At 44.4% G+C, this 57,671-nt stretch carries 34 protein-coding genes and 1 tRNA gene; 24 read left to right on the top strand and 11 right to left on the bottom strand.

What is annotated here, in order from left to right; translation table 11 throughout:
• Positions 1–256: 256 nt before the first annotated feature.
• From HJG39_RS05710 to katG, 5 genes are all read left to right on the top strand, one after another.
• Positions 257–1,489: a cytochrome P450 gene (locus tag HJG39_RS05710; RefSeq protein WP_268407682.1), complete on the top strand. Its 1,233-nt coding sequence runs from the start codon at positions 257–259 to the stop codon at positions 1,487–1,489.
• A gap of 37 nt (positions 1,490–1,526) precedes the next feature.
• Positions 1,527–2,786 (top strand): efflux RND transporter periplasmic adaptor subunit, encoded by a 1,260-nt coding sequence (locus HJG39_RS05705; RefSeq protein WP_268407679.1) that lies wholly within the window; start codon positions 1,527–1,529, stop codon positions 2,784–2,786.
• A 48-nt stretch (positions 2,787–2,834) separates the two neighbouring features.
• Positions 2,835–3,536 (top strand): ABC transporter ATP-binding protein, encoded by a 702-nt coding sequence (locus HJG39_RS05700; RefSeq protein ID WP_268407676.1) that lies wholly within the window; start codon positions 2,835–2,837, stop codon positions 3,534–3,536.
• 25 nt (positions 3,537–3,561) lie between these two features.
• On the top strand, positions 3,562–4,404 hold the full coding sequence (locus tag HJG39_RS05695; protein WP_268407673.1) for a hypothetical protein: 843 nt from the start codon (positions 3,562–3,564) through the stop codon (positions 4,402–4,404).
• Positions 4,405–4,898: 494 nt separating this feature from the next.
• The gene (katG, locus tag HJG39_RS05690) at positions 4,899–7,178 is read left to right on the top strand and encodes a catalase/peroxidase HPI (protein ID WP_326849245.1); all 2,280 of its coding nucleotides are present in this window, start codon (positions 4,899–4,901) and stop codon (positions 7,176–7,178) included.
• Between the two features lie 234 nt (positions 7,179–7,412).
• Here the strand turns inward: katG and HJG39_RS05685 are convergent, their stop codons facing one another.
• Both HJG39_RS05685 and HJG39_RS05680 read right to left on the bottom strand, forming a co-directional pair.
• Positions 7,413–7,697: a hypothetical protein gene (locus tag HJG39_RS05685; RefSeq protein WP_268407670.1), complete on the bottom strand. Its 285-nt coding sequence runs from the start codon at positions 7,695–7,697 to the stop codon at positions 7,413–7,415.
• A 97-nt stretch (positions 7,698–7,794) separates the two neighbouring features.
• Positions 7,795–8,118: a hypothetical protein gene (locus tag HJG39_RS05680; RefSeq protein ID WP_268407667.1), complete on the bottom strand. Its 324-nt coding sequence runs from the start codon at positions 8,116–8,118 to the stop codon at positions 7,795–7,797.
• Between the two features lie 613 nt (positions 8,119–8,731).
• Between HJG39_RS05680 and HJG39_RS05675 the strand changes: the two genes are divergently transcribed.
• Positions 8,732–8,808 (top strand) — tRNA-Arg (locus HJG39_RS05675).
• A 903-nt stretch (positions 8,809–9,711) separates the two neighbouring features.
• On the opposite strand, the gene HJG39_RS05670 is transcribed toward HJG39_RS05675, so the two are convergent.
• Positions 9,712–10,632 carry a hypothetical protein gene (locus HJG39_RS05670; RefSeq protein ID WP_268407664.1) on the bottom strand — a complete coding sequence of 307 codons (921 nt, stop codon included), beginning with the start codon at positions 10,630–10,632 and terminating at the stop codon, positions 9,712–9,714.
• Between the two features lie 411 nt (positions 10,633–11,043).
• On the opposite strand from HJG39_RS05670, the gene HJG39_RS05665 reads away from it, so the two are divergent.
• From HJG39_RS05665 to cynS, 4 genes are all read left to right on the top strand, one after another.
• The gene (locus tag HJG39_RS05665; protein WP_268407661.1) at positions 11,044–11,856 is read left to right on the top strand and encodes a formate/nitrite transporter family protein; all 813 of its coding nucleotides are present in this window, start codon (positions 11,044–11,046) and stop codon (positions 11,854–11,856) included.
• Positions 11,857–12,037: 181 nt separating this feature from the next.
• A complete protein-coding gene (locus HJG39_RS05660; protein ID WP_268407658.1) occupies positions 12,038–13,771 on the top strand; it encodes a bifunctional protein-serine/threonine kinase/phosphatase in 1,734 nt (577 codons plus the stop codon).
• Between the two features lie 141 nt (positions 13,772–13,912).
• Positions 13,913–14,506 (top strand): ANTAR domain-containing response regulator, encoded by a 594-nt coding sequence (locus HJG39_RS05655; RefSeq protein WP_268407655.1) that lies wholly within the window; start codon positions 13,913–13,915, stop codon positions 14,504–14,506.
• Positions 14,507–14,790: 284 nt separating this feature from the next.
• Entirely contained in the window at positions 14,791–15,231 is a 441-nt protein-coding gene (gene cynS / locus HJG39_RS05650; protein WP_268407652.1) for a cyanase, read from the top strand.
• Positions 15,232–15,304: 73 nt separating this feature from the next.
• Here the strand turns inward: cynS and HJG39_RS05645 are convergent, their stop codons facing one another.
• Positions 15,305–15,694: a hypothetical protein gene (locus HJG39_RS05645; RefSeq protein ID WP_268407649.1), complete on the bottom strand. Its 390-nt coding sequence runs from the start codon at positions 15,692–15,694 to the stop codon at positions 15,305–15,307.
• 125 nt (positions 15,695–15,819) lie between these two features.
• Between HJG39_RS05645 and HJG39_RS05640 the strand changes: the two genes are divergently transcribed.
• From HJG39_RS05640 to HJG39_RS05620, 5 genes are all read left to right on the top strand, one after another.
• Entirely contained in the window at positions 15,820–18,912 is a 3,093-nt protein-coding gene (locus tag HJG39_RS05640) for a serine/threonine-protein kinase (RefSeq protein WP_268407646.1), read from the top strand.
• Between the two features lie 520 nt (positions 18,913–19,432).
• On the top strand, positions 19,433–21,121 hold the full coding sequence (locus tag HJG39_RS05635; RefSeq protein WP_268407643.1) for a vanadium-dependent haloperoxidase: 1,689 nt from the start codon (positions 19,433–19,435) through the stop codon (positions 21,119–21,121).
• Positions 21,122–21,232: 111 nt separating this feature from the next.
• A complete protein-coding gene (locus HJG39_RS05630; RefSeq protein WP_268407639.1) occupies positions 21,233–21,745 on the top strand; it encodes a hypothetical protein in 513 nt (170 codons plus the stop codon).
• A gap of 204 nt (positions 21,746–21,949) precedes the next feature.
• On the top strand, positions 21,950–22,453 hold the full coding sequence (locus tag HJG39_RS05625; RefSeq protein WP_268407636.1) for a hypothetical protein: 504 nt from the start codon (positions 21,950–21,952) through the stop codon (positions 22,451–22,453).
• 5 nt (positions 22,454–22,458) lie between these two features.
• Positions 22,459–22,971 (top strand): hypothetical protein, encoded by a 513-nt coding sequence (locus tag HJG39_RS05620; RefSeq protein ID WP_268407633.1) that lies wholly within the window; start codon positions 22,459–22,461, stop codon positions 22,969–22,971.
• 130 nt (positions 22,972–23,101) lie between these two features.
• On the opposite strand, the gene HJG39_RS05615 is transcribed toward HJG39_RS05620, so the two are convergent.
• Positions 23,102–25,114, bottom strand: a complete 2,013-nt coding sequence (locus HJG39_RS05615) for a tetratricopeptide repeat protein (RefSeq protein ID WP_268407630.1) — start codon at positions 25,112–25,114, stop codon at positions 23,102–23,104.
• A 67-nt stretch (positions 25,115–25,181) separates the two neighbouring features.
• Between HJG39_RS05615 and HJG39_RS05610 the strand changes: the two genes are divergently transcribed.
• On the top strand, positions 25,182–25,361 hold the full coding sequence (locus HJG39_RS05610) for a hypothetical protein (RefSeq protein ID WP_268407628.1): 180 nt from the start codon (positions 25,182–25,184) through the stop codon (positions 25,359–25,361).
• 234 nt (positions 25,362–25,595) lie between these two features.
• Here the strand turns inward: HJG39_RS05610 and HJG39_RS05605 are convergent, their stop codons facing one another.
• Entirely contained in the window at positions 25,596–25,748 is a 153-nt protein-coding gene (locus HJG39_RS05605) for a hypothetical protein (RefSeq protein ID WP_268407626.1), read from the bottom strand.
• A 7-nt stretch (positions 25,749–25,755) separates the two neighbouring features.
• Positions 25,756–26,694, bottom strand: coding sequence for a hydrogen peroxide-inducible genes activator (locus tag HJG39_RS05600; RefSeq protein WP_268407623.1), 939 nt, complete (start codon positions 26,692–26,694; stop codon positions 25,756–25,758).
• Positions 26,695–26,847: 153 nt separating this feature from the next.
• On the opposite strand from HJG39_RS05600, the gene HJG39_RS05595 reads away from it, so the two are divergent.
• Positions 26,848–27,507, top strand: a complete 660-nt coding sequence (locus tag HJG39_RS05595; protein WP_268407619.1) for a carbonic anhydrase — start codon at positions 26,848–26,850, stop codon at positions 27,505–27,507.
• Between the two features lie 8 nt (positions 27,508–27,515).
• Positions 27,516–29,183 carry a SulP family inorganic anion transporter gene (locus HJG39_RS05590; protein ID WP_268407616.1) on the top strand — a complete coding sequence of 556 codons (1,668 nt, stop codon included), beginning with the start codon at positions 27,516–27,518 and terminating at the stop codon, positions 29,181–29,183.
• 85 nt (positions 29,184–29,268) lie between these two features.
• Here the strand turns inward: HJG39_RS05590 and HJG39_RS05585 are convergent, their stop codons facing one another.
• The 4 genes from HJG39_RS05585 to HJG39_RS05570 form a co-directional block, all read right to left on the bottom strand.
• Positions 29,269–29,721 (bottom strand): NfeD family protein, encoded by a 453-nt coding sequence (locus HJG39_RS05585; RefSeq protein WP_268407613.1) that lies wholly within the window; start codon positions 29,719–29,721, stop codon positions 29,269–29,271.
• Between the two features lie 3 nt (positions 29,722–29,724).
• On the bottom strand, positions 29,725–30,678 hold the full coding sequence (locus HJG39_RS05580; RefSeq protein ID WP_268407611.1) for a stomatin-like protein: 954 nt from the start codon (positions 30,676–30,678) through the stop codon (positions 29,725–29,727).
• A gap of 131 nt (positions 30,679–30,809) precedes the next feature.
• Complete coding sequence (locus tag HJG39_RS05575; RefSeq protein ID WP_268407609.1) at positions 30,810–31,007, bottom strand: hypothetical protein; 198 nt, start codon at positions 31,005–31,007, stop codon at positions 30,810–30,812.
• A 196-nt stretch (positions 31,008–31,203) separates the two neighbouring features.
• A complete protein-coding gene (locus HJG39_RS05570) occupies positions 31,204–32,031 on the bottom strand; it encodes a putative RNA methyltransferase (protein ID WP_326849244.1) in 828 nt (275 codons plus the stop codon).
• 377 nt (positions 32,032–32,408) lie between these two features.
• Here HJG39_RS05570 and HJG39_RS05565 point away from each other — a divergent pair, with 377 nt between their 5' ends.
• The 6 genes from HJG39_RS05565 to HJG39_RS05540 form a co-directional block, all read left to right on the top strand.
• The gene (locus tag HJG39_RS05565; RefSeq protein ID WP_268407606.1) at positions 32,409–34,205 is read left to right on the top strand and encodes a hypothetical protein; all 1,797 of its coding nucleotides are present in this window, start codon (positions 32,409–32,411) and stop codon (positions 34,203–34,205) included.
• Positions 34,206–34,285: 80 nt separating this feature from the next.
• Positions 34,286–34,582, top strand: a complete 297-nt coding sequence (locus HJG39_RS05560) for a hypothetical protein (RefSeq protein ID WP_268407603.1) — start codon at positions 34,286–34,288, stop codon at positions 34,580–34,582.
• 1,091 nt (positions 34,583–35,673) lie between these two features.
• Complete coding sequence (locus tag HJG39_RS05555; RefSeq protein ID WP_268407600.1) at positions 35,674–36,291, top strand: hypothetical protein; 618 nt, start codon at positions 35,674–35,676, stop codon at positions 36,289–36,291.
• 203 nt (positions 36,292–36,494) lie between these two features.
• Positions 36,495–46,592, top strand: coding sequence for a non-ribosomal peptide synthetase (locus tag HJG39_RS05550; protein WP_268407597.1), 10,098 nt, complete (start codon positions 36,495–36,497; stop codon positions 46,590–46,592).
• A 19-nt stretch (positions 46,593–46,611) separates the two neighbouring features.
• Positions 46,612–49,410 carry a M28 family peptidase gene (locus HJG39_RS05545; protein WP_268407594.1) on the top strand — a complete coding sequence of 933 codons (2,799 nt, stop codon included), beginning with the start codon at positions 46,612–46,614 and terminating at the stop codon, positions 49,408–49,410.
• 5 nt (positions 49,411–49,415) lie between these two features.
• Positions 49,416–57,671 (top strand): non-ribosomal peptide synthetase (locus HJG39_RS05540; RefSeq protein ID WP_268407591.1); only part of this gene is annotated, 8,256 nt, incomplete at its 3' end.

Raw genomic sequence — 57,671 nt, 5'->3', positions numbered from 1 at the left:
TGAATTTCACCATTAATAATGTATGATTTTCACCATTGCGTAAGCTATGTGATTTTAGTGTCACTCATTTTTCAATGCATCGAAAATGAGTTTAAGTCTTTTAGAGGTTGATGTTGTGAGCGAGAAGCAGGTTTATTATCGCTATTCAAAAAAGCAAAAAGCTTACACAGAATGGTTCAAAGATCAGTTCGTTATCCCAAGCTCATCCCGCAATCTCTTCCAAAGTTGTTACAGGAATTACCTTAGGGACTAACGAATGAGCAATTCAAATTCGATTGAGAATGCCAGTTTGCCTTGGCATGAATTTCCGACCTTGGATTTGTTCCATGGTGACAAACATCAAGCTTTTTTCAAAAAGCAACGTCAGGAAAACCCCATTTTTCTTTGTCGTAATCATCCTTTTTACGGTTCATTTTGGAACGTAACGCGATACGAAGACATCGCTTACGTCGATACACATCACGATATTTTCTCTTCAGAAGGAAGCATCTTAATTGAAGATCAAGACGATGATTTTCCGTTACCGATGTTTATTGCGATGGACCGTCCCGATCATACCAAGTACCGAGAAAGTGTTGCGCCTGCGTTTTCATCCAGCGTAATGAACGAGTTTTCAAGCTTAATACAATCGCGCACGGAACAAACGCTTGACGCTTTGCCGATTGGTCAGGCGTTTGATTGGGTTGAAAAAGTTTCCGTTGAGCTAACCAGTCAAATGTTGGCAACGCTATTTGGTTTCCCATTTGAACATCGTCATAAACTGATTCGCTGGTCTAATTTAGCCACCATGACAGACGAAGATGTTAATGCTCCTGACTTTTCACAGCGCAGACAAAGCGAGTTGATGGCGTGCCTGAAAGCCTTTACTGAATTGAAAGAGCAAAAACGCGGGCAAGCCCAGTCAGGTGATCTGATTTCCATGTTGGCACATTCGCCTCATACACAATCTATGTTACCAAGCGAGCTATTGGGGAATGTGGTGTTACTGCTTGTTGCAGGAAACGACACAACGCGAAACTCAATGACTGGCGGGGTGTACGCACTAAATCAGTTTCCCAAACAATACCAACTACTTAAACAAGATCCGAGTCGTGTTGAGCAGCTGGTGCCCGAAATTATTCGTTGGCAAACGCCGCTTGCTTATATGCGCCGCACAGCAAAAACCGATACTCAATTAGGCGGGAAAACCATTCGTGCAGGTGAAAAAGTGGTGATGTGGTATGCATCAGGTAATTGCGATGAGTCGGTTTTTACTAATGGTGATGAAATCGATATCACGCGCGACAGAGCGCAACTTCAAAAACATCTGGCGTTTGGTACAGGCATTCATCGATGCATCGGCAAACGCCTAGCTGAGCTGCAACTTAAGATTCTATGGCAACAGTTATTAGAACGTTTTAGCCACATTGAAGTGGTTGCACCTGTGTCATGGATTAACTCCAATTTCGTTAAAGGTTATAGCAGTATGCAAGTGATTTTGCATAAGTAATGCGCGGCCGACTATTTATTATTGCTGAGAATATTTAATGGACATCGTTAAAGAAAAATCAACGTGGGGCTTTGTTAACAAACACATCGGCTCTGTGATTACGGTTTCTGCTATTGTGCTTACCATCATTATCACGGTAGGACTAAGCGCATCGGACAATGGCGCGCCTACGGTTGAGAAAGAGGCGTTGTTATACGGGCAAGTCCAACAAGGGGATTTATCAAAAGAAATCACAGCTTCAGGCATATTAGCGCCAGAAAAAGTACGTTGGTTAACAGCCGTGGCGCGTGCTGAAGTAGTTGATGTGCTTGTGAAGCCCGGCACAAAAGTAAAAGAAGATACCGTTCTACTAACCTTAAAGTCGACGGAGCTTGATGAAGAATTAAAGAATGCTCGTTGGGAGTGGGAAGAGGCTAGCTCCAGTTTGGTGCTGGAGAAGTCCAAGTTAAATAACGAGTTATTGGCACTTAAAGTGAATCTTGAAAAGTTGAAATCGGATTATGAATCAGCAAGAGTGCAAATGTTGGCTGAAAAAGAAATTGCCGAAAAAGGCATCATTCCTAAGGTCATGACCGCGCAATCCGACATTAAAGTGAAAAACCTAAAACGTATTATTGAGATTGAAAAAGAGCGTTTTGATGAATTTACTGACTCAATTAAAGTGCAATTGCAAGTGCGCGAATCGCGAGTGGACTTATATAAAAGCCGCTACGAAAGTGTGAAGCAAAAACATGACTTGCTAACAGTTAAAGCTGGTATGAACGGTATTGTACAAGTCGTTAGTGTGGTTGAAGGGCACAATGTTGAGATCGGCAACACCTTAGTCAATATTGCAGATAATAATAGTTTGATTGCAGAACTTCGTATTCCAGAAACCCAAGGTAAAGATGTTGTCATTGGGTATCCAGTTGAAGTGGATTTACGCAGTGAAGTGGTGATGGGTAAAGTATCCCGAATTGACCCACAAGTTATTAATAATACAGTAAAAGTGGATGTGCGCTTTGATAAGACGCTCCCCAATGGCGCAAGGCCAGACTTAAGTGTTGATGGTACCATCAAAATTGCAGAGCTAAATAACGTCATGTTTATCAAAAAACCCAGTGCTATTGCTGAGAATGCCAATGCCTACGTGTTTGTTGTTGATGAAGATGGCGGCAATGCTGTGCGTCGACGTGTTAACTTTGGCGCTGCATCCAGTCAATTTATTCAGGTAAAAAGTGGCCTGGAATTAGGTGACAAAATTATTATTTCCGATGTTTCTCGCTGGATAGGCAGCGAGAATTTAACGTTGGACTAGCGGCTTTTTCGCTGAAGTTAAAGCAGTTGTTAAGGTAGGAAAATAACAATGAATGATAATAAAACTCCCGTTATTTCAGTGAATAATTTGGGCAAAGTGTTCTCAACCGATGAAGTGGAAACACATGCGTTATCGAATATTAGTTTTGATATTTATCAGAATGATTATGTGTCTTTTTCTGGCCCCTCCGGTTGTGGTAAGTCGACCTTACTCACCATTTTGGGGTTATTGGACCAAGCATCTTCTGGGCAATATCACCTAGATGGCAAATTGGTTACTGAATTGAGTAAAACAGAGCAAGCGAAAGTGCGCGGTGCACAAATTGGCTTCATCTTTCAGAACTTCAACTTGATTGGTGATATGTCGGTGGAAGATAACGTGAGCTTACCGCTTAACTACTTGGGCCTAAGCCGCAAAGAACAAAAAGAACGCACCATGAAAGCGTTGGAAAGCGTTAGCATGGCACACCGTGCAAAGCATTACCCGAGCCAACTTTCTGGTGGTCAGCAACAACGTGTTGCAATTGCGCGTGCCATCGCCGGACAGCCTAAAATTATTTTAGCAGACGAGCCCACCGGTAACTTGGATTCAGAAAACGGCGAAGCAGTGATGGCGATATTGGAAAAGCTACATAGCGAAGGCGCGACTATTTGTATGGTAACGCACGATCCTCGTTATGCAGAAGCGGCCTCTAGAACCATTCATCTGCTTGATGGTAAACAAGTCGATTCGCACCCTGCGACGGCATAGTCGTGCGCTTGAAGTCAGGTGAAGTATGTTCCAACAATTCACTAAGCCGTTTAATGTCGGCAAATTAAAACCGGTGTGCGAAAGCACCAACTTTAATGTGTACTATGATGCGGACAATGGCATCGTGCAGCTATTCAACCAAGGTGTTCCGTTTATTTCGGTAGAGAAGATCAAACATAGAAATGATGCGTTATTTCAAAGTTATGGTCAGGTGTTAACGTGTGACGAAGCTGTACTGCGTTCCAAAGACAATCGATTTGGACTCAGTTATCAAGGCGTGAAAGCTGAATCTTTGCTGGATCATTTTCGTCGCAGCCCACATAAGTTCGAAGCATATTGTGAGCAACTAGCCCTTAATCATATTCGTATTTTAGCGATGGAAGGCATTGACTCTTTTCCAAAACAAGCACAAGTGTTAGCCGAGAAAATCAAGCGAGCGGATATACCCGATGAGCAAAAGCAGCGAGTGCTCAATGTTTTCCAATCGATGCCCGTAGGGAACAAAGTGTGTCATGGTGACTACTTGCCTGAAATTTTGTTTTTTAATGGTGAAGGATACGAAGTCACTTGCTTTCATGATATTTGCGTGGGAGAGCCATTATCGGATATAGCCCGAACTTATATCATGTTGAAGTATGGCTGGTTTGCAGAAACGTTTTTCGGATTCCGTTGGTTTGGTTCTTTATTGGCAAAATGGAATGCCGATACTTATCTCGATTACTGCAAAAAACAGATAGAGATAGACGACACGGAATTCGATAAGTGGATTTTAATTAATGCGACCGCACGTATCAGCGAAGATGTGGTTGAAAGTCCTCGTTTGAAAAAGCTTGTTTTAGACATGCTCAAAACACACAAAGCCGACTAATCAGTATCCAGCCGGCTTCTATTCTATTGTTTCCTCGTTAATTTCCGCCTGATGAATTGGCTTGCTAAATGCCCGTCAAAAAAGCTTTAAAATTGTCTCTATTCTTTTCTTCTTATTAATATTTCTGATTATGTTTATCGTGAAAATAATCGATATGAAACATTATCTTACCGATACTCCTTCCAAAGTGTTCTAACCTATCCTAATTTGATATATGTGAATGTAAAATAATTATTTTGTTTTAACACAATTTTAAAAATATAAAGTATATGAAAAACAACGGTTTATATTTTTATGTGGTAAATTAATGTTTCTTGTTTGTGAAAAATCTATTGTCGTAATAGAAAGGCTTCATTAATCACTTTTAAAAAGAGGTGCTAGCTTAATTACTTACATAGGGGATTTGGAAATTCAAATTGTAAGAGTAAGGAAGCTGCTGAAATGCATTTTTCAGTGACATAAATATATTACACCCACCCGCAAGAGATGAAGTAATGAACAAGTTAGCACCCAAAAACAAAACGATTTTAGCAAGCAGTGTTGCACTGCTTTTAACCTTTTCAACAACCAGTTTTGCAAATCCAGAAATGAGTAAACCGCAAGGGGCGAAAGGTTCGGGTCATGCTGAATTTGGACAAGCCAAAACCAACCAGTTTTGGTGGCCTGAGCAACTTAACCTAGCGCCACTTCGAGACCATGATCCGCGTTCCAATCCACTCGGAGAAGACTTCAACTATGGTGAAGCTTTCCAACAACTTGATTTGGCAGCCGTGAAACAAGACGTCAACGCATTGCTGACTGAATCGCAAGATTGGTGGCCAGCGGACTACGGAAACTACGGGCCATTCTTCATCCGTCTATCATGGCACAGTGCCGGTACATACCGAACACTAGATGGCCGAGGTGGCGGTGATGGCGGGCAAATGCGTTTCGACCCACTAAATAGCTGGCCAGACAACGGCAACTTAGACAAAGCCCGACGCTTATTATGGCCGGTAAAACAAAAATACGGTGAAACACTTTCGTGGGGCGATTTAATGATCCTAGCGGGTACAGTCGCTTTGGAAAACATGGGTTTTGAAACATACGGATACGCCGGAGGTCGTGCCGATGATTGGGAGCCTGATTTGGTGTATTGGGGGCCAGAAGTGGAAATGCTTGCCAGTGATCGTGAAGAGCGTGGCGGTAAGCTACAGCGTCCGTTAGGGGCAACGCACATGGGGCTCATTTACGTGAACCCAGAAGGACCTCGCGGTAAACCCGATCCCAAAGGCTCTGCGAAAAACATTCGCGTTGCTTTTGGTCGCATGGCGATGAATGACGAAGAAACCGTGGCATTAATTGCCGGTGGTCATACTTTTGGGAAAATGCACGGCGCACATAAACCCAAAGACTGCTTACAGGCTGAACCGGGTGCAGCGCCAGTTGAAGAACAAGGTTTAGGCTGGAAAAATACCTGCGGTAAAGGTCATTCAGAAGACACCATCACCAGCGGTTTAGAAGGTGCGTGGACGCAATTGCCAACGCGTTGGACAACCCTATACCTACAAAACTTACTGCAATTTGAGTGGGAACAAACCCGCAGTCCCGCAGGCGCGATTCAATGGAAACCCACTGATGAGTCGGTGCAACAAAGTGTGCCAGATGCACACATAAACGGAAAATTTCATGCGCCAGTGATGACAACAGCGGATTTGGCGCTGAAATACGACCCTGAATACCGCAAAATCGCAGAGCGTTTTTTAGCCAATCCAGAAGAATACCGTTTAGCGTTCGCCAAAGCATGGTTCAAATTAACGCATCGAGATTTAGGACCGAAGGCATTGTACTTAGGTGATGAAGTGCCTAATGATGAGCTAATTTGGCAGGACCCAGTGTCCGCACCTAAAACCCCCTTGGTTAGCGCCAGTGACATTGAAGCTTTAAAGAAAACCGTATTGAAGGCCGGTTTATCAACAGAGGCGTTAATTCGCACAGCTTGGGCATCGGCAGCAAGTTTCCGAGCATCCGATAAGCGTGGTGGTGCAAATGGCGCTCGTATTCAGCTTGCGCCGCAAAAAGATTGGGCAGTGAATAACCCAAAAGCGCTCAAAAAGGTATTGGATAAACTGCGTAAGATTCAAAGCCAATTTAATCGTCAGTCTAAGCAGGCGCAAATTTCTATGGCGGATTTAATCGTGCTTTCTAGCGCGGCAGCAATAGAAGACGCAGCGAAACAAGCAGGTGTGAAGGTTTCTGTGCCGTTTGTGCCGGGCCGAGGCGATGCAACACAAGCACAAACCGATGTGAATTCATTTGCCTTGCTTGAACCAAAAGCCGACGCCTTTAGAAACTACTTTAATGCTGAAGAATCATATCGTTCGCCAGCGGAAATGCTGGTTGATAAGGCTGACCAACTCAACTTAAGCGTGCCAGAAATGACAGTATTGCTTGGTGGCTTGCGCGTACTTGGTGCGAACTCTCAAGGCGTAACCGAGGGTGAATTTACCGAACAAAAAGGGGTGCTAAGCAACGATTTTTTCGTGAACTTGATGGATATGTCTATCAAATGGCAAAAAACAGAGAAAGACGGCATTTACCAAGGTGTTGATAGAAACACAGGTAAGGTGAAATTTACCGCCTCACCGGTTGACTTAATCTTCGGTTCCAATTCGGAATTGCGTGCGGTTGCAGAAGTATATGCCTACGACAACGCACAACCGCGTTTTGTTCAAGACTTTGTTGATGCGTGGGTGAAAGTGATGCAACTCGACCGTTTTGACTTGAAGCAATAAAAGTATTACAGGTAAGGGTTTGCGCTTAATTCTCTGTAGGTGACTTGTTGAATTACAGGCGGGAATATTCAGGAATGGTGGCCGAACAACTTTCAAAAAGCATACTTTTCACGGATGAAAAGTTCTGAGCGAGCAGGGGTGCGAAAGCGACTTTGAGAAAGTGAAGCGGGTGGCGTTTACACACCAAGCGGATTTTTAGATGGACTTCGGCTTCGAGTAGTCACCAATAGCGATTTATCGCAAACTCGCAATGGATGAGGTTTTACCAGAAAAGCGAATGACAAAAGAACTAAAGAGCGTAGGAATACCATAAATAAGCACGGTAAAAATGATGAAATTTATCAGCTCATTGTCGCGTAAAGCATCTTCTGCATCATTAACTGATGCAAAAATACATAGCATTGCAAAAACGGCGATAGAAAAGAGCGGTAAAACCTGCTTTCCCCCAAAATATTCACTCACATAACCGAGGTAAATAAGAATAAAGCTAATGAAAAACAAAGTGAGGAACGCATTCAAAATACTATTGTCTTTAATATGAAACACCCTGTGCGGAGCTGCATACAGGGTGCTGTAAGGATTGAAGGCTAGATACCTTCGATTACCTAATTGGTTTTTATTTCAACCTGAGCTTTTTAATTTCCATAATTAAAACGCCTATGGCAGCAATTAAAAGGCCCATTTGCGCTTGATTGAAGTAGTTTTCCACAATACTTTGCTGCATTACATTTTTAGGAGTGATAAAAATATATTGCAGTAAGGAATAAATAAACCAAAAACCACCAATACCTACAATACCAATACCCGATGTAAACCCTAGGTGCCCCATTACCTTATGCAGTGTTTTATTAAACCCGTTTTCAGGTTCTGATTTTTCACTTACAGGTAATGCACTTTGTACTTCTTTACCTTCTGAAGTTGAACTTTCTACTTCACTCATCTTTTTCTCCTTTTGTTAAGATGAAACTTCCTAAAAAAATAGACACAATGACTCCCAGCGAAATGCGAGTTTCCCCATTTTCGTGAGGTATTTGAAATCCATTGCCATAATTGGTCTACATACCTGTTCTAAACTATCAGTCACCTGTTGAGAATTAGGAGCCTACATGGAAGTATCCAGGGCGAGTTTGCGGTAAATCTCTATGGGATGACTAACAATTAAACACAGCTATTTAGCCGATACTAAATCATTTGAAGGTTAGTATGAACAAATATGACAAGATTTTTACTAGGTTGAATGTGCATAAATAATTCCATTAAATGGCGTATTGTGAAGAATAGTGAGGGGCAGAGTAGAGAATAAAATACGGCAGCTTGTGAACTAAACGTTATATTTGGCGTGTATTAGCTGGCATATTGGGTTTCGTGGTTTGGCGCAATATATACAATTTCGCGATACGTTACACGACTGAATATAGGCAAGAACGCTTGTGACTTCCCATCAGGAAGGAGTCTGACCTTCATCTTTCAAATTTGCGAAAATAAAGATAAATAAGTTGAGTTAGCGTAGTGGCATCAGTATCATAACGCGCGCTTAACGCATCATCCTTTTTCCGCCCTTAGCTCAGCTGGATAGAGCGCGTCCCTCCGGAGGACGAGGTCAGAGGTTCGAATCCTCTAGGGCGGGCCACTTTTTGCGTAGAAAAGTACCAGATAATTATTCTTTCTCTTTTATTAAGTCGGATTTCGCAGGCAACATCTCCTGAAATTTTGTTGTTGAATTTAAGAGAGTTACGATTAATTTTCGTATTGTGTATTTCACATCCAGTTCCATTAAACTTATCTATATTTATCTTTATTGTTTGGATATTTAAAGTTTGGTTAAGGAGTGAACTGAACCTCGAGAACGCAACACCTCCAGACACTTCAAGTAACTCTGTTGCTTTGTTTGTTTTTAGCTGTAGCTCTGAATATAAAACCGGAATAATAAAAATATCATTTTCATTATAATTACCCGTATATGGTTGTACTAAATTGACCAGTTTGCAAGCGTCTTTTGATTCCTTTAACCTAACCTTAGCTTCTCTCAAGTCGTTAATTTTATCTTTTTCATCAATGATATAGTTTTGATAAAGATTTGGGAAGATGGCTTTATAGTTTTCTCTTAAGAGGAAATTACATTTTTGATATTTAGATTTTTTATATTCATTAATAAATTTAATTTGAGCGTTATATTCTGATTCTAGCTCCAATAAAAGGAGGGATGCTTCATCAAAAGCCATATTCGAATTTTCGATAATGCTAACTTTATTCTTTAGTACGGAAATAAAGCCAAAAGCATGTTCTTTCCCGATAGTGTCAATGGAGTCTTTTAAAGATTTTAGTCTCTTCGATGCGCCAAATTTTATTAGCTCTTTCTCCTCAATTAATTTATTTTCATTGAAGTAAGTGAGCCATGTAGCTAATGCGACGGCTATTGCTATAAATATCCCAATAACTTCTGTTTTATGACTTTCATTCTTTTTAGAAGGCATGTTTTGGCTAACTATTTATGAAGGATTTCAGGTAGGAAAAACCTGAAATCCAATTTCAACTAGCGATTTTTTGTTAATTTTAAATCTTCTTGTTTGAAGTCTTTCTCTAGCATTTTTTCGATTAATTTGTCTGCGACTGATTGCATCCCTCTCATAAGACTCAGCCCTCTGTGCTCATCTTGATAGAGCCATACAAATTCACCTGTTTGGACGTCTATTAATCTTGCCGTCACGCCGATAGACGCAATGCCTAAACTTTCATTGAATCTTTTCTTTTTAAACTCTTCATCATACTGTTCTATACTTACAGTACTTGCTTTTCTTCTTCTTAGGTCTTCTATTTTTTGCTGAACTACCGCTACCCCACCCATAAGCATTTGTGTTGGTAAATCTAAATTTTCTAACCTTGTAATTTCTGTATCGATATCGGCCATTAATTTATTATAGTCCTTGATATATCTAGCTCTTTCCCCTTTTTGGTAATGTGTTTTTAACACAATCATTTGTTGAGCATTAGTGTACTCCGTAACGCTACCATCCAATAAATAATCCGCGGAAATAGCCTTACCAATCAGGACAAGTTGTGTATTTCGATCTTTTTTAACAAAACCGCCATCATTCATTTCAAGCTCATCTTTTCTTTTTCTTAGCGTTGAGCGATCAACAATGTTAAATGAATTGCCGGAATTTTTTTTATCCAAGGTTTTTTTGATGTCTAGTAATCGACGAGTGATGGTTTGTGTTGCTAGAGGCGAACCATTCTCATTACCGGTAAATGTATCAATCCCAATTGTTTTGCCTTTTATTCTAAACTCCTCGGTCCATTGAGAGTTTGCAGGAAACAGGTTTTTCTTTAGGTAATCATTAGTAGTTTCACCCCGAGATTTTGGCGGCGTAAGTTCTTTAAAAGTAGTGTATTTAGGTGTGGCAACACAACCACTAAGTAATATGACAACTGTCAGCAATGCGAGTTTTTTCATTTGTGTGTTCCAATTATAATGGTTAATAAAGTGTTTTTTATTTTTTGTGAAACACTTATTCTATTATTAAATAGGATATAAAAACAACCAACATTGTTTTCTTGTTTTCTTACTTTTAGTGCAAAATAAGTCTATTTTCACTGCCTTAATGCAATATTGCACAGTTATGGTGATTTTGCCAAATGATAATATATATAACCATTTGTTAACTCTTTGAAAAACATAATGATTTTTAGTTGGCACTGGTTCTGCATCATTTCCGCTGTGAAGTATGTTCGCAATGGTGCGAACAACACAATTTAATTCGGCAAAGAAGCCCGTTAGCGCTTAACACTTCGGTTTAGGTGCTGGCGGGCTTTTTGCGTTTTACCTTCTTAATTGACTTCCAAATAAAAAGTGGAGAAACAGAGCATGGCCTATGTAGAACCGAAGGAATTTGTGACCAAGATGGTCGATTCTGGCGAACAGAAGGTTTTAATGTCGGTAAAAGACAGTTTTATTCGCGCTTTTATGGCAGGTGCTATTCTGGCGTTGGCCGCTATGTTTGCCGTCACGGTAACGGTAAAAACAGGCATGCCACTTGTTGGTGCGATTCTATTTCCTGTGGGCTTTATCATGTTATATCTGATGAAGTTTGATTTACTAACCGGGGTGTTCACGTTAGTGCCACTTGCCTATTTAGATGGGCGTCCAGGCGTAACCATTAAGCAAGTGTTGCGTAATTGGGGCATTGTGTTTTTGGGCAACTTTGCAGGTTGTTTAACCATTGCTTTTTTTATGTCATTCATTCTGACGTATGGCTACAACGTTGATGGCGGAGAGATTGCCGCTAAAGTCAGTAGCATTGGCGAGTCTCGCACTTTGGGGTATCAAGAGCACGGTGTTGCGGGCTGGTTTACCATCTTTATCCGTGGCATGTTGTGCAACTGGATGGTGTCGATGGGCGTTGTTGGTGCATTAGTGTCAACGTCTGCTTCGGGCAAGATAATGGCAATGTGGATGCCTGTTATGTTGTTTTTCTTTATGGGCTTCGAACACTCCATTGTGAATATGTTTTTATTCCCTTTCTCTTTGATTATGGGGGGAGAATTTACAGTTGGTGATTACCTTGTTTGGAATGAGATCCCTACGGTTTTAGGTAACTTGGTGGGGGGCTTTTTATTGGTTGGCTTGCCACTGTATCTAACCCATGTGCGTACTAGCCCAGAACGTAAAATCGCTTAAATACCGGTTCCAAATTATCAGCCAGCTACAGAGAGTTAAGCGTAAATTCTAAGCGGCAGGGACGTATTCACGCGGCGAGTTTGCGATAAATCTTTGTAGGTGACTGACAATTAAGCGCAACTCTTTAGCTTGTGTGCAACGTGAAATAACACATCAACCCCGTAACTAGGTTGCTTTAACGATGCGAAAAACACTGCAAATTAAACTGGGCCAATGCACTGATAAAGGCATCAAGTCGTTAAATCAGGATTTTATCGGTGCCTATTTCCCCAAAGAGCCATTGTTGGGCAGTAAGGGAATTATTGTGGCTATGGCAGATGGCATTAGCTCCAGCAATGTTAGCCAGATCGCCAGTGAAACTGCTGTCAGTAGTTTTATTAATGACTACTATTGCACCTCGGAAGCGCAATCGGTAAGGCGTTCCGCAGAGTGTGTTTTGCAGGCAACAAACTCTTGGCTGTTTTCACAAAGTCAAAATAGCGCCTATCGGTTCGATCCTGATAGTGGCTATATCTGTACTTTTAGTTCGCTGATTTTAAAGTCGCATTTCGCGTATTTATTCCACTGTGGAGACACCCGTGTTTACCGGGTTGTAGGTGAGCATCTAGAGCAGTTGACACAAGACCATCGACGTCATGTTGATGCTGAAAATCAATACCTGACTCATGCAATGGGATTGCATCAAAAGTTGAGTATGGATATTCATAGTTTTGCATTGGATGAAGGTGATCGCTTTTTACTGATGAGTGATGGGGTTTACGAATTTATTAGCGAGGCCCGCATTCTGTATTGGTTGGCAACCTATAGCGAAGATTTAGATGCCGCGGCTCATGGTATTGTTGAAGAAGCTAAACAAGCGGGCAGCGACGACAACCTGAGCATTCAAATTGTGCGTGTAGAGCAGTTGCCCGATAGGCAAGTGGATGAAATAGCGCACCAAATTTCTGCCTTGCCATTGCCACCTAAGCTTCAACCTCGTATGACACTTGATCATTTCACCATCGAGCGAGATTTGTACATTAGCAGCCGTAGCCATGTGTTTTTAGCGGTTGATAATCTTACAAAAAAGCGAGTGGTGATAAAAACGCCTTCGACTGAAATGCGCAACAACAACGCGTATTTAGAACGCTTTTTGCTTGAAGAGTGGATTGCCAAGCGCATCAGCAGTCCTTATGTGTTGAAAGCGACTCAAGATGCAGAGAAAAAACACTTTTTGTATCTCACAACCGAATATATCGAAGGACAAACCCTTGCTCAATGGAGTCGAGACAACCCTCGGCCGCACTTAGAGCAGGTTCGGGATATTGTTGAGCAAATATCGAAAGGGTTACAGGCATTTCATCGACAAGAAATGTTGCATCAAGATATTCGCCCTAACAACATTATGTTGGATCACAGCGGGACAGTTAAAATCATTGATTTTGGCTCGACTAAGGTTGCAGGTATTCACGAAATGCAAACGAGTGCTTGTGCCTCGCAAACCGAAACCGAGGTGTTAGGAACGATGCAATATTCTGCGCCTGAGTATTTTTTAGGTAAGGAAGGGGATGTTCGATCTGACCTATTTTCTTTGGCTGTGATTGCGTATTACTTATTGTGCGGGAAATTGCCTTATGGCACTCAGGTCGCCAACTTACACACGACAACGGCCCAGCGGCGACTAAATTATGCGTCGATTCGGATTTTTCGCCAAGATTTACCTATTTGGGTGGATGCGACACTGAAAAAGGCCCTGACAATACAACCAGATAAACGCTATTCGTCGATGTCTGAATTTATTTATGATTTACGTCACCCCAATCCTCAATATTTAGCAGTAAAGTCTCCACCTCTTATGGAGGCTTATCCCGTTGCTACATGGCAGGCTATTTCGGCGGTTCTATTTTGTTGGGTGATTTACTTATTGGCGCAGTGAAGAGGATACTTTCTACCGAATTTTTGCACGAAAGTTTCATATTTATTTCATTGATTACGTGAAATTAGAAGTTCTTAATTTTGGACTTTATGTTTACCATGAGATTCTTAACTTCTTCAATAAAGAAAGAGATAAACAGTAATGAAAGATGAACGCTTTTCTAAAATACTGCTAATTGATAACGACGAGGTTAACGCAAAAGCGGTCACAAAAATATTGAGCAAACAGCAATATCAAGTTGAGCATTCGTATTTCGGACGTTTTTCATTATTAAAGCAAGTGAACGAGTTATCTCCCGACATCATTGTATTAAAAGTGGACTCTTTGCATCGAGACCTAATCGAAAGCTTCTATCAAATCGCAGACTTCAATCCAAAACCCATGGTGGTTTTTTCACCTATTGATGATGTTAACTCAATTAAATCAGTCATTAAATCAGGTGTGAGTGCTTACACTGTAGGCGAGATCGAAGCAGAACGTCTTGAACATGTTATTGACGTTGCCATTGTTCGGTTCCTAGAAGAACAAAGGTTGAAATCTGAGCTAGAGCAAGCAAAATTACGATTATCCAATCAAAAAACATTGGAGAGAGCGAAGATATGGCTCATGGAAAATAATCAGATAACGGAAAAAGATGCTTATCATCATATGAGAAAAATCGCGATGGATGAGGGCGATAAAATCGAAAAAGTTGCGGAAGATCTTTTATCTAAAATTCGTCACTTAAAAGCATAATTTACATGCCTTAAGTGTGCCGCAACTATTTATGCGTTAATACATTGATAAATATGCAATACATCCTAAATAGAGGCTGCAACGAAGCAGCAAACGTATTGCATTCAAAATTTGAATTTGGCAATGAAGCCCGCCCTTTTTATGCGGAAACATAAGAATGGTGGGCTTTTTTGTGATTAAAACAAGCTGATGTCGGGTAATTAAACTTGAGCTGCCATATGGCGCGGAGTGTGTAGGCGCCTTACTTACTAATAATAGAGCGCTACGGCGCAGGAGATATTAAGATGAATAAAGAAGCAATGACTGATGCGATTGTAAGTGCAAAAACAGAGCGCGGTTTAACATGGGAAGAGTTTGGTAAGGCTGTTGGCGTATCTCCTGTGTGGCTTGCATCAGCATGTTTGGGAATGAACAGTGCGCCTGAAGAAAGCGCAGTGGCAATTGCTAACCACCTCAACTTAGGTGATGACGTGGCAAAAGCGTTACAACAATATCCAACCAAAGTATGGGACCAAACGGTACCTACCGATCCACTTATCTACCGTTTATACGAAGTGGTTGGCGTGTACGGCGACACTTTGAAAGAAGTGATTCAAGAGAAATTTGGTGACGGTATTATGAGCGCTATCGATTTCTCAATGGAAGTAGATAAGGAAGAAAATCCAAAAGGTGATCGTGTTGTTTTAACGCTAAATGGTAAGTTCTTACCTTATAAGTCTTGGTAAAATAAATTGAGAGAGCAACTTAAGGCGCAAACCTTAGTTTGCTCTCTTGCTTAACGTTTTAGGGCAATAGCTTTTAACCCACTCTTACAATAATCTCGCCAGTGGTAGAGGTAGGATCGTCACCCACTATTTTAGTTTTAGAATACAGGTTGATGTTCGCCAATGGATCGCTTGCAAGCGCAACGCTCAGATAAATAGTAAAATCCTGCTTCAATAGGAAATATTCTACAATGGCGTCGGTGTTAGTTATTTTTCTTGCTACTCCCCCAATGATTAGATACACATCGTAGGTATCATCAGTTATATATGTTTGTAAGCTTTGGTCGAAGATAAATTCTACAGGTTCGAATTGTGAGAAGTTTGGGCTTTCTGGTACAAAACTGATTTTTCCTGGAAGTGGCGGGTTATTTATTGTTGTTCCTTCAGCGAAGATGGTGATAGTCGCTTGTTCTGTGCTTGGCATGATCTTTCCTCTTTGTGTCTATTTTAGGTTTTTTACTGCTTTTTTTAATCTTTTCAGTCGTTTCTAATGTAGTGTTCTGCTAAGAACAGGTTAATATATGTAGAAATTCAGCAATAGCAAGTGGTATGCCTGATTCACGATCTTATTATACTCGGACCTTGCCGTTGGATAACGTTGGGGAACCCGTTAGTCAAATCTTTGATGATGAAGCCTCATTAAGAGATTCTTTCCCATTCAATGTGGGAGAACGTTTTGAATTTGTTGAACACCTTGGTCGAGGTGGGACTGGATTGGTTTATAAAGCGTTCGATAAGCGCTTAGAACGTCATGTCGCGCTGAAATTTCTTATTCATTCCCATGTTGATAATCTGCCACATTTGGTCGCTGAAGCCCGTGCTCAAGCTACCATAGAACATGCCAATGTGTGTCGTATTTACGAAGTCATTGAGGGAGAGGGCTTTGTTTTTTTGGTAATGCAATATATAGAAGGGCCGAGTTTAACAGCGCTTTCTTCGTCATTGCCGGTAGAACAAATCCTTATTCTGATTGCCCAAAGCGCCCTTGCTTTGCAGGCGGCACATGGCAAAGGCGTCATTCATCGTGATTTCAAGCCTGATAACATCGTTGTGCAAATCAGTAACGGGATGTTTGAACCTTATGTTGTCGATTTTGGTTTAGCATGGAAAACCAAAGGTGACTCAAACCTTTATGAGTATAAGAACATTGGGACTCCGGGTTATGTGGCGCCAGAGTTATTGCAGGGAAATGCCGTACGTTTAGATCGTCGAGTAGATGTGTATTCCTTAGGAATGAGCTTGTTATTTTGTTTAACTCGCATTCTGCCTGCTAAAGTTTACTCAAATCCTGAAAGCCTAGAGGAAGCAACACAAGAACTTGATACCGATCTTGGCATCATTATCAAAAAGAGCGTGTCTCCTCATCCATTACAGCGCTATGCCTCAGCAGAAGCCTTCGCCGATGACATTCAACGCTATTTAAGTGGCGAGCCAATAAAAGCCCGCAGTGGCAAAGTGTATTGGTTGAAGCAAAAATTCATTAAACATAAATGGTTAGCGTTGGCGGCTGGCGTTGTGCTGTCATCATTTGGTGGATTGTATGCCAAGCAACTTTACGCACAGCATATTCAGGCATTGCGTGAAGAAGCGTTGCTGGCATATAACGACAAATTAAAAGCGCTGGAGTATGAGGCTCAACTCACTTATTTGTCTCCTCGACACAATATCGAAGCGACACAAGCTCAATGGCTTGCTGCTGCTCATGAGCTGGAATCTGAATTAGAGAGCGTGCATCCGGCAGTATTAGGGGCATCATACTATGCCATTGGCCGGATTTACCAAATGTTAGGCGATGAACAAAACGCACTAAAAAACCTGTACCAAGCCAAAACACTCGAGCCGGATAACAATAAAGTCGCGTTCTATTTAGCGGTCTCTTACGGCACGTTATTCAACCAGCAGATGGAATCCATTCGTTATATTGAGCAGGAAAGCGAGCGTAAAGAGCGATTAAAGCTCATCGAAGCACGGTTTCGTCTTCCGGCCGAGCAATTGATGCAAAAAGGTATCGATTCAGCGCCATATCGCTTATATGCACAGGCGCTTCTCGCCTTTTATAACAAAGAATGGGAACGTGCTTTAGCGCTATTGCAAAGTGGGGCAGAGTTACCCGCTTGGTATTATCTAGATGAGGTGTTGCAAGGCGATATTATCCTTGCTCAAGCAACAGCCCTGCACGAAGCTGGCGGCGCTCACGATAAAATTATGCCGTTGGTTGATGAGGCGCTAGCGTTTTATTCTCAAGCGACGGATATTGCTCCGAGCGACCCCAGTGTAGCTGTAAAGCCTTTGTCAGCCATGCTGTTTAAAATGCGTGTGGCAAACCAAACAGGCAGTGAATTTGATTTAGACATTATGCAAAATTTAGATAATTTGTTTACGTTGATTGAGCAAATTGATTCGAATAATGAAAGCTTGTATCTGGTATATGGGCAAATTTTGCAGTTTTATGGTTTGAATCAAAGTCAACATTCTGGTGAGCCACAAGTTTGGTTTAATAAAGCTGAAAAAATATTACTCAAAGGTTTACCCATTGCTCAGGAACAAGATGCTTTTTGGTTATCGCTAGGGCGTTTATTTTCTAGTGTCACCAAATACCAAAAAGAATCTAATCAACCAACAGAATTTACCATCGAAAAAGCCATTCAAGCGCTTAACCATGTCAGTAACGAAGGGCGTGATTATTACTATTACAACGAACTTGGCACGTTCAACCGAAATTTAGCATTGCATCAGAGGTCGGTTGGCAACGATGCCTCAGATTTATTTCAACAAGCGGTTGATCATTACGTCGAGGCAAATCGGCGTTTTCCTGAACATATTGGCAGCTTAGTGAATGCGGCTTCAACCATTCGCTTAATGTCTGAACAATATCAGGTCGAAGCCCAACATACCGCGTTACAGCAAGCATTGCTATTGCTACAAAAAGTAATAGAAAAAGAACCAAAACATTTCGTAGCGAATTATTATCTCGTTGTTATTTATGTGCACTTAGTGGAGATAAATGTATTTCAAGGAGGACTTGAAAAAGAGTATTTAAGCATCGCTAAGCAGCGAATGCAGCGGCTAATTGAAGTAAATAACTCACATCCTTATGTATTAAATTTAGCATCGCGCTTGAAGCAACTCGAAATTGAAAAAAGACTCTCGTTGGCCTTATCGTGGTCTGATGATATTGATGAGCTATTAATCGAGCGGCGACGATTAGCTGAGCAATTCCCTCAAAACCCAATTATTACGCGCAGTTACATTGGTTTATTGGCGGCGATGACCCACATGCGTTTAGTTTTAGCATTACCAGCACAAGCGCACATTCAATGGTTGCAAGATGCCCTGCAAGCCTATTCTAATTTTGAAGATAGCGAAGCGTACCATGTGTTGCTCGCACTTTTTCAGCGCTTTGAGCAACTTGACTCATTGGAAGCGACTTTAAACCAGCCTTTTGGGTTGGATGATAAGGCGTCCTTTACCTACCGAAACGTTCAATTGGCGGTTGATATTGCCCAAGCAAAAGATGTTTTACAGTTAACGAAAGCTAAAAATGTGCTGAATACTATAAAGGAAGGTATGACACCTTCTTATAAAAGCACCCTGCTTTTGTGGGAATCGCAACGCAGAAAAGCGCTGTTATCTAATGAATAACATTTCCTCGCCGGAAGCACATAATTGGCGTTCATTTGGTCATTTTTATAATGTATTTCAATTGGATAGTAACAGTTAATCGTAATATTGTTTAAATCAGTTGCTTTTAATTCAAAAAGCCGAATGTTTGGCGGTTGTAGGACGTTCGTAATCATTCACTTTTATTTTTAAATTATTACCTCCTCTTTTTTCCTACCTTTTTAGTGGAATATTACGCTTTTTATAAGATATTGGTTTTTCCGATAAGTGAACGGCTAAATCAATAATTTATTGATTATACTGAATAAATTTTATATCGAATCGGTTTGATAGAACTTCATGACAGCAAAAATCTATTAGATAAAACGGTAAACAAAGTTCACTATCGGTAGTGTCAATATTTTCTCATTGAGGCTTAAATTCAATGATTTTGAGTAAGGTTTAAAGTATTTGAACGTCGTGGGGACGAAAATCTTACAAATTTGGGGAAAATATTGCGATTTAAAAACTAAATCAATCTGACCGATATAAGGAACTTGTTATGATGAAAGTTAAAAAATCGTGGTTAATGATGGCGGCAATGTTCGCATTACCTGCAACATCGTCTTCGGTGCTTGCTGCACAAACTGCGGCCCTAAAAGATGTTGAAGTTGTTTCTGGTAAGCTAAAAGGTGCAAGTCAATCCAAGAAACAAGCCGCTGGCTACATCGGCCAAATCAGTAAGGCCGTTATTCAATCTGGTAACTATGAGAGGTTGAAAAATGGAGCTGCTACACGTGACGCTTTCAGTTTGAGCGCGGATACGGATGCTTCAGACATCGCCAATGTGTCAACGGCTATTAAATACTGGCACGGAGTCGCCCTTGATACGGTGGCACTTGATCATACTCCCGCTGGTGAAGAAGGTGCGCCGGTTAACCAAGGCGGCCCGACTCGTACAAGCCGCGCTTTAGCCATGATTCAAATAGCGGTTTTTGAAGCATTAAATGTGCTTGATGGCGAATATCGTAGTTATGTTAAAGGCTTGAATGGTAAGAAGTTCCAAGAAGCGTCTCCTGAAGCAACCGTTGTTGCTGCGGCTTATGAAGCGCTCGTCGCTTTGTATCCGGGCCAAAAAGCACGTTTAGCTTCTATTCTTGATGAAGAAATGGATCGTATCGCACAAACAACGGATGAAGAGGCGGTTGAGTTAGCATGGAAACTCGGTGAAAAAGCCGCTAAGCGCACTCTTAAAAAACGTAAAAATGACCGTTCAGACATCGCAGAGCCAGAGTTTGGTCACGGTGGGAAAGTTGCCAGTGGTAAGAAGAAATTCGGAGGTGGCAAAATCAATGATGGTAGTGATCATGCAGGTTCTTGGACACCGGATCCAAACACACCATCAACGTCCGGTGAAGCTAACTTAGCGCTAGGTGCCTACTGGGGTAACGTTAAGCCATTCTTCCTGAAAGATGGTGATCAGTTCCGTGCGCCAGTTCCTCCAGCGTTAGAGTCGCAAGAATATGCAGATGCTTTTAACCAAGTGGCGTCATTAGGTGGCGCACAAGACAACATCAACACGCCAAGTACCAGCACAGACGCAACGCGTTTCATCGGTAACTACTGGGGTTATGATGGGGTTCCGCTAATCGGTGTACCACCACGTATCTATAACCAAATCGCTATTCAAGTGGCAGACACGCGTATTTCCGACCCGCTTGAACTGGCGCGTTACTTAGCCATGGTTAACACGGTGATGGCAGATGCCGCAATTGCCGCTTGGGACAGCAAGTTCTACTACAACTTCTGGCGTCCGGTTACAGGCATTCGCACGGATGATGGCAATGACTTCACAGTAACCGACTCTACATGGAATCCAGTTGGTGTGTCGGTAATCAACACCACAGAAGCGATTCGTCCTACGCCTCCATTCCCAGCGTATCCTTCCGGTCACGCGGCGTTCGGTGGAGGAACGTTTGAAGTGATGCGTGATTTCTTCGGCGACAACACCTCATTCACATTTGTGTCTGACGAGTTCAACGGCGAAGGCGTCGACCCATTCTTCCCGAATGTACCACGTCCATTTGTGCCGGTGCGTTTTGAAACGTTAACCGATGCGCAAATCGAAAATGGTATCAGTCGTGTGTACAACGGGGTTCATTGGAGCTTCGACGATGCTGCGGGTCAGGAAATGGGCGTAAATGTTGCTCGTTACCTACTTGATGACACCAAAGTCTTCACTAAAAAATAAGTGACAGGTATGCAGTAAGTGCTGTTTCGGCAGCACTTACTTTACCCACAGCAAACAAAATAGCAAATGCTACCTAGTGCGAAACAACCAAATTAAGTGAGTGAAAGAGCAATGAAAAAAGTAAACTTGTTAACACTAATCTTTACCTTGTTCGCGGGACTATTGATAAACACAGTAGCCTTCGCCTACGAAAAGCAAACTAGCCCTGAAAAGGCGCAAAAAGAACAACTTTCCCAGCAAGAATTAGTCGAACTCTATCCAACGGACTTTAAGCCTGCGTTTACACGCGATACCGTTATCAAATTAAACGCTATCGTACATCGTTCATACGATGTGATTAACACTTACGATGCCATTATTGCGGATGTAAAACGCTCTATTAAGCACACAGAAAGCAACAACAAATTAACGCCAGAAGCGAAAGCACAGCTTACCCGAATTACGAAATTAGCAGACGAATCCAAGAAGATTCTGGCCGACATGAAAGTGGCAATCGACGAACTAAATGCCAGTAAAGAAGATTACAACCCCGCTATTTTAGCCGGCATGTTGGACTTCGTTCAGGACGTTGAAAGAGAGATCGCCAAGCAAGAGAAAAAAATGGCAGCCATGCTTAACTCCTAATGCCGACCAAAATCCAGTTTAGCTCACGGTTCGACGCCGTACTTTCAGCCCTCCTTGTGAGGGCTTTTTTTGTTGGCTCCAATTACAAATTTATACTTTTTATTAATGGAGCAAATATAAACCCTGTGAGATAAAACTGATTGTTTTTTTGACCTTAAGGGTAATGTTTCATTGTGAAACGATGCGGGTCATTAGGAGGTAAAAATGACAATAGGTTGGATTGATACCATCTACAACAATACCGATATGTCTTGGTATTTTAAGGTCGATGATAAGAAGCATAGAGGAACCCTTACTTCTAGGTCGGACTCTAGTGACACCTTTGATATGGACAAAAATGTTTGGTACGAGTTAAAGCCAAAAACGGCTTATCTTTGTGATTCCTGCGGGATCCCGTGGTCAGGCTCCGGCCGAGCTAGATGGCTGACATCTGTGTCGGACAAAAGTAGTTCAGTTGCGATTTTTCAAGAAGAAGACCAAGTCTATTTTCAAGACAATAACAGCCACGCATATCTTTATCTTCAAGATATACCAACAAATGGCGACTACAACGTCATTCTAACCATTAATGACAACGATGGTAGCTCTGTTGGCGGTATTAGTATGCGCATTGTTGACACAAACGATGCCGGTTACGAAATTCTACAATTTGTTGAATCAACAGCTGCGGATATGGGTAAATCTGTATTTGATAAAGTAATGGAGTAAGGGTAATGCAAAGCACAGGTGAAATAACCGTTTATCAAAATAACACCAATGACACATGGTATCTAAAACTCACAAGTAGCAAACACAACTACACTGTTCAAAATGAGGACGATCCTAATGATAACTTTAGCTTCCGGGACGGTGGTTGGCATGCAATAAAGCCTAACGCTTCTTATCATGGTAGTGATACCTGCGTACCCAATTACGACAATGATCGGAGCTATTTGCTGGTGTCGAAAGACAAAGTGAGTTGTGTGCGAATCTATGCATCAAAAATTAATGGGCAAAATCAAATCATTTATGATGACTATGCAACCGGCAATCTTATGGCTTCACAAAACGTGGATAAATGTGAAGTTTGGACTTCTGAGTTGATCATATCAGATGATGCAGATGACAAAAGCATTCGTCTTGATGTAGACGTTGAAAAAGGCGCTGCCGTGCCCTATATTTGCCAAGGCTTAGAAAACCAAGTTCAAAAATATGCAGTGAAAATTTTTGAAGTGTGCATAGCCTAATCATCTATCTTTAATGCTGTAGCGACTTAGCGCTGTTTCAGGCAAGTCGCTCGGGTATTAATGAAAAAATCAAAAAACACAGGCTGAAGTGCAGAGCATATTTGCGCTTGTAGATTTGAACTTTTACAAATTACGATAGCGTTTTACACGCCGCTAAATCTGCTTCTAGTTTTTCAATCGACTTGTGCGCTTCAAAAAACGCCACCACCGCCTTCACCCGACAGCCTTTTTCACCAGTGAACTCAGCTAAATAACTTTGGATTTCCTCGAATCCCCACGTCAATTCATCGGTAGGAATGGGTTTAATGCTCTCTAACACCGATTGAATACTGCTTGTATCCAACAAAAAACGCAGGAACTGCATAATGGCGAGTGATTCTTTGTCTTGTGTGTGTTGCTCACATTTCTCAATACGTTTTAATGTGGTTTCTTTGGGTTCAGTTAATAGGGATACCATTGCTAAATCGGCGAAAACCAATTTAACCTTATTTTGTATAATAGGAGAATCGGAATCTTTAAACATGGATTCAAAGTCTTTACCCAAATCTAAGGCTTGCTCAGCTTTGCCTTCTCTAACAAGGATTAGGGCTTTCGAATACATCGCATCGGCGATATTTATTTTAATTGCCTCGCGAGCGTGCGGAACGTATTTTTTTATTAAGGTGTTATAGGATTCTAGAGCATCTGAATATCGGTTTAGCTCAAATAATTTGTTACCTCTGTAGAGCATTGCTCTAGAAATGAGTTCTTGTATCGCATCACTACTGGATCTTGAGCAAGCTTTAGTGAGTTGCTCGTAGCATTTTATCGCTTCTTCGGTTTTATCTTGTTGTTGTAAAGTAATCCCTTTATTAAATATGGACATTGATACTAACTCTTGAAAGTTTGAGTTAGGGAGTTTCCTGTATTTATTAATCACAATGTCATAATTCTTGATTGCCTCATCAAACAATCCAATTCCTTCTAAAGTATTTGCCTTATTTAAATAAGCACTTACTACTTCATAGGTGATTTGTTCATCAGTACTATTTAAGTAAGACTCAAAGATAAGATCATACGTTTTAAAGGCATCTTTAATTTTATTTAATTTTAGTAGTGACCCAGCCTTATTTCTCATCGCAGTGACCTTGTGTCTTGATATTAGAAATTCATCGTCACTTTTAAAAATCCCAAGCATTTTATTGGTATTTTCAACAGCTTCTTTATACCGATTCAATCGACTCAGTGAAATGCTCTTATTTCTCATGGCTGCAGCAAGAAAACCTTTGAATACAGAGCTGGGTTCCTTTTCTAACAATTGGATTAGTTCATTACTCTTATTCAGTGCTTCGGTGAAATTTCGTAATAGCCCGTAGCAAACTATTTTTTCAGTTTTAATAGTGTAATTTAATTCTTGTGAGTGAGGGGGCAAGCAGTTTTCAGCTTTTTCAAAATAATTTAAGGCCTCAGAAGCATCTCTCTTTTCGGAATATAGTTTTGATGCTCCTTGTTCATAAAATTGTTGTGCTTGATTGGTATCATGGCTTTGGTTATTTTCATTATCGTTGTTAGGTTTTAGTTCTCCTAAATTATTGCTCAAGAGATCATCAAGGCTTTTTATTTTTTGTTCTTTTTCTTTATCAAATTCGTCAAATTTTTTCTTAATTCTACTATCTATTTGGGATTCATATTGATGATATTTCTTATCTAGGATTAACTTAAAACGGGTCGAATACTCAGCTTCTAAAGCGTCTAGTTTAGGTGTAATGTCTTGCTTTAATTGTTCAAAAGCTTCATCACCCTTACTATTGACCCATTCACGAGTTATTATTCTTTGAGCCTCTTCTCGCGCTTCTGCCTTCGCTTTATTTCTGACCGAGAAATACGTTGATAAACCACCAAACAAACCAAGCAGAGTAATTGCTCCGAGAAAAATGCCAATATACGACCACACATCTTCAATGCGCTCACCATGACGCTCTATCAAAATATTTTGGCTTGCTTTGGTGTCGTTTATTGATTTGTCTAATCCCGCTAACCTTGCTTTCAATTCTGCAAGTTGCGCTTTCATTGTTTGCACTTGAGCGGCATTGGTATTGGCTTTGTTGCTAATTTCCGAGGTGGTTTGGTTTGTGTGTTTTGTGCTGTGTAAACGCGCTTCCAATGTTGCTTCTAGCTTGGTGACTTGCCGTTGTAGTTCAAATAACTGGTTGTAAATCACTGCGTCATTGGTGTGGTTTGCAGCACTTGGCTCGCCGTTTTTCTGCCCAGAAACAGCCGCGCTTTGGGCAAATGACTGCATGGGCGAAACGCCAATGATGAAAATAAAAAGGAAAGCGGAAAAAGCAAAAAAAGGACGAGCCGTGGAACGCATCACCAAACATCCGTGGTTAGAAGTTGTTGGTGGCTAAATTTACCTTAAATTGCAGAGTAGGCCAAATATTGATTTTTCGTTAGCGTTCACCGTTCACTTTATCTGCAAACATTTGCTTTTAGCCTTGGTGCCTTCAAATGTAGTTGAAGGTGTGAGATGAACCACACTACTCGCATTTCAAGCTGAAACAGCTAATTTGTAGGTTAAAAAGTTCTGTCCAAGCACCGTATTTGGGAAAACCGCAACAGTGCGCTTTTGTAAAAAACGGTATTCACACTTCTTTACTTTGCATCCATGCGTTAACGGCGTTTAAGTCGAATTGCGGCTGGGAGATGAGGTGTTTGCGCACCTTTTCTTTGTTCAATATGGGTAAAAATGCCTCGGCAGAGACTCGGGAAAAAGGAATAAATTCGATGTGATGCATAAGAACGTTAATCATCTAACGGTGTTACAACACCGCTTAAATGTTCTTTTACAATTGTTCTAAAGTGCAACGTCAGTTCCCTAAAAAATACACGGTTCGCTGAACCATTACGCCACACTAGCGCGTGTTCCCGTTCAATGGGTGTGTTAGAAAGCTCGCAAACGTGAAGGGCTTCTGGTCGGTGCAATTCCGAATGCACGTACAAGCCCGGCAAAAATGCCACGCCCATCCCCATCACCACCATTTGCCGGAGGGTGTCCAAACTTGTGCCTTCGAAGTCCCGTAATACGTTTGCACCAATTTGGTTACAAATATTTTGTACTTGCATATGGAAGTGGTGATGTTCTTCTAGCGTCAGTACAGGCTCACCAGAAAGCTCTTGTGGATCAACGTCATGACGTCCTGCAAGAGGATGATCTTGCGGAACAACAAACTTCAACGGCTCTCTAAACAACGTTTTGATCGAAAATTCACTACTAATTAGCGGTAGTGGAGATAAAATAATGTCATAATTGCCGCTTCGTAACCCATCTTCTAATTGCCTTGGCGAATCTTCCCTTACGTAAAGTTTTAGCTTGTCGTATTGTTTGTGCAAATGCGGCAGAATAAAGGGCAATAAGTAAGGGCCAACGGTAGGTGGCACGCCTAATCTGAATGTGGTGGATGGGCCATGAGCAAGCACTTGAGCGTTGTCGACTAAGTCACGCATGGATTCAACAATATGGCGGGCCTTTTCTTGTAGTTCTTTACCTTGTGGGGATAAAAAAGTGCCATTTCTGGAGCGTTCTAAAAGGGTAATGCCAAGGGTTTCTTCAAGTGAGCGAATTTGGGTGGTGAGTGTTGGCTGACTGACACCGAGTTTAGCTGCAGCTTGTCGAAAATTGAGTATATCGGCGAGGCAGATAAAGTATTCTAGTTGCTTAAAGGTGGGCTGCTTTTCGTACATATTTTGTTACCTAACTTCACAATGTAAACTCTAGGATATTTGATAGTTTAAGGCTATCACGAAATAAGATTATTTCCTATTAAGCTATCAGTGCATACTGTAGTCAATTGGTGTTTTCCAAAAAACGTAATAGTCAAATTAATGGAGCATTAGATGAAACATGTCATTTCAGGTGTAGCGAAATTTCAACGTGAAGTCTTTCCCGAGCGTGAAAAGCATTTCCAAAAGTTAGCCACTGGACAGAATCCTGAAGTTCTCTTCATCACTTGTGCCGATTCTCGAATTGATCCGAATCTTGTCACACAAACCGACCCCGGCGAGCTTTTCATTTGTCGTAACGCGGGCAATGTAGTTCCTCCTCATTCCAATGCTACAGGAGGCATGACCGCGTCCATTGAATTTGCGGTTGCGGCGCTTGGTGTTACCCACATTGTGGTATGTGGTCACACCGATTGTGGCGCCATGAAAGGTGCGATTAATCCTGATGCACTCGACAAGCTTCCACATGTTAAAGATTGGTTAGGGCATTGTCGTGCCGCAACAGAAGTAGTTGCAGAAAAACATGGCTGTGATTTGTGTTTGGACCACCTTGATGAAGTCACAGAGGAAAATATTGTATTGCAGCTTCAACACTTGCGTACGCACCCAGCGGTTGCGGCAAAGTTAGCAACAAAACAAGTTGAACTGCACGGCTGGATGTACGACATCGAAACCGGCGAAGTGCTTTGTTACAACGAAGCAGAAACTAAATTTGAGCCGATGAATGAGCGTTATGCCAAGTTGTTCGCAACAAAAGCTGCGGTAAGAGCGTAGGAGAGTTTATGATTAAGCTGACTAACGATTTAAGAGGTGATATTACTGGCGGGATTACCGCTGGTATTGTGGCCTTGCCGTTGGCGCTGGCGCTAGGGGTAGCCTCCGGGCTTGGCCCCATGGCGGGTTTATACGGCGCAATTTTGGTGGGCTTTTTTGCTGCCTTTTTAGGGGGAACTCCTTCCCAGATTTCTGGCCCGACAGGCCCAATGGTGGTTGTTTTAGCGGGCTTGTTCGCTAGCCTTTCTGGTGACGCAACCCTAGTATTCACCGCTGTAATGCTCGCAGGCTTACTTCAAATTGTTTTTGGTTTTCTTGGTATTGGACAATACATTCGGCTGGTTCCGTACCCGGTTATTTCCGGTTTTATGAGCGGAATTGGCGCCATTATTATTATCTTGCAGTTAGGACGTTTGTTAGGACATGAGCCGCCGAGTGGCACAATTGGCGCCCTAGAGTATTTACCGACAGCACTATCCGATATTAACTTTGGCACGCTGCTTATTGGTGTTGGTACGTTAATCATTGCCTACAAGTGGCCAGCATCATTAGGCAAGTACGTACCGGGCGCTTTAGCGGCGCTGGTTATTGGTACAATTGTTGGATTATTTGTTGAGAATCTACCCGTGTTGGGCCAAATCCCGACCGGTTTACCTTCTTTGCACCTACCTGTATTTGATCAGAGCACGTTATTCCTAGTTGTTGAGGCTGCGGTAGTATTAGCGGTATTGGGTTGTATTGATAGCTTATTAACTTCCTTGGTGGCTGACAATATGACTCGAACAAGACACGACAGTAACAGGGAATTAGTTGGCCAAGGCGTAGGTAATACTATCGCAGGGCTATTCGGTGGTATTGCTGGCGCTGGCGCAACTATGCGTACTGTTATCAATATCCGCTCTGGTGGCTCTGGTCGCTTGTCAGGTATGGTGCACTCACTTGTTTTACTTGCCATTGTTATGGGGTTGGGTGGCTTGGCGTCACATATTCCTCATGCAGTGTTAGCCGGTATATTGGTTAAAGTTGGCTTAGATATTATCGATTGGAGCTACATTACTAAAGCACACCGTGGCCCACGTTGGGACTTAGCGTTGATGTTGTTGGTATTGGGTATGACCGTCTTTGTTGACTTAATTACCGCGGTTGCCGCAGGTGTTGTTCTAGCTGCATTAGCCTTCGTTAAACAACTAGCGAAAGTACAGCTTGATGCCATCAAAGTGATGCCTGAACATTTGGATGTACCCGAAGAAGCCGCCATTTTGAAAAAAATTGGTCCTTCAGTGAATTTGTTCGACTTCGGTAGTCCGTTAAGCTTTGGTGCTGCGGCAGATGTCGGACACCATGTTAGAGAAAACGTGAAGAACGAGGTGAGTATCCTATTGCTCGATTTTGACCGCGTACCCTTCATGGATGTATCCGCTGCGCGCGCAGTTGATACCATTATTACGGATGCCCAAGCCGCTGGGCGCAAGATTTTAATATCTGCTTTAACGCCTAAAGTGAAGCAGGTATTAGATGCGCTTGACGTGAAAAATACGGTATCCGAAGCACACATTTTTGAAACACGACTGGATGCATTAAAGTATGCCGAAATGATGGTAGACAATGCCAAGGTTGGGTCTTCAAAAAAGGGCGATAGCGTCTCTGTGGTTGGAGGCGCACCATCTCCCACATAACTAAATCAGTATTAATTTAGTTCCCTCATCATCAAAGTAAAAGCCCCAATAAATTGGGGCTTTTTTATGTGTTGTCATGCCGAGTTTAAAGAGGCTCAATCCAAAATACGCCGACATCCTTTTTCACGACTTTAACCTGTGTCCCTTGCTTTAATGGTTGCTGGCTTTTTAACCGCCAATGCACTCCTGAATATTCATACGAATAACTGCTATCCGGTGTAACATCTTGTTCCAATGTAAAGGTGATTTCTGCAAAGTCATTATGAATATTTCGCTCAGCCTTGGCTTCTTGCATTCGTTTTAAAGGTTTCCACATTAATGCGGCATATAAGGTTGTGAGTACCGCGTTAGCCAAAAGCGCGCTGACCCAATCCGTTGGAATCAGTTCCCAGTACATGAATAAACTACTCGTCAGTAAAGATAAGCCTAAAAAGGTTAAAAAGAAGGTAGAGAAGCCCAGTATCGCGACTTCAATAATCAGCAAAACCATACCGACAATAGCCAGATTTTGCGCAAGATCGTCTGAAAATAACGTCATTGTTTAGCCTTTCTGCTTATTATTTAATGAGTTGATAATCGACATTGCTTGCGCGACAAGCGAGCTGGCATCGGAAGCGTTGTCCGGTAACAGTACAACAGACGACTCTTTCGCAATCGCTTCTTTTGCTGAAATGGCTTTAGTGGCTAAATCTAACTGAATTGCCTTTTGGCCTTCTTCGGTATCTGCTGCTTCACCAACTTTTCTTAAGGCTTCAGCTTGTGCTTCGGCAACCGCCATAATTGCCTTTGCTTCACCTTCTGCGTTAAGAATTTGCTCTGCTTTATCGGCTTCTGCTGCCAATACCTGTGCTTGCTTTCTCCCTTCAGCAACGTTGATAGCTGCTTGCCTGTCACCTTCGGATTCCAAAATTTGCGCGCGCTTTACACGCTCCGCTTTCATTTGTGCCTCCATGGCTTCCATTACCGAATTCGGTGGCACAATATCTTTAATTTCGTAGCGTAAAACTTGGATGCCCCAAGGGTCTGAGGCGGCATTGATAGCGGCAACAATATTGGTATTGAGCAAGTCACGCTCTTCGAAGGTTTTGTCTAACTCCATCTTGCCAAGTTCGCTACGCATTGTGGTTTGTGCCAGTTGCGTTACCGCAAAAATATAGTCGTCTACGCCGTAAGTGGCTTTGTAAGGATCAAGCACGCGAAAATACAGAACACCATCAACCACAAGAGAAATGTTGTCTTTGGTAATGGCAGATTGAGATGGCACATCAACGGCTTGCTCTTTTAAGCTTCTGTCGGCAGAAATTCGGTCGATGAAAGGTAGGATAAAGTTAAGACCAGCTTCTTTAGTTGAATGGAATTTGCCGAATCGTTCAACTATCCAAGCGCGGTTTTGCGGTACGAATTTAATACTGTTTTTCAGTACAACGACCACAAAAATCAGTAAGAAAAATTGAACGCTAAGTATGTAACTAAGAATATGTTCGAAAGAACCCATGTTATCTCCTTTTAAATTAAGCTACAGCTCCTTCGAATAACCCTAGCACTAAGTTTACAACTTAACCAAATAAAAAAGCCCCCTATATTAAAGGGGCAAGAAGAGTTTGGATTGGAAGTGAAAGCAGGGGACTAATTATTTCGGTCCTTTTTACCTCTTTCGTAGCCGCGTTCAAACGCTTGCTTTTCCATCGCATTATTTTCATGCTCTCTTCGCATTTTTTCGGTAATACGATCATCACCGGCGTACTTACCCGCAGAGTAACCATCGTGTTCCGCTTGATCTTCCTTTTCTTTTGCTGGTGATTCACCTAATTTTCTGCTGCTCATGTTACTGCCTCTTAATGCTTAACGACTTAATTACTAAGAAGTTGCTGTTCGATAAGACATTCAATAGTTCAGTGCCTAATCATTTCTATCAGTAGCCAACAACTCCTTCTGTATTGGATGAATTTTGCTCACCCTTCGAAATAATCCTAGTCTGAGGTTGAATAATTATCCTTGATTTAGGTCAAATAATTACCAGCTAATTTAACTTTTGCAAAACACGAATATGAAAATGGGCGCTTACTTGTTTTAAATTCTCTTGTATTTCAGCTAATTGCGCTTCAGAGGCAGACCAATAAAAAGGTGTCATCATTAGTAGATTAAGCGTACTTTGTGGGTCAGGAAGGCTAATATCGAAGTTAAGCTCTTCGTCTAGCAATACTGAAAAGCCGTCTATTTCCTGCTGATGCTTTTGGTGATCTTGCGCGGCATCGTAAATCATGGCTTTTAATTGATGCAGATGATTCGAAGCAGGGTTCACTTGCAGCCACAACCCGTTTGCTTGCAACACGCGGTGCACCTCAGTTTCGCTGCTTGGCGCAAACACCTGAACAAGAGCATTAGTGCTTTCATCGGCAAGAGGCAAGGCATAAGTGCTGGCAACGCAAAACGCGCTGGTTTTATATTTTTTCGCGGCTTTTTGAATCGCCACTTTGGCAATATCGCAACCGCTGCTCGCCACTTCATGGCCTTGAGCAACCAAGCTTTGCTTAATCACATCCAAATAATAACCTTCGCCACAACCGGCATCGAACAAATCTAAAGGCGCGCCATCGGCCGAATGCTCATGAATAATGTGCGCTAAACGATGCGCAAGGGGCTGATAAAAGCCACCTTCCAAAAACGCGCGGCGTGCGTTAATCATTTGCTTGTTATCGCCCGGCTCCTTGCTGCGTTTTTGATGCGCTAACAACAAATTCACATAGCCTTCTTTTGCCTTATCGTAACTGTGACCATTTTCACAACGAAAGCCCGCATCATCTTGATGCAAACGGGCACGGCAAGCAGGGCAAATCCACATATTCATTCTCACTTCAACGGTTAAAACCAACGGCGTTTCACATTACATAAGCGCGCTATTTTACTGCAAATTAGGCAAAGGGAAAGGTTGGGTATTTACATGGAAGTGTCCACGGCGAGTTTGCGATAAATCTCTATGGGTGACTCACAATTAAACACAGCTATTCAGAGGCAAAAGAGCCGAAAGGTAAAGGAATAAAATTAATGCTTAACAAAAAGGCGTGTTAACGGGGCTAATTGTCTGGTGTATTATCGGTTCTTTTTGATTGTTGGTGATTGAAAACCAAACACTGTCATTTAAGGCAGCAAAAGCTAGGGCAGCAAAAGCTAGGGCGGTAAAAGCGACTTAACTGAAGCAACGATGTGAATGAAAGGAGTGCAAGAGTGAATGCAGGCGTTAATATTGTAAAGTGGTTCACCGATACGGTCGGGCTTTCAGCGTTTTATGTGCCGCCTATTGTGGGGCTTGTGTTGCTTGCCGCAGGGCTTTGGGTTCATTACCAATTTTTCACAAAGCACAAAGTTACCTTATTTAATCGCTCACTTAACCTGACCGCCTATGAATTACGATTAATGCAAGAAATGGATAACAGCATTGATGAGGCAAGTCGCAAATACCCGCAACAAAGGGCAACTGGAATTTTCGAAAGAGAAAAGCCAAAAGAACGGGAGCGATTAAACGACCGCTACAATTTATATAAAAGGGTGGCGGAGTTATCGCAAGAAGCCTATTGGGAAAGCTATCGTCGTTTTGTGGGAAGCAGCTTAAATGGGTTAGCTAGCCTGTTTGGTGAATCAAAAGCCAATGCAGATAGCGCCAACTCTTCTGCATCTGTGCCGGTATCGACCCCCGCGCAACCATATTTTTCCTTTCAAAGCTATGTTGTGTTGTTATTTATTGCACTATTGTACCCCTTAGGTTTTGCGTTATTTTCTGCGCTGTTTTCAGGAAAAGTTTCTTTAGCGGGCGTTGATGTGGCGGTGTTTAGTTCTTTATGGATGGCATCGTTTTTTGTATTTTTAAGTGGCATAACGCTTTGGTTTAGTTTTTCTTGCTTACGCCAGCTTTCGAGGCTAGATGGCTTTTCTTTAAAGGCATTTCTAAAGGGGGAAGCGCCCTATTTAAGGCTCAGATGGAAGCTGCTTTTTGCAATCATCGGTGTTGTGTTAGTCAGCCAGTTGTTTGCAAATGATGCGTTTGCGTTACTATTTCTTATGCTCTGGCTGATGTTTTTAGGGCAACTTTATCGGCTTGAAAGCACTTTCGCTGGCGCTGTCGCTGTCGCTGGCGTTGTCGCTGTCGCTGTCGCTGTCGCTGTCGCTGGCGCTGGCGCTGGCGCTGTCGCTGTCGCTGTCGCTGTCGTTGTCGCTGTCGCTGTCGCTGTCACTTATTTTAATCAACATAAGCATGAAACCAAACTTTTTTCTGTTACAACGCTTGCCATTATTCTTGCCTCTTTGCTTATTTCTGGCGTGTTCATTTATAGGCTTTTGTCAGAGGTAATCAAAAAACAAGAAGTCGATATGGATAAGCAACTTATTCTATTGGCCTTTATGGGATTATTGCCGCTATTAAACGTGGTGTGGGACTGGCTTTCCTTAAATGTCACTCGTTACCTTACCTATAAAATATTCACTCACCAACACCAGCCTTGGCATAATGCAGGGTATCTGCTCTTGGATTTGGCATTAGCCATCACCTTTGTTTTTGCTGTATCGCTAACCGCTCTATTGGCATTAACCTTCCTTAGTAACACCTTAGGCCATCCCATTTTGGATTTTGGGCAGCTCATGCAAGGCTTAAAAGACCCAAGCCGCATTGGCGAACACCTGTGGATTCATTTAATGGTGCTTTCCACCTTAGTGCCTACCGCTTTTCATTTTGGCATTGCATTGTACAGTTCCGCCATGCACTTCGTTATGCATTGGGGACGCGATGTGAAAAATATGAAGAATGAACCACAGTTATTAAACGACACCAACAACCTTAACCAAGTGCGGGTGTACCTAACGTGGCGCTGGCCGTTTGTGTGGCTAACGTTTTATTTGGTATTTTTTGCGCTGTACTTTTTAAGCCAATATATGGGTTCTTTGGCGTGTTTGTTGTGGGAAAGTGGTAATTTTATTCTTGTTGAACTAAACCCGTATTATGTGCAACCCATTGGCCAATGCGGTGTGTAAGGTATTCAAAAACACCTCGCATCCTTGCTCAATTGGGTATAAAAATAACGCTTAGCGTATAAGCGAATAGGAAGTAACATATGACTGAATCTGAAAAGCAGGCGTTAATTAAATTAAGTTGGGAGCTGCACAACCAAGTGGAGCAAGCCTATTTAGCAGAACCGGCGGCAAAAGGTGATGCTAACTGGCTAGAAAAACAACGCTTTTTGTTAGCTGATATGGCAATTCACTTGTTTCAAACCTGCATGAAACCGGATGCGTTAGACCAAGAAAAACTAAGGAATAACCTATTTTCAATTTTGACAATTGCCGAGCAGTTCATTCCCGATGAAGGCCTTAAGCAGGCGTCGGATGAGCTATATCGAACGCCTGTGTAAAGAAAAAGCTTACACAGGTATCCGATTCTAAATGATGCCTTTTTCGGGGGTAGTAATTTGTCCTGTGATGTATTAGAGTGTTTGCCAACTTACGCAAGCATAAGCTAATTTAACTACTCCAAAAGGAATATTCGTCGCTTCATTAAGTGATATTGCTGAACCTTTTGGGGATTTTTCTATGAGAGATTACAGTTATCGACACTGAACAAACTGTTCAGCAGAAGACGTTTGTGCTTTGCTAATTTAACCATTTGCTTTGAGTGATTAACTTTTACCTTTTTGGTGTTTTTTCTATTCACCTGAAGCACACATTACGATGAAATATGTGCGTTAGTCATTCAACTGATTATATGATTTTTGTGGCTGTTAAATCGTTTACCTGACCGAAATTGGGGGGTAGTAGTTTGACTCTTTTTGGCCTGTTAAGGGAAGATTTAACCCTGTTTTTTCACTTGTAAAAAGCATCTAAGTTTATGTATTTAAAATAAAAATCACAATCTAGGCGTGACAAAATGGAAAAAAACTATAGAAAAAAAAAGACTATAAAGGTCTCGACAGTGAAACGATTCTTCGCGAAGTATTTGAACTCGGCTACTGTTTAGGCGCTGAACATGCCCGAGAGGGAATCTTTGTTGATCGAGAAACGCTATCTCGCACGGTGATCACACCGGAGCTTTTACGATCATTTGAAGAGGCTTTTTCTTTTTCAAGTTAGCGTGAATTCGGTTCGGAAGTACAGATGGTATAACGCTCGGTGCTTCTTTTGTGGATAAAACTAATTAAATAACGTTAATGTCGTTCAAGTTGTTTTGTGTGATTGCAGCCGGTTTTTACAAAAGATCTCACGCGTGAGATCGCATCAACATGAGACAAAGTGAGTTACCGAGCTATTGGCTTGTGAGTGATCGAAACAAAACAACTTGAAGACAGGTTTGGCTCGAAATGTTGCTTTAAATAATGCTGTAACCCATTGATTATAAATAGGTAGTAAGCCCTTTTAGGTGCGATTTAGTGGGTAAATTGAAAAGCAATGTACAGAGAGTTTAAATGTGAAACACGCATTTAATGTGTATTTGTAGTGGGGGGAGACCATGAGCTATTTATTTAGGCTCAACTATGTATTGTTAATTGTTTTGCTGTTTAGTGGGCAGGCGCTTTCCGCGTCGCATCCAACGTCTGAAATTGCCGACTCACCGGTATTGGTTGAAATTAAAAATCTGTTTGAGGAAGACCAAAGTGCAACATTGGCTGGGCACGGCAATAGCGAAGCCGCGTTTTTACGGCGTCAGCGCATTTTAGAATTAGTGGCGCAAGGGCAAATAGACTCTGCCGAAGGTTTATTTTACGCCGCGATTATGTTGCAACACACGCCAAAAGTGCCAACGCCGGATAATCCATACAAAAGCCAAAGCCCGGAAAATCATTTACTGGCGTTTTACTTGAGCAAAACCGCATATGAGCGCGGTTTCGAGATTGCCGGATGGTACGCAGGCGCAGCAATGGACCGTTATTTGTTGTCCCAAGGAAAAGCGCAACGTTACGGTACGCATTGGCGTTTGAACGCCGAAGGAAATCGCTATATTCACGACCCCGTGGCGCCAGATTTTCCCGATACAGAGCGCGCTAAACTGGGCATCGAACCCTTAGCGGATATTAAAAAAATAGTGGCAGAAGAGAACCAAAAGCTGCAACAACAGCTTAACCAATAAAGAAAATAGAGTGCATTAATAAGCGTGAAATATCGGTACTAAATTATTAGTCACCGGCAGAGAATTAAGCGTAAACCCTCAGCCTACACGGAAGTATTCACGGCGACGCTGCGCTAACTACCGAACGGCGGTAGCACGCAGGGCTGATTTCAATAATTTGGAACGTCATGCGATTTCAACAGCATGACTTTGAGTAAAAAACAATGACAGTGAAGCTGACTTCTATTCAAAAAGGCATCCTAATTGAAGGGCAACTTAATGGGGATGTAATCAACAACATTGGCGGTTATCAGGTATTTCGGTGCGTTATCGAACCTGCGTTATTTCAACAAGCAAGAGACATGCTACGTGAAACATGCGACGCACTTCAGTTAGTCTTTAACGCCGATAATACAGGTTTGCAGCTTACCTCAAAGGCGTTTCCTGAACTGCCAGTGCAAGACTTCACTGCACAAAATCACCCACGACAATGTGCCCACGATTGGGTTGAGCAACAAATGCAACAACCCTTTAAAAATACGCAACAAAGCTTACTTGACGATGCGCTTATTCGCGTGCAAGAAAACCAATATTGGTACTATGCCAAAGCACACCACATTGTCATTGATGGCTGGGGCTTTTCCGTGATGATGGCAACCTTTCTGAAATTATACGAAGCCTTGCAAAACTCGGCTGCAAAGCTAGGTTTGCCAAAAAATACAGCATTGCCTGCGCCCGCGTTGGAAAAATTCAAAGTGCAGCTTAAAGCGCAATTTCCTGCATTGCCTTCCTTTATTGACTACAGTGCGAAATACAGCGAATACCTAAGCAGTGACAGCTACGCAAAAAGTCAGGCGTATTGGATGCAGCGTTTTGCTGACATGCCTGAGCCACTATTTATGGCACAGAGGCCAACTTATCAAAGCCAAAGTGAGCGTGTCACCACGCGCATTACCAATGCCGATTTTCAGCAATTGAAGGCGTTTTGTGCCGAGCTACAATGCAATCCGGTGCATTTCTTCCTCGCCAGTTTATTCGCATTTTTTCATCGTTTACAAGGCAGTAACGATATGATCGTAGCGCTGCCAAGTCATAATCGTAGCACCCCGTTAGAGCGTCAACTTGTGGGCGTTACCGTTAACGTCAACCCAATTCGCTTGCGTGTTGAAGATGCCATTCCAAATCATTTTTCCGATTTAGTGAAAGCGGTTGCGCTGGATGTGCGCCGCGACTATCGCCACAACAAATTTCCGATTACCGATTTAAGACGACAACTGCTTTCAGGCACCCCTCAAGCGCAAACCTTTTTCGATATTAGCTTCAATTATCAAAAGTTGGATTTTAAGTTAACCCTGAATGAGCAACCGGTAGAAACGCATTTTGTCACCCATAACCATGAGCAAATTCCGCTGGTGTTTACGGCTTGTGAATACGATGCCGACGACGATGTGGTATTACATTTAGACGCTAATTTGAGCTTTTTTGAAGCACAATACGGCGAGACCTTATTGGCCCGTTATCACGTTTTTTTACAGCAAATTATTCGTAATCCAAAAGTCGATATTCGTCAGCTTTCGTTATTATTCGAGGAGGAGCAACAAGCGTTGGACGCGCTCAACCTCACGCATTTAGCATTGCCAGATTGCAACCGTTACAGCGAACTTTTCGAGGCCCAAGTGCAAACCTCCCCCAATGCCACTGCCGTGACTTTTTTAGGAGAGGCTTGGTCGTATCAAACCTTGAATAAACGCGCCAATCAAATTGCTCACTACCTTGTGCAGCAAGGCGCAAAAGAGAGCGATATTATCGGTGTGCATGTGTCTCGCTCGGCAGACATGCTGGCAATTTTGATTGCCATCGGTAAAATCGGCGCATGCTATTTGCCGCTGGATACGCGTTACCCAAGTGACCGATTGCGCTACATGTTGGCCGATTCTGGCGCGACCTTTTTGCTGATAGATTCTCTTTCTCATTCGTTAACGGATACGCAGAAAAACCCACTGAAAGAAATACAGTGGCACAATACAGCGGTGCAAAAAAAGGTGCAAAATGCGCCAAAAAATAACCTTGGTTTGGTGTTGCAAAATACCGATTCACTGGCTTACATTATTTACACCTCTGGCTCCACAGGTTTACCCAAAGGCGTTGCAGTAAAACACAGTAACCTATTGAATTTATTATGTTCAATGTTGCACATGCCGGGTGTCAGTCATCAAGATGTTTTGCTTGCTGTGACCCCAATCAGCTTCGATATTCACGTGTTTGAGCTTTACGGATTATTGCTAGCGGGCGGTCACTTAGTATTGGCAAGTGCTGAGCAAGCGGTGGATGGTGATGCTCTGGTGCGATTAATTCAAGACTATCGCATCAATTTAATGCAAGCGACCCCCGCCACATGGAAATTATTGCTTGCTGCTCAGTTACCCAAGGTTAACGCTTTCCGAGCGGTGATCGGGGGAGAAGCGTTGCCACCTGCGTTGGTAAAAAGCCTAAATCAAAAAGGCATTGCGGTGTGGAACATGTACGGCCCAACAGAAACCACAGTGTATTCCTGCGGTGCGCTGCAAGATGACTTGCAAAAAGGCATTAGCATTGGTTTGCCGGTTGCCAATACCCAGCTTTATGTGCTCGACGCTTATCAGCAACGCGTGCCAACAGGCTCGCCGGGAGAACTGTATATTGGCGGCGCAGGGGTCGCAGCAGGTTACTTGAATCAGCCGGAACAAACGGCGCAGCGCTTCATTGACAATCCCTTTGGCGAAGGCAAATTGTATCGTACTGGAGACTTGGTGCGTTGGCGCGTGGACAGAAGTCTTTATTCACGAGGTAAGCCTGAGCAAATCGAATATTTAGGTAGACTGGACCAACAGGTGAAAATCCGTGGTTTTCGTGTGGAATTGGGCGAAATCGAAAGCTGTTTGCAGCAGCACCAAAGCGTTCAAGACAGTGTAGTTGTTGCGCGTCAAGATGCCTCCGGTAGCAAGCAATTAGTGGGCTTTGTAGTGTTGACCGAACACTTAGAAACAGCACCATCGGCGAGCGACAATGAAGCGAACATGAAAGCGATACAAAGCCAACTTCGTTCACATTTAGCGCGCAGTTTACCCGAACATATGGTGCCAAGTGTGCTGATGATTTTACCTGAACTACCGCTTACACCCAGCGGTAAAGTCGACCGAAACGCCTTACCACAAGATGTACAGAAGGTTCAGAATGGGCCATCTGGCACAGAGTTTGTTGCGCCAGCATCCGCGCAAGAAGTGGCGCTTTGTCGTATTTGGGAAAATGTGCTTGAACAAGCGCCAATCAGTACCCAAGACAACTTTTTTGCTTTAGGTGGGCACAGCTTACTTGCGGCGCGAGTGGTGAGTTTAGTGCGCGAAAATATGCATCGAGAACTGCCATTGCGTGCCTTATTTGAGCATCCAACGGTGGCCTCCTTGGCACAAGCATTACATCAATACGATAACGCCGCTGATGCCAATCCGCTTGTTGCATTACAGCAAACGCAGCCGCCGCTTTCTTTCGCCCAGCAACGACTTTGGTTTATCGACCAACTTGAGCAAGGCAGCAGTCAGTACAACATGATTGGTGCGTTTACTTTGCATGGTGAAGTCAACCCTGTCGCGCTTAAATTGGCGTTTCAGTCTATTGTTTTGCGCCATGACGTTTTGCGGACGCGCTTTGTCAAAACATCCGATGAAAATCGCGTACGGCTTGAAGTGAAACAACAAGCTGAACTGTATTTCAACGTCGAAGATATGACTCAGTCTGGCTTGTGCAGCAGTATGGAAAGCCCAGAAAGCGTCGAAAACCAAGACGCGCCAATGCATCAAGTGCAACAACGGATAGAGGCTGAATCTCATTATCAATTTGACCTGCATCATGAGCCTTTACTGCGCGTGCAGCTACTACAAACGGCAGCGAGCGAATATTGTTTGCTGGTGAATATTCATCATATTGTGGCTGATGGGTGGTCTATCGGTGTGCTTCTGAAAGAAGTGAATGCATTTTATAATTGGTATCAAAAGCGTGAGTTAAATGCGGATTTGGTCAACGCTTTTGAGTCCCATACCCATACCGACTTGCTTCAATCAGCAACATCACTGCCAACGCTCAGTATTCAATATGGTGATTACGCCACATGGCAACAAAAATGGTTGGGGAGTCGCGCTCAATCTGATAGCCCAAAACACGCCAACAAAGAAGCGGAATTAAGCTATTGGCACACCCAGCTTGCCAATATTCCACAGGTGCATAGTTTAGCGTTGGATTTTGCTCGCCCCGCGCAACAAGTTTACGCTGGCGAATCGGTTACACAGCATATTTCAAGGGAAACGTATCAGCAGTTGCAAACCCTGTGTCAGCAGCAGGGGATCACGCTCTTTATGTTGCTGCAATCTCTGTTTGCTACGCTCTTGTATCGCTACAGTCACGCGCAAGATATTGTTATGGGCAGCCCTGTAGCGGGGCGAAATCATCATGCGCTTGAACCTTTAATTGGTATGTTCGTCAACACGCTTGTGCTCCGTAATCAATTTACGTCAGAGATGTGTTTCACGGATATCATTGCGCAAAGTCGCGACATCATTTTAGGCGCGCAGCAACACCAGAACATCCCTTTTGAAACCTTGGTCGACGAGCTAAGTCCGAAGCGTAGCTTAAGTCATAGCCCTTTGTTTCAGGTGATGTTTACGTTGCAAAACACTGAGCAAGGTCAATTGCAATTGCACGGTGTCGACGCTAAACCCATCGCCTTACAGCGCAACAGCACCAAGTTTGATTTGGAGCTAACCGTGACCGAATCGCACGCTTGCCTAGCGTTAGAATGGACCTACGCCACGGCTTTGTTTCAGCGCGAAACGATTGAGCAAATGCTGCAAAGTTTTCAACAATTGCTAAATGCCTTATTGGCAGACATTTCCCAGCCTATTGCAAATGTGCCTTTGTTGGATACAACAAGCCAAGCCAAGCAACTAGACTGGATTCGTCGCTCAGCGGCAACGCCCGTCTTTGCGCGCAATCTTACCTTGCTTGACTTATTCCAGCAGCCACTAGCCGCTGCGCCAAACAGTACCGCGTCGCAATGGCTTCAAAGCAATGAACAAAGCGATATACCTAAGCATCTGAGTTACGCCGAGCTTGACCAAAAATCCTCACGACTCGCCGCCTATTTAATGCAACAAGGCTGTGTCGCAGGAAGCCGCGTGGGCTTGTGTTTGCATCGTGATGAATATCTCTTTATTGGGCTGCTAGCGGTATTAAAAACGGGGGCTGCTTATGTGCCAATCGACCCAAGTTACCCGGCGGAGCGCATCGCGTTTATGCTACAAGATGCCAGCGCGGTGTGTGTATTAACCGCCTCTGACTTGCAGGTGTCGTTATCACTGGAAGCGCAACATCCTATTGCGTTAGATGTGTGGTTTACCCGTGCCTCTTATGAGCGCGTTTTTGATAATAAAACATTAGCGAAAGTCGACACGGCAATGACCGCCACTCAAGGTCAAGAAGTCGCCCGTGCAAGCATTCACCCCAACCATATTGCCTATGTGATTTATACCTCGGGGTCTACGGGCAAGCCCAAGGGCGTGCAAATAACGCATGCCAATGCCGTTGCGATGTTAAGTTGGGCGCAACACGCTTTCACGCCAGCGCAGCGCGAGCGCGTGTTGTGTAGCACCTCTATTAGCTTCGATTTATTCGTGTTTGAGGTGTGGTCTGCATGGATTTGTGGCGGTGCGTTACTGGTCGCCGACAACATTTTAGGGTTGCTGAATGCGCCTTCTAGAACAGCGTCTCATCAAAAACAAAACCCAAGCCTAATCAACACAGTGCCAAGCGCAGCATCGGCATTATTAGAACAAGGTTACGATTTTGCTGATGTGAGTGTTGTTAACTTAGCGGGCGAGCCACTTAAGCAGGCCTTGGTCAATCAGTTATTTGCGCGTAACCCAAGGTTGCAAGTGAATAATTTATATGGGCCTTCGGAAGACACCACCTATTCCACTCATGAGCGTTACCTTGAGCCGCTTAAGCGAGAACCATCCATTGGGCGCGCCATCGATAATACATGGCTTTACGTGTTAGATGCTCAACAGCAGCTTGTGCCTTATGGCGTGGTGGGGGAATTGTATATTGGTGGCGAGGGTGTAGCTCATGGCTACCTCAATCGAGATGAACTGACCGCCGCGCATTTTCTCGCAAACCCCTTCGCGCCGGGCGTGATGTATCGTACTGGCGACTTAGTACGTTGGGTGAAAAATAGCAAAGGTGAGCCGGAGCATCTTGCGTATTTAGGGCGGGGCGATCAGCAAGTGAAGTTGCGTGGCTTCCGCATAGAAATTGGTGAAATTGAAAACCGTTTATTGCAAGTGCAAGGCGTGAAACAAGCGGCAGTGTTAGTGCACCAGCAAGCGTTGTTGGCAATGCTGGTGGGTGAGATTAATGCTAGCCAAATAAAAGCGCAGTTAAGCGAGCATTTGCCGGATTATATGATCCCCTCCCATTGCTTGAACCTTGAGGCGTTGCCACTTACGCCTAACGGTAAAATTGATCGGCGCGCGTTGCCTGCGCTCATCCCAGAATTGTTGGCTGAATTAGCCAGTATAGATTCGGGAAAAGCGGGTTATCACGCTGCGCAAAATTGGCAACAACAAGCCTTGTGCGATATTTGGCAACAGGTGTTAGGGCTTGAGCGCGTTGGCATACACGACAACTTTTTTGATATTGGCGGGCATAGTTTGCTGGCGGTGCGCATTATTGGCTCGGTGCGTCGGCACTTTGACATCGAGCTCCCCATTAAAGCGCTATTTGAACATCCGACGGTGGCCGAGCTTAGCGACGTTTTGTTTGCGGTTAACGCGCAGCCAAGTGCTGAATTCGCGTCTGTTTTACCTGCTATTACGCCGCGTCACGACCCGAATCCACCGCTGTCTTTTGCACAGCAGCGTTTGTGGTTTATCGATCGTTTTGAAGGGGGTAGCAGTCAATACAATATGCTTGGCGCATTTCAATTAGTCGGCGAGCTTAATCACGTCGCCTTTGAACAAGCGTGGCAAGCGGTGTTACAACGCCATGACGTGCTGCGTACACGCTTTATGCTGGCTGGCGAAAACGTTAGTTTGCAAGTGCAAGAACAGGTTGATTCTCCAGTCACGTTTTTAACGCATGATAAAAACAAAGATCCGAGCCATAGCCCCGCAAGGTTAGAAGCACTAATAAAAAGTGAACTGCATTACGTATTTGATTTAAGCCATGCGCCGTTGTTGCGAGTGCGGATGCTGCCACTCGCGCCTGCACAGTTTGCGATGGTGGTGAATATGCATCATATCGTTACTGATGGTTGGTCAGTTGGCTTGATGATCAAAGAGTTTTGTTATTTCTATCAGCAATTTAGCGCAAGCGATTCAACGTCAATAGCCGAGCCGGAATCATTGCTATTAGCGCCTGCGCCTTTGAATGTGCAGTACGGCGATTATGCAGCGTGGCAACATAACTGCTTGCAAGAGCCACAATTTCAACAAGAAATGGCCTATTGGCAACAACAGTTAGCGGGCATTCCACAAGTACATTCGTTGCCGTTGGACCATCCTCGTCCAATGCAGCAGAGCAGTGTTGGTCAAAACCATGTGCAGTTTATAGAGCCTGCAATATGTCAGCAAATTCATGAACAATGTCGCGCACAAAGCGTCACCTTATACATGTTCTTGCAGGCCACCTTCGCTAACTTGTTGCAGTGTTACAGCGGCGAAACCGATATTGTCATGGGAACGCCAGTAGCAGGGCGTATTCATCAAGATACCGAAGCGCTCATAGGCATGTTTGTGAACACCTTGGTACTGCGTAATCAGTTCGACGACAACATGAGCTTTGCGGCGTTGTTGGCGCAATCCAAAGCGCGTATTTTAGCGGCGCAACAGCATCAAATGGTGCCATTCGACATGCTTGTTGATGCATTAAAACCTGAGCGTAGTGTGAGTCACAGCCCGGTTTTTCAAATTTTGTTTACCCTCCAAAACAACGAGCAAGTGGCTATCCACATGCAGGATATGCACATCGAAGCCGTGCCTATCGACGACACTAATTTAAAGTACGATTTGGAATTAACCATTGAGGAGCAAGCCGACAATGGTGGTTTGCAACTGAGTTGGTTGTATAACCCAGACTTATTTGAAGCCGTGTCAATTGAGCGCATGGCGCAAAACTTCGAAGCCATGTTAACGCATTTTGCTCAGCAACCTGACGCGTCTGTTAAGCGCACAGATTGGCTGCCAGCATCGCAACGCAAGCTACTGGTGGATGAATGGTCTGGTGCGAATGAGCCGCAAACACAGGATTTAAAACAAGCGCATTTGCTGAGTGCTTATCAGCATCAGGTTAACATCGCAGGAAGTCATATTGCGGTGATTGCCGACGATGCAACACTTACCTATCAGCAACTCGACGCACAAGCAAATCAGTTGGCTCGTCACCTGTTAGCGCAAGGCGTTGGCGCTGGTCATGCGGGCGAGATAGTGGGGCTCGCCATGCCTCGCACAAGCGCAATGATTGTCGCTTTGCTCGGTATTTTAAAAACGGGCGCAGCTTATACCCCGTTGGATATGACCCTGCCATCATCTCGTTTAGCGCATATGCTTAGCGACTCAGGTGCGCGTTTTGTTGTGACTTCGCGAGCGCTGGAGCAGGATGGGCCGAGCCTCGGTAATGCCAAACGGGTATATATAGAAGATGCTTTGCTGTGCGGCGAAAGCGCTTTTGCTGCTGCGTCCGAGACATCGCCTATTCTGGCTTCTGGAGCTTTATCTTCAGAGTCCTTGGCGTATGTGATTTATACCTCTGGCTCTACCGGCACTCCTAAGGGGGTGGAAGTCAGTCATGGAGCAATCGCCGCGCATATTCAGGCGTGGGGACATACCTTAAATATCACACCCCAAGACAAAGTCCTGCAAATGGCGAGCATCAACTTCGATACCTCGATAGAGCAGATTTTCTCGGCATTGCATTTTGGCGCAGCCCTATGTGTGTTGGATGTGCAGCAGGTTAGTACACAACAAGTTTGGCGCTATTTACAAGCCGAAGGCGTGACCATTGCGGATGTTATGCCATCGTTTTTTAACGCCATGATTGCCGACGATTCCGAGCACATGCAAGCTCATGAAGTGATTCGAAACAGCGCATTACGGCTAATCTCCATGGGCGGGGAAGCTTTTTCGTCGCCAGCCATAAGCTATTGGCAGCAACATCAGTTATGGAACGCCTGTCAGCTTCTTAATGCTTATGGTCCAACCGAGGCAACGGTGAGCGCCACCTACCATATTGTGAGTGAAAACGACTCTGGCAATGTGCCTATTGGCAGGCCAGTTCAGGGGGGGAGAGTGTATGTGCTTTCCAAGGATGGATCCCTCTGCCCGCCCGGAGTGATAGGTGAATTAGCTATTGGTGGTCGCACCTTAGCAAGCGGTTATCGTAACTTGCCTGAACAAAGTGTGAGTGCGTTTCAACAACTCTCAGAGAATGCCGCACTCGCACACCTAAATTTAGGTTGTGCTCGTTTGTATCGCACTGGTGACTTGGTTCGCTTTAACCCACAAGGGGAATTGCTGTTTGAAGGGCGCGTAGATGAGCAAGTGAAGCTGCGAGGCTATCGCATTGAGTTGGGAGAAATTCAAAGTGCGTTAACGCAACTTGATGCCATTAGTGATGCCTATGTCACGTTGAGCACTTCGAATGCTCAGAATAAGGGCTCAGACGCCTTTTTGATTGCCTATATCGTGGCTGAAAGTTCACTGGAAACGCCACTTCCAAATCAGCCAGAAAATCCACAAGAAAGCGCACTCATCGAGAATTGTCAGGCGGCGCTAAACAAGGCTTTGCCAGCCTATATGCAGCCATCGGTTTACAAGGTGTTGCCAGCGTTACCGCTAACCGCCAACGGCAAGGTGGATAAACGCGCCTTACCACAACCCGAGCACGGCTTAAATTCAGCCTTTAACGCATCGTCAAAGGCATGGCAGGCCCCAGAAACCGATATGGAAAAACAATTGGCGCAATTATGGGCTGATTTGCTCGGCATAGAAGCACAAGCCGTTGGCTTGCACGACGACTTTTTCGCGCTAGGCGGGCAATCCTTGTTATTGATGCGCTTAATCACTCGCCTTGAGCAGCAATTTTCTATCTCAGTGTCGGTGAAAGAGGTATTTAGCCGAGCGGAATTAAAAACACAAGCGGCGTATTTGGCGCAATGCCAAGCGCAGCAAGAGTTGGTGTCTCAGGTGCAAAGGCAACCCGATGACGCCAGCGATTTAAACGAATTAACGATTTAACAAAAATAGGAAGTCATTCGTGAATTATTTGGTACGGTTTGCTCTGCTCACAGGGCTGTCATCTTTGCTTATTGTGTTGGCTTCGGGGTTTTACTCTGTGCCGCAATCCGACGTCGAGGCTTTTGTTAGCGCCAAAGGGTATTCCACTGACAACGTGCGTCAGCATTTATCGGTGATTGCTCGCGCACCGCATCCCACCGGTTCGGCAGAAATTAAAAGGGTGCGAGATTACTTGGTGAATAGTTTGCGCTCCCTAGGCGCACAAACTGAAGTACAGCAAGCGGATGTGCAAAAAAACGTGTTTGGAAAGCCGTTCATGGCGCATGTTGAAAATGTGCTGGGATTCTTTCCAAGCAGTCACACCGAAAAACCGACTCGAAACCCTGCCGAAACGCGCCCGTTATTGGTGTTAATGGGACACTATGATTCGTTTTCGCAATCCCACGGAGCGAATGACAATGGTCACGCTGTTGCGACCATTCTAGAAACCATGCGGGTTATTCAAGCTCAAGGCGGCGCTAAAAACGACATCCTTGTGCTATTCACCGATGCTGAAGAACAAGGTACTTTGGGGATTACCGCGTTTATGGAGCAGCACCCTAAAGCCCAAAACATCGGGCTGGTCATTAACTTTGAGGCGCGCGGTAGTAAAGGACCGTTGCGACTGTTCGAAACCAGTTCAAACAACAGCGCATTAATTCAGGCTTTTGCTCAAGCAGCGCCGTTTCCTATTGCCGACTCTTTCTTCTATTCCCTGTATCAAGTGATGGGTAATTACACTGATATGACGGTGTCGTTAGCCCACGGAGTACAAGGTATAAACTTGGCTTACAGCGATGGTTTTTACCACTATCACACCCTTGGAGACAGCATTGAAAATGTGTCCGAAGCCAGCTTATTACATGCAGCTAGTTATGCGCTGAGTTTAACCGAATATTTTGCTCAGCAGCCTTTACCACTTGAAGCAAGCAGCGACCATGTTTACTTCAACCTGACTCCGCAACATTTTATGCATTACCCGGTATGGGGGACCTATGCGCTGGCGGTGTTGGTGCTGATTTTGTTCATCAATTTGGTTCGATTACAAGGTCGCTATTCCACGAAAACGGCTACTGGGAAAAACCAACAAGGGAAAAACGCTTCAATTGGTGTAAAGCGCTTAATGGGTGGCTTTTTTGTGGTGTTGCTGCAATTGCTGCTGTTCCTTATGTTTGGTAATGGCTTGAATGCCTTAATTGGCGGTGGCTTGAATGCGTATTTTGTGGGGGCAGAAAGCTTCTTTCAATTGCTGTCAGAAGACCGCGCCATTCTGCTTGGCTTAGCCTTGGTCATTATTGCGATGCAATGGGTGTTTGTTGGCTTGATTGTTTCTGGCACCCGTTTCCCAAGTTTAGCCATTTTCATCGGTGTGATTTTAGCGGTTTCAGTATTTGAAAATGCGTTACTGCCAAGCCTTGCTATGTTGCTGGTGGGCATTATCGCTTTAGTGCTTTATCTGAAAATGTTCGGCAAAAACAAGATTCAGGTAGAAAGGGAAAATCAAGCGGCTCAAGCCCAAGCACAAATAAGGCAAACCACACTTACCTTCGGTTACTTAAGCATGTGGTTGCTGCTGTCTTTGCTATGCGCGGTGCTATTGCCATTGATGGCGCATATTTTCTTATGGCCATTATTGTTCAGCGTTATTGGTTTGAGTGTAGCGACAATAAAAGCGCCCGCTGGCAACGTACTCGCTAGCAAAACGCTTCCCTCCCTGTGCATTTTCCTTGGTGCCGCGCCTGCTATTTATTGGTGGGGCAGTTACATTTTCTCCTTATTCTCATCCATTGGGCACTTAGCGCCCGGCTTACCTTTACTCTTCGTCGCGTTAGTGGCGGGCTTGCTGACGCCGCTTATTGCCTCGTTATTGATTGATGCTCAAGCGCATACGGAGCTGGCAGATGATGTCACAACTCGCTCCGGGGTAAGCTCGGTGAAAAACGCTTTGCCGCCACTGTCTTTTGCCATTGTCGGTGCGGCGGTATTGGTTATCACGCTCACGTTGCACCAATTCGACAGCGAGCACAAAAAGCCCAATGAACTGTTTTATTTAGCCGATTTTAATCAGAGCAATCAGGAAAAATGGCAGTGGGCTTCATTGGATGTGGCGTTAGATGATTGGACGCGCCAAGTATTCCACGAAGATCAAAAGCAATCGAACGATGATGCAGCGGCAAATGCAAACCGCATTTATCCCATTGTGGATAAACGCATGTTTGTGAGTGATGCGCCAAAAACCGAGTTGCAACCGCTGTCTGTGGAGAACTTAAGCCGTGAAATACAGGGTGAGAATCAACATGTGCGCTTTACTCTGGTGCCATCGAATAAATCGGCTGGGCAAGCAGATTACAGCGACAATCAACACTCCCAACATCATGCGCCATTAGAAAAACTCAATATCTTCGTGAAAGACCCGGAAAATTTGGTTGCGGTGAAGGTCAATGGAGAAACGCTTGAAAACGCGAATCAAGCAACGGCGCAAGTGGCATCATTAACCGAGTCTTGGGGGCATTGGCAGTATTTTGGCTTGCCCCCTTCCGGTGCGCAATTTGAGTTAGTTTTAAACGCCGAACAAGCGCTGACATTACGGTTTGTTGAAGTGCGTTTAGGTTTGCCAGAAGCGGTAAAAACCATGATTAGCCCGCGTCCAGACGCCATGATGGCGCGTTCCTACAGCTTAGCCAGCGACAGTTTTAGCGACACCACCGTGGTTGTTAGCGAACTGCGCTATTCGGCGGCGGATAAGTGGTCCGCCAGCAGCGTAAAGGTATCCGAGTAATCACCATGAATATAAGCATAGAACAACTGCTGAACGCCTGTATTGAAGCCGGTATTTATCTGAGTATTGACACAAATACAACAGAAACGCCGCAACTAAAAATTCAGTTTAAAGGCGAGGCAATTGCGCCGGAATTATTGGCGCAGCTAAAGCAATACAAAGCAGAATTAGTAGCGCATTTACAGGCTGTGCAATCTGCCCAAACCGCAAAAACATCGAGCATTGCTCGGGTAAGCCAAAGGCAAACCGAAACCGCTTGGCAACAGGCTGCATCGTATGGACAGCAACGCCTTTGGTTTATCGAGCAATTTAGCGGTAACGCCAATGAATACAACATGTTGGGCGCGCTTCGAGTGCGCGGCGAAATCAGTGAAGCGGCGTGTCGTGTAGCGCTGGAGCAACTCATTGCGCGTCATGAAATATTGCGAACCCGTTTTATTGATGTGGATGGCGAGCCAATGCAGGAAATTCAGCCGCATTTAGCGCCCGCATTTGAGGTAACGCAGCTTGAGAGTGAAATGGAGGTAGATGCTTGCATTGAGCAAGTGTTACAGGATGAATCACAACATCATTTCGATTTAACTCAAGCAACATTGTTTAAAACCCGATTAGTGCGTTTCAGCAACAACGATGGGTTACTGGTGTTCAATTTGCACCATATTATTTGCGATGATTGGTCGGTTGGTATTTTACTGAGCGAGTTTGCAGGTTTTTACAATCAAGCGCAGAGCGGGCTTACAGCAGACAACCAAACGCCTCAGGTGCAACGCTCGCTGCCCGAATTACCTGTGCAGTATGCGGATTTCGCCGCATGGCAGAAGAACTGGCTAAACAGCGACAAAGCTCACGCTAGCACTGAATTCTGGAAACGTTATTTGGCTCATGCGCCCGAGTTGCATAGCTTGCCGCTGGATCATGCTCGCCCAAGTACGCCATCAAACCCAGCAAAGCGATTTGAAGTTAAATTAGGTACAGCGCGCAAAGCAGGATTACAACAACTGGCTGAGCAAACCGATAGTACCTTGTTTGTGGTACTACAAAGCCTTTTCGCGGTGCTTATTGCTCGCTTTGGGCGACACAATGATGTCGTCATGGGGACACCTGTAGCTGGGCGTCAACATCCCGATTTAGATGGGCTAATCGGCTTTTTTGTTAATACCATAGCGTTGCGACATCAGGTGGATTTAAGCCTACCGACGCAGGACTACTTGGTGCAAAGCCGCGACACTATTGTTAACGCTTTTGAGCATCAATACTTGCCTTTTGATGCCGTGATTGAAGCGGTGAATCCTGAGCGTAGCAGCCGTTACAGCCCACTTTTTCAGATCCTGTTTTCACTGCTTGAAGACACCGATTTGCCTGTGCAGCTACAAGGAGTGGATATTCAAAGCGTTGCTCATGAATTGACGCAAGCTAAGTTCGACTTGCAACTTACGGTGGTGAACAACGCATCGCTTAGCACCTATTGGTTGTTTAACACCTCGTTGTTTGAAGAAGTGAGCATCCGACGCTTAAGTGACGCATTTTTAGCGCTAATCGACGCCGCTATTGCTCAACCCCGCGTGGCGTTAGCTGAGCTGCCGTTGGTGTCCGATTTAGCGCGACAACAACTGCTGCGTTTTGGCGAAGGGTCGAGTGTCGCCTTTGATGAAAACAACACCAGCAATCAGCTTTCAACACCAGATGCACTGGCGCAAACCGTGGCGCTTATGCCTAATCAGGTGGCGCTTAAAACCCAACAGCAGCAATTAACCTATGCTGAGTTGTATGCCCACTCTAACCAATTGGCGCAACGCTTAATCTCGCTGGGCGTGACGCAGGGCGATGCCATAGCACTGCTTTTGCCGCGAAGCATGGACGCAGTTATCGCCATTTATGCAGTGTGGCAAGCTGGCGCTGCATACGTGCCTATCGACCCCAGTTACCCCAAGGCGCGCATTGCTTATATGTTGAATGATGCCAAGCCAAACGTGGTGTTGAGTTATCTTGAATATGACAGCCTGTTGTCAGAGGCAAAGGTGTCTGCAAACCGATTATATTTGGATGCCCCTGTTACCAATGCAAACACGGAGTGTTCAACTAAAAACCTGCCGGACATTCGCCCTAGCGACACTGCCTATATTATTTACACCTCCGGCTCTACAGGAAATCCGAAAGGGGTGGTAGTAACACACGGTAATTTGAATAATCTGCGACAAGGCTTACGCGAGATTTGTTCAACGTATTTTAACCTGCATGTTGACCCAGCGTTGGCTGATGAAAACGCCTCCCAACAGCAAGATGAAAGCAGATCCCAGACAAAAGGCCAAGTCGAAACACTACGTTGGGGATGGAATACATCCTACGCCTTCGATTCATCCTTAAAAGCGCTGAGTTTATTAGCAACGGGCGTGTCGCTGTATATTTTAGATGAGCAACAACGCAAGCAAAGCCAACATTTGTTGGCCCTATTTGCGCGGGAACAAATCGATATTTACGATTGTACGCCCTCCCAGCTAGATACATTGCTCGATATTAGCGATTCCAGTGAGTTGCAGGCACTACCTCACTTAGCGCTAGGTGGCGAGCCCATTTCTACTCGCTTGTGGCAGCGAATTGCTGACCTGAGCGAGCAAAATCAACGATGTGCGTTGAATTTGTATGGGCCAACGGAATGTACCGTCGATACCACTTTTGCTGTGATTGAACGTCGTTTAGCTAAGGCGTCGCGAGCGAGTGATGCAAAAACGGCGTTTGTTCATGCCAACTTAGCGCAAACGCGTAACGTCAAACCTAACATTGGGCGTCCGTTACCCAATTACGCCTGCTGTATTGTGGACGAAAACGGCCACTTATTACCCATGGGTGCTGTGGGAGAATTGTGGGTGTCCGGTGCTGGAGTGACCGAGGGTTATTTAAATCAGCCAGCGCTGAGCGCCGAAAAGTTTGTCAGTGCCAACTTTGATTACTTCCCCTGTATTGAAAGCTATAAAAAGGCTTCCCGTGGGGATGTGTCTGATAAAAGTGATGTTCAAATCGCTTTGGATACTGCCGTCCGTTACTACAAAACGGGCGACATCGTACGCTGGAATCATGTCGGGCAGTTAGAGTATTTAGGCCGAGCTGATAACCAAGTTAAACTGCGCGGTTATCGCATTGAATTAGACGAAATTCAAACCCACATTGGTGCGCTTGAAGGCGTAAAAGACAACGTGGTGATGCTTGATCCGCGTAACAATACCAACCTCATTTGCTATTTCACCGGCAAAGATGAAAGTAGCCGCGCTGCGCTGCAAACCACTCAAGGCATTAGTGCCTTAAAAGCTCGCTTAGGGGAACAATTACCCACTTTTATGGTGCCCGCGTTGTTTATTCCAGTGGAGACTTTTACCTTCACCCCAAATGGTAAGCTCGATACTAAGGCCCTGCCTTCGCCGCAAGATTTCATCGTCCTTAATACCGATACTGTGGCATCGAGCGCAGCACACGATGCGAATAACCAGCACGGCACGGTAACGCCAACTGAGCAAGCAATCGCAGTAATGTGGTCCAGTTTGCTACAGATTGAACAACCCAAGGTAGACGACAATTTCTTTGCTTCCGGGGGACACAGCTTATTGGCAACGCGGTTGGTTGCGCGTATTCGCGACAAATTTGCCGTTGAACTGCCATTGCAGCGCCTATTTGCTCAACCTAGCATTCGTGGCATTTCGGCCAATGTGGACGCATTACTGGCGGCAAATGTCGAGCCAATTACCGATGCCGTAAATTCAGCAAATGTAAGCCCTGCTAATAGCATTCCGGCCTTGAGCGCCAGCGAGCGTCCGACACATATTCCGTTGTCTTTTTCACAAAAGAAATTATGGATTTTAGAGCAGTTGGCCGAGTCGGGGGAAAATTCAAATTCGGATTCAAGCAGGGATTCAAGTGCAGATGAAAAAGCACAAGAACCCGTTGGTGTGTACAACATGGTATTTGGATTGCGCTTGCAAGGGATGCTGCATCTTGATGCATTCAAGCAAGCATTAATGCAATTAGTTGCGCGTCATGAAAGCTTACGGACCTTAATTGTCACATCGTCGAATGCCGAACAAGACAAACAACATCAAACGCCATATCAATTTATTCAGCCCAGTGATGCGTTCGCGGTGACGGTAATGGATGTAAGACAAAAGCTTGCCGCCGAAACAACATCTAAAACCGAAAAAACGTTGGAAAACGCCAAGCAAACGATTATCGATGCGGCATTGCATCAGGCGGCATCTCAGCGCTTTGATCTCGCCAAAGACTTACCTTTTAGCGCGCAAATAATTATTTTGGATGATGCGGAATGTGCTAACCAAACTGGCGCTGATGGTTATTCTAACGATCACGCCGCTATTTTTGTGATGCATCACATTGCCACTGATGGATGGTCATCAGGCGTGTTTATCCGCGAATTAAATCAGCTTTACACGCAATTAACTGCCAATGTGAGCCAGAAAGCCACCTTGCCAGTTCCTACGCTGCAATATGCAGATTATGCCATTTGGCAGCAGCAACAATGGCAATCCGGGGCAATGCAAGCCTCGCTTGATTATTGGATTAAGCATTTACAAGCTTGCCCAACTGTTCATGGTTTGCCCATCGAAAACCCAAGGCCGCAGGTGCAAACCTTCGCCGGTAAGCATCATCACAGCAACACCGGAAAGGCGCTCGCGCACAAGCTGTATGCTCTGGCTAAGCAGCAGCAAGTGTCGCTATTCGCCTTACTCGAAAGCGCCTTTGCCTTGTTGGTTTCTCGTTGGTCAAACAGCGACGACATCGTGATAGGTGTGCCTGTGGCAAACCGTGAACAGGCGGGCGTTTCCGAACTGGTGGGCTTTTTAGCCAATACCGTGGCGTTACGTACTCGCCTTAATGAAAACATGGACTTTAGCGGCTACTTGGCGCAAAACGCCAGCGTGATCACCGAAGGTTTAAGCCATCAGCATATTCCCTTTGAATGGGTGGTGGAAAAGTTGAACCCGCCGCGCAGCCAAAGTCACACACCCGTGTTCCAAATCATGTTCACTCTGAATAACAATGAGCAAGTTGAACTGTCGCTGCCAAAGGTAAATGTCACCCCGCTTAGCCTTGAAAATAACATCGCCAAATTCGAATTAGGCATTGCTGTGCAAGAGCAAGCGGGCGATTTGCAGTTTATTTGGGAGTACAACACCGCACTGTTTAGCGAAACGTTTGCGCAGCGATTGTCTGCCAGTTTTATGGTGTTGTTGCAAAGCATTGTTGATGCGCCATCCCAGAACATTTTGCAGTTGCCGTTACTACCGCAAGCCGAACTTCATACTTTGCTGCATCAGTGGAATTCGCCAGAGTATTCGGCGTCTTTTATGCAAGGAACAAGGTCAGAAAAGGCGTCACAGCCAATACATTTAGCAACATGGTTTGAAGCTTGTGCTGAGCGTTACGCCAACCTGCCAGCCATTCACGCAGAGGGCGCTAACAGTCATTTTCATGCCACTTTTGATGCGGTTAATTGCCGAGCTAATCAGGTGGCGCGTCTGCTCCTAAGTTTAAATAAATCGAAGCAAAACACATCAGATAGTGTTGATTGGCATCAGCAAAAAATCGGAGTGTGTTATGGACGCCATCAAGATGTGATTATCAGCTCCATTGCCGCACTAAAATTAGGTGCGCTGTTTGTGCCTATCGACCCCGAATTTCCCGCCGAGCGCGTGAGCTACATTCTCGACGACACAGCGTTGCCATTGGTGTTAACCGACAACGAAGGCGCGGCCTGTTTAGCTGATGGCAGTCTTGCCGGGCGCAATATTCAGGTGATAAACACCCAAGCGCAAGCGGTAAACCAAGCGTTGCCCGATTACGACTCAGCGAACTTGACTTTGAATGAGGTGGGCGGCGAATTCAGCGCACAAGATTTGGCGTATTTGATCTATACCTCTGGCTCCACGGGCAAGCCCAAAGGCGTAATGGTGCAGCATAGCAACATTGTGAACTATTTAAGTGCGATGACGCGCATGCTAAATCAACCTCAAGGTGGCGTGTACAGTGCGTGGACAAACGCCATTTTTGACTATGCCGTGTCGGAATGGTTTGTGCCACTGCTTAGCGGTGGTTGTGTTCACATGTTAAAAGGAGAACAGCGCACCGACCCAGACACCTTCTTCCGCTACTTACAACAACAGCAAGTGAGCGTGACCTATGTGCCGCCTTTCTTCTTGCGCGCCTTTAATGAGTGGTTGCGCGAATCGCCGCGTCACTTAGCGCTAAAAGCCATGATTGTGGGCTTAGAGCCTATCGATCAGGCGTTGTTGCAATCCATAAAATCGCAGGTTGATGGCCTACAAATATTTAATGGTTATGGCCCCACAGAAGCCACGATTGCATGTACGTTTTTTAACGTACCCAGTGCGTTGCAAACTCATTCAAAAGAAATTGCAATTCACGCTAGCCAAAACAGCAAAAACACGCCTATTGGTCGACCTATCGCCAACGTCACCCATTACGTGGTCAACAGCAAAGGACAACTTGCGCCTATTGGCGTAGCGGGCGAATTACTGATTGGCGGTGCGGGCTTAGCCAAAGGCTATTTGAATAAACCTGACGCTAGCGCAGCCGCGTTTGTTCAACATCTTTTTGCTGATGATGCGACACATTCAGCGGATTCGCGCGTGTATTGCACCGGAGATTGGGTGAAGTACCTGCCAGATGGCAATATCGAATTTGTTGGCCGCATCGACAATCAGGTGAAAATCAGTGGATTGCGGGTGGAGTTGGGCGAAATTGAAGTGCAGCTTGCTAACTGCGATTTGGTCGCGCAATGCGCGGTAGTCGCGCGTCCTATAGCACAGGCCAGTGCTGCCACCGAGAAGAAAATCGTTGCCTTTGTTGTACCGTCTTCCGTTGCGCTTGATAAGCCGCACTTGCTTGCGGATAAACAAGCGCTAAGCGAAAGCATTAAGGCGCATTTACGTCAAACCTTGCCAGAATTTATGCTACCCAGCGTGATCCAAACGCTAACGGCATTGCCAATGACCGCCACCGACAAGGTGGATCGCAAAACTCTAATGCAGCAAACCTTGGACATCCACAAGTCGGGTACAAGCGGCCCTGTTGTGGCGAATAAAATCACGCAGCAATTGTTGGTTTTGTGGCAAGAGGTGCTGGGACTGGAGCAAATCGGATTAGACGACAACTTCTTTGAGTTAGGTGGCACATCCTTAAATGTGGTGATGTTGACTAACAAAATTAAGGCATCGATGCTGCCCGAATTAAAAGCCGTAGATGTGTTCACTCACGCGAGCATTAACGGGCTCTCCGCGCATATTCAACATGCGCTGAAAAAACAGCAGAGCAGCGATACTCATGACGATAACGCCCATGAACATTTAAACCAAACACGAAATAAAAAAGGGAGCAGCCGAGATATCGCCATTATCGGTATGGCGGGCAGCTTCCCGAAAGCAAGCAATATTGAGGAATTTTGGCACAATCTTGAACAGGGTCTTGAGGGGATTAGCCACTTCGATCGCGAGCAAGGACTGGCCTACGGCATTAGCGAAACCTTACTGGATAACCCCAACTACATTCGTGCACGTGGCATTTTATCGCGCTCGTTAGAGTTTGATGCCGCCTTCTTTGACTATAAACCCAGAGAAGCGCAAATCATCGACCCGCAGCTACGTTTGTTGCATGAATGTGCGTGGCAAACCTTGGAAGCGGCGGGGTACGCCGTTGATGCCAGCGCTTCAAATACGGGGAGTCAGCCGCGCATTGGCTTGTACGGCGGGGCAAGTAACAACTTATTGTGGTTACAACAGGTGTTCCAAACGGCTTCGCAAATTGGTTCCGACATATACGATTTAGCCACGCTTGGCGACCGCGAATTCTTTATGGCGCGAGTGGCTAACAAGCTGAATTTAACCGGCCCTGCGCTCAACGTGCAATCGGCGTGTTCTACCTCGCTAGTGGCGGTTCACACTGCAATTCAAGGCATTTTAAATGGCGATTGCGATATGGCGCTGGCGGGAGGGGTGTCATTACGCGCCAACAAAGAAGGCTACTTGTACCAAGAAGGGATGATTAATTCGCCTGACGGGCATTGTCGTGCTTTTGATGCCAAAGCTAAAGGCACGGTGGGCGGCGAAGGCGTGGGCTTGGTATTGCTAAAGCGTTTAGAAGACGCCGAAGCCGATGGCGACCGCATTTTGGCGGTGATAAAAGGCTCAGCCATCAACAACGATGGCGTACACAAAGTGGGCTTTACTGCGCCCAGCGTG

It is taken from the genome of Alteromonas sp. a30 (assembly GCF_026788005.1).
Classification (GTDB): domain Bacteria; phylum Pseudomonadota; class Gammaproteobacteria; order Enterobacterales; family Alteromonadaceae; genus Paraneptunicella.
This window is presented reverse-complemented; position numbering and strand designations above follow the sequence as displayed.

Excerpts from the sequence above, each read along its gene's own strand:
- HJG39_RS05670 (WP_268407664.1), bottom strand. The coding sequence starts at position 10,632 with ATGAAAAAACTCGCATTGCTGACAGTTGTCATATTACTTAGTGGTTGT.
- HJG39_RS05595 (WP_268407619.1), top strand. The coding sequence starts at position 26,848 with ATGAAACATGTCATTTCAGGTGTAGCGAAATTTCAACGTGAAGTCTTT.
- HJG39_RS05710 (WP_268407682.1), top strand. The coding sequence starts at position 257 with ATGAGCAATTCAAATTCGATTGAGAATGCCAGTTTGCCTTGGCATGAA.
- HJG39_RS05665 (WP_268407661.1), top strand. The coding sequence starts at position 11,044 with ATGGCCTATGTAGAACCGAAGGAATTTGTGACCAAGATGGTCGATTCT.
- HJG39_RS05620 (WP_268407633.1), top strand. The coding sequence starts at position 22,459 with ATGCAAAGCACAGGTGAAATAACCGTTTATCAAAATAACACCAATGAC.
- HJG39_RS05655 (WP_268407655.1), top strand. The coding sequence starts at position 13,913 with ATGAAAGATGAACGCTTTTCTAAAATACTGCTAATTGATAACGACGAG.
- HJG39_RS05585 (WP_268407613.1), bottom strand. The coding sequence starts at position 29,721 with ATGACGTTATTTTCAGACGATCTTGCGCAAAATCTGGCTATTGTCGGT.
- HJG39_RS05695 (WP_268407673.1), top strand. The coding sequence starts at position 3,562 with ATGTTCCAACAATTCACTAAGCCGTTTAATGTCGGCAAATTAAAACCG.
- HJG39_RS05640 (WP_268407646.1), top strand. The coding sequence starts at position 15,820 with ATGCCTGATTCACGATCTTATTATACTCGGACCTTGCCGTTGGATAAC.
- HJG39_RS05630 (WP_268407639.1), top strand. The coding sequence starts at position 21,233 with ATGAAAAAAGTAAACTTGTTAACACTAATCTTTACCTTGTTCGCGGGA.
- HJG39_RS05570 (WP_326849244.1), bottom strand. The coding sequence starts at position 32,031 with ATGAATATGTGGATTTGCCCTGCTTGCCGTGCCCGTTTGCATCAAGAT.
- HJG39_RS05560 (WP_268407603.1), top strand. The coding sequence starts at position 34,286 with ATGACTGAATCTGAAAAGCAGGCGTTAATTAAATTAAGTTGGGAGCTG.
- HJG39_RS05705 (WP_268407679.1), top strand. The coding sequence starts at position 1,527 with ATGGACATCGTTAAAGAAAAATCAACGTGGGGCTTTGTTAACAAACAC.
- HJG39_RS05660 (WP_268407658.1), top strand. The coding sequence starts at position 12,038 with ATGCGAAAAACACTGCAAATTAAACTGGGCCAATGCACTGATAAAGGC.
- HJG39_RS05700 (WP_268407676.1), top strand. The coding sequence starts at position 2,835 with ATGAATGATAATAAAACTCCCGTTATTTCAGTGAATAATTTGGGCAAA.
- HJG39_RS05680 (WP_268407667.1), bottom strand. The coding sequence starts at position 8,118 with ATGAGTGAAGTAGAAAGTTCAACTTCAGAAGGTAAAGAAGTACAAAGT.
- HJG39_RS05580 (WP_268407611.1), bottom strand. The coding sequence starts at position 30,678 with ATGGGTTCTTTCGAACATATTCTTAGTTACATACTTAGCGTTCAATTT.
- HJG39_RS05625 (WP_268407636.1), top strand. The coding sequence starts at position 21,950 with ATGACAATAGGTTGGATTGATACCATCTACAACAATACCGATATGTCT.
- HJG39_RS05635 (WP_268407643.1), top strand. The coding sequence starts at position 19,433 with ATGATGAAAGTTAAAAAATCGTGGTTAATGATGGCGGCAATGTTCGCA.
- cynS (WP_268407652.1), top strand. The coding sequence starts at position 14,791 with ATGAATAAAGAAGCAATGACTGATGCGATTGTAAGTGCAAAAACAGAG.
- HJG39_RS05600 (WP_268407623.1), bottom strand. The coding sequence starts at position 26,694 with ATGTACGAAAAGCAGCCCACCTTTAAGCAACTAGAATACTTTATCTGC.
- HJG39_RS05555 (WP_268407600.1), top strand. The coding sequence starts at position 35,674 with ATGAGCTATTTATTTAGGCTCAACTATGTATTGTTAATTGTTTTGCTG.
- katG (WP_326849245.1), top strand. The coding sequence starts at position 4,899 with ATGAACAAGTTAGCACCCAAAAACAAAACGATTTTAGCAAGCAGTGTT.
- HJG39_RS05575 (WP_268407609.1), bottom strand. The coding sequence starts at position 31,007 with ATGAGCAGCAGAAAATTAGGTGAATCACCAGCAAAAGAAAAGGAAGAT.
- HJG39_RS05550 (WP_268407597.1), top strand. The coding sequence starts at position 36,495 with ATGACAGTGAAGCTGACTTCTATTCAAAAAGGCATCCTAATTGAAGGG.
- HJG39_RS05605 (WP_268407626.1), bottom strand. The coding sequence starts at position 25,748 with ATGCATCACATCGAATTTATTCCTTTTTCCCGAGTCTCTGCCGAGGCA.
- HJG39_RS05645 (WP_268407649.1), bottom strand. The coding sequence starts at position 15,694 with ATGCCAAGCACAGAACAAGCGACTATCACCATCTTCGCTGAAGGAACA.
- HJG39_RS05590 (WP_268407616.1), top strand. The coding sequence starts at position 27,516 with ATGATTAAGCTGACTAACGATTTAAGAGGTGATATTACTGGCGGGATT.